The organism is Streptomyces sp. CB02261 (assembly GCF_001905665.1).
Taxonomy (GTDB): Bacteria; Actinomycetota; Actinomycetes; order Streptomycetales; family Streptomycetaceae; genus Streptomyces.
Window position 1 is genome coordinate 1 of record NZ_LIVX01000004.1, and the last position, 55,516, is coordinate 55,516.

Below are 55,516 nucleotides of genomic sequence, written 5' to 3' on the forward strand. Positions count from 1 at the left end.
GTCGTGCTCCTCGGAAGGCCGATACAGGTCGAAGTCCTTGCCCATGATGTCGAGCTCCCCTAGACGCTTGTGGCACTGAGTACCCTCAGCAAAACACACTCAGTGCCATGACGCCAGAGCGCCCCGACGCTGGTACGCGTCGGGGCGCTCCGGAGACCGGTCGGTCGGTTTCTTCAGCTTCGGGAGTCCGCGAGGTTTGCTTCTTCTCTGCGGGCCAGGCGCTCGTCGTATTCGGCGGCCAGCTGCCGGGCGCGCTCCTCGGTGATCTCCAGATTGGTCAGGAGCGCGGGGGTGCATATGGTCGGCAGGACGTGCCGGAGCAGCACCACCACCCGATGCGTCAGGTCGTGGCGATCACACAGAATCTGGGACATCGTCTGGATCCCGGCGAAGGCACCCGAGAACAGCTCGGCCGTGTCCGTCACGTCCACATGGACGAGCAGCTCTCCGCGAGCCTTCGCGACCATCAGCACCTCCGAGACCTGATCGATCCAGGCCCGGAACGGAGCGGCCCGGTCCACCCCGGTGGCACCGCTGTCGAGCGCCAACGCGACACTGGCGCGCACCAGAGCGTCACGCTGCAGCCGGTGGGAGAGGAGAAAGCCCTGGTCCACCAGCTCCTGCAGCTTGATGGGCTGCGGTGTGAGGGGCTCGTCGAGCATCTGGGCGTCGAGCACGCCGAGGGCCACGTCTTCCTTGGAGGCGAAGTGGAAGTACAGCGCCCCCTTGGTCACCCCGGCGCGCACCAGGATCTCCCCGATGGTCGTCCGTTCATAGCCGCGTTCCGCGAAGACGGCCGCCGCCGACTCCAGGATCGCCCGCCGGGTTCGGATTGCACGCGCTTGCTGTGCCAAAGCGCCTCCTGCTGCATCGCTGACTGTGCTCGACGTGTGACGTGAAGCATTGAAAAGAAAACCGGGCTGTACGTATTCTAATTCGGGCGGGTTCACCGCCCGGGGGAGTGTGGGGTGGGGGAGAACCGTGGATCAGAACCGCCGAGAAGCGACGACGCACGTCCCTGGGGAGTTTGTGCATCGGGCGAATCCCGCCGACATCCTTCCCACGAACTGGACGCGACTGCGAGCGAATCGGTTCTCCGTCTCTGCCCATTGGCCCGCCTCACATCCCTTCTTCTCTCCCGTGGCGGATGACCGGCACGACCCCTTTCTGGTGGCCGAGACGATACGCCAGGCGACCATGCTCGTCGCTCATGCCGAGCTAGGGGTACCCGTCGACGATCAGTTCGTCATGTGGGACCTCCACTTCGACGCCGACCCTGAGGCGCTCACGGTCAACGGCCTCTCCTCGGACGTGACGGCCGACGTCCTCTTCCCCGAGCTCGGCAGCCACCGGGGCAGACCGCGAAACCTCTCCTCCGTCGTGCGGCTCTCCCGGGGTGGACGGCCGCTTGCCACCGGCGGCGGTCTGGCCGATTGCACCTCGGCACCCGCTTACCGCCGCCTGCGGGGCGAGCGGCTCGCGGCGCTCGGGAAGCCGGTGCCGCTGATCCGAGGTGTGGTCCCGCACATGGTCGGCCGCAGCCGGCCGCAGGATGTCGTCCTGGGGCCGGGCCCGCGGGCGGGCACGTGGCAGCTGCGGATCGACACCGGCCACCCCACCCTCTTCCGGCGCCCGAACGACCATGTGCCCGGGATGCTGCTCCTCGAAGCCGCCCGGCAGGCCGCGACGCTGACGGTCGGCGGCGGAACGTTCCTGCCCACCGTCGTGGACATCTCCTTCCAGCGTTACGCCGAACTCGACAGTCCCTGCTGGATCGAGGCGGAGGCCGTGGCCGCCCCCGACCGGGCGACGACCGTCGTGCGGGTGACGGGTCGGCAGGACGGCTCGTCGGTCTTCGTGTGCACGCTCACCTCTCCGTCCCCGGAACTGGCCGTGGCCGGAGCAGGCCTCGACAGACGGCTGGCGAGCTGAACCGGACCGGAACGATGGGACTTCGCATACTGATCACCGGCGCGACCGGATTCATCGGTGGCCGGGTGGTGGAGGCGACGACGGCGTTGCCCGAATCCGCGGAGGTGCGGCTGCTCGTCCGCCGACCGGCGGACACGGGGGTACGGGGGGCGGCGGAGGCCGTCCGGGGTGACCTCCGCGACCCCGCTTCCTTGCGTCGCGCCTGCGAGGGCGTGGACGTGCTGATCCACTGCGCCTCGGCGATCGGCGGGGACGCGGAGCTGGCCCGCGCGGTCAACGACGAGGGCACCCGGGCCCTGGTCGACGCGGCCGTACGCGCCGGGGTCACCCGGATCGTCGCCCTCAGCACCGCATCCGTCCACGGCCGTGGCCCCTTCCGGGCCGCCGCCCCCGGCACCCTGCCGCTCGCCCCGGTCTCCGCGACCAGCCGCACCCGCGCGGCGGGCGAACGGCACGTCATGGACGCCGGCGGCACCGTCCTGCGACCGCACCTCGTGTACGGCACCGGTGACCGGCAGGTGATCCCCGGCCTGGTCCAGCTGCTCGCGGCGTTGCCCGGCCAGCTCATAGGGGGTGACTCACTGCACTCCCTCGTCGACGCGGACAGCCTGGCACGCGCCCTGCTGGGCGCGGCGCTCTCGGTGCGGGCCCAGGCCGGTCCGTACTACGTCCACCATCCGGACCCGGTGCCCGTCACCGAGGTGCTGGCAGCGGCCGAGAAACTGCTCGTCCACCGGACGGGGCCGCGCCTGGGGGCGCCTGTGGACATCACCGAGGCCCGCGCGCTGCTCTCGGGCCACGCCGTCGCGCAGCACCACCTCGACATGCTCGCCACCGACCACTGGTTCTCCGACGACCGCCCCTGGCGGGAGCTGGGTTGCGAACCGGGGCCTGGATTCACCGAGGGATTCGCGGACCACGAAGCGTGGTACCAAGGTCTCCTCGACCACTCCTGAACCGAAAGAAGGCAAGGCCCACATGTCCGTGCTGGCCGGTAGGACCGCGATCGTCACCGGAGCGAGCCGTGGCATCGGAAGGGGCATTGCCCAGCGGCTTGCCAGGGACGGAGCCCTGGTGGCCGTGCACTACGGCCGCGACGAGGCGGCCGCCCGGGAGACCGTGAAGAGCATCGAGGAGGAGGGCGGCCGGGCCTTCCCGTTCCGCGCGAAGTTCGAGGCGCCTGGCGCGGTCGACACCTTCTACGCGGCTCTGGAGGGCGGTCTCGCAGAACAGGGCGCGAGGCCCGAGTTCGACATACTCGTCAACAACGCGGGCGCGAGCGGCTCGGGCCGCATTCATGACCTGACCCCCGAGGTCTTCGACCGGCTGTTCGCGATCAACGTGAAGGCCCCGCTCTTCCTCATCCAGCGTGGTCTCGACCGACTGCGTGACGGCGGCCGGATCGTCAACGTCTCCTCGGCGGCGACGAAGCACGCCTTCCCCGACTCCGTCACGTACGCGATGACCAAGGGGGCCGTCGACACGATGACCCTCGCCCTCGCCAAGGAGCTGGGGCCACGGGGAATCACGGTCAACGCGGTGGCTCCCGGCTACATCGCGACCGACATGAACGCCCGGCGCAGGGCGACTCCCGAGGCGAGCGCCGCCCTCGCGGCTCTCTCGGTCTTCGGCCGGATCGGGACGCCGGCCGACGTCGCGGACGTGGTCGGTTTCCTCGTCTCGGACGACGCGCGCTGGATCACCGGCCAATACGTCGACGTGACGGGCGGGAGCGCCCTCTGAGTACGACAGCCGTTCGCCGTTGTCGCGCAGGGGGCCTCCAGGCCGATGGTGGCGGCGACGATCGTGCTCGCCGATTCCTGCCGGCGGGCCGGTGCCGGCGGCGAGCATGCCCGCGTCGGCCGCCTCCGCAAGCCGCTGCTGGACGCAGCTCTGCCATTTCTGGCGCAGATTCAGGACCCGTACGGCGAACCGTACGGGTCGAATTCCCTGGCTGCCGATCTGATCAGCGCGTCCCGCGTCCGTGGGGCCCGTTCTGATCAGGTCACCAGGGCTCCCGTACTTCTAAAACCGACTGCTTGGTATTCTACGGAGTTTTCGTGCGGCCTCGGGGATATGTCGCGGGGTGGAGTGGTACGGGGCGCGATCAGGCGGGCCGTTTCGGTGAAGGGGGTCCCTCGTAACAAACCGGGGCGGCGGTTTCCGGGGAGGCTGCGCAGCCCCCGTACGGTCAGTACGTCATGAAGACGGCGCGCGCCGGCCGACCGCCCCGCCCCCGTCCAGCACCCCGCGCTCCTCGGAGGAACGCCATGAGGATCCTCGTCACCGGCGGCGCCGGATTCATCGGCTCCCACTACGTCCGCTCCCTGCTCGCGGGGAAGTACGGCGGTGACGCCACGGACACCGTCACCGTCCTCGACAAGCTGACCTACGCCGGGAACCGGGCCAACCTGCCCGCCTCGCACGAGCGGCTCGCCTTCGTCCACGGCGACGTGTGCGACCTGCCGCTGCTGCTCGACCTGCTCCCGGGGCACGACGCGGTCGTCCACCTCGCCGCCGAGTCCCACGTCGACCGCTCCATCGACTCGGCCGACGCGTTCGTCCGTACCAACGTCCTGGGCACCCAGACCGTCCTGGAGGCGGCGCTGCGGACCGGCACCGAGCGGTTCGTGCACGTCTCCACCGACGAGGTGTACGGCACGGTCGACGAGGGCTCCTGGACCGAGGACTCCCCGCTGCTCCCGAACTCGCCGTACGCCGCCTCCAAGGCGAGCTCCGACCTGATGGCCCGCTCCTACTGGCGCACCCACGGGCTCGACCTGTCGATCACCCGCTGCTCCAACAACTACGGGCCGTACCAGCACGCCGAGAAGCTCATCCCCCGGTTCGTGACGAACCTCCTGGAGGGCCTTCCGGTGCCGTTGTACGGCGACGGGCGCAACGTCCGCGAGTGGCTGCACGTCGACGACCACTGCCGGGCCCTCCACCTCGTCCTCACCCGGGGCCGGGCGGGCGAGACGTACAACATCGGCAGCGGGGACGAACTCACCAACCTCGCCCTGACCGAGCGCCTGCTCGACCTCTGCGGCGCGGACCGCTCGATGATCCGTCACGTCGAGGACCGCAAGGGCCACGACCTGCGGTACTCGCTCTCCGACGCCAAGATCCGCGAGGAGCTCGGCTACACGCCCCTGACGTCCTTCGACGACGGCCTGCGCAGGACCGTCGACTGGTACCGCGACCACCCCGACCGGTGGAAACCCGGCAAGGAGGGGTGACGCGAGCCCGGCCGACCGGCGCAGACGCGGGCGGGCGCGCGGAGGCGGCCGGCGGGCCGGGTGTCATCCCGGCCCGCCGGCCGCCTCCATGCAGTCACCGACGCGTCCCGGTGCGGGGACGCGGCCCCCGACCTAGTGCTTGAGCGTGTCCTTGGCCTTCTCCGCCGTCTGCTTCGCGTCGCCCTTCATCTGCTCGCGACGGCCCTTCATCTCCATGCTTTCGTTGCCCACGGCCCTGCCCGTGGCCTCCTTGGCCTTGCCCTTGGCGGTCTCTGCGGCGTGCTTGGCCTTCTTACCGGCGGACATCCGACACCTCCTGGTATGTCACTCTTCCGTGCGACTGCCCTGGATCGCGGGGGTTACTCACGGATGCGGCTTCCGCTGCTCCTCGCGGCCGATGCCGGGTCCCTGCCGTTTGGCGTCGCTGCCGTGCGCGTCCTCCGACGGCTCCCCCTCGCGCACCGTCGCCTCCTCCGCCTGGCGTCGTGCCTCCGCGTCGCCGCTCTCACCCTCGGCCCCGGACGGTGTGGTCCGCGGGGTCTCGTGCCGACGGTCCTGCTCGCTGCCGTGCTTGTGGTGGTGGCTCATGGTCCTCTCCCTGACGCCGCTCGTACGCGCCCCGGTCGCCGCCGGTGGCACGAGGTGCTGCTGCCCGGCGACGTCCAGCCGAAACGCCGTGTCTCAGGACCTTTCGGGCAGACCCTGGGGTGCGTCCTCGCGGGTCGGGCGGGCCGGGACGGTCGTCACCACCACCACGCCCGCGAGCAGCACCACGTTCTTCACGACGAACTCGCCCACCAGCGTGAGCAGCAGCGGGTTGGCGTGGGCGAACGCCACCGACGGCGTGAGGACGAGCACCGCGAAGGTGCCGCAGAGGTGGGCGGCGGGCGTTGCCGGACGCGATCAAATCTCGCCAGCCTGAGCACTGTTCGAGTTTGTGTTTGATCCACGGACCCGGACCGCGTCCATCCGCTCCCGGCACCCTGCGAAGGAATCAACGGATGTCCCACCGACCCGCCGCCCCCGCCTCCACCACGACCCCCGCGGCACGCACCGCTCTCACCCGGCGCCGGGTGCTCACCGCGTCCGTCGCCGCGGCCGGAGCGCTGGCGCTGCCCGGCACCGCCGCGTGGGCCGTCCCCACCAGCTTCGAGGCGGAGACCCGGACCGGCCGCCGGGCCCCCGGTGCCGTCACCGACCCCAGTGTCGTGATCCGCTGGAACCAGGCCGCGATGGACGCGATCCTCGGCCGCTACCAGGCCGCGGGCAACCGCTTCGGCCCCGCCACCGTGAACGCCCGCGCCCTCGCGATCATCCACAACGCGATCTACGACGCCTGGGCGTGTTACGACCGCTGTGCCGTCGGCACCCGCTTCGGCGGCGCGCTCCGCCGGCCGCGCTCCGAGCGCACGCTCGACAACAAGAACGAGGCCATCAGCTACGCGGCCCACCTCGCCCTGCTCGACCTGTACCCCGAGTACAAGGTCGCCATCGATAACATGCTGCGCAGCCTCGGCCACGACCCCGAGCTGGTGAACCCGCGCCGCGACAGCCCCGCCTGGATCGGCCGCCGTACCGCGCAGGCCGTCCTCGATTACCGGCACGGCGACGGCGCCAACCAGCTCGGCGCCCCCGCGTACTCCGACACCACCGGCTACCAGCCGCGCAACGCGCCCCAGGTCGCCGGGGCCTTCGACCCGTCCACGGTCACGGACCCGGCCCACTGGACCCCGCTGATCGTCGGCGGCAGGACGCAGCGCTACCTCACCCCGCAGTTCGCGGTGATGAAGCCCTTCGCCCTGAGCCGCCCCGACCAGTTCACGGTCCCCGCCCCGCCCGCGTACCCCTCCGTCCGGATGGCGAGCGCGGTCGACGTCCTCGGTGGCGATGCCGCCGCACTCGACCCGGACCCGAGCGTCGCGTCCTGATCCGTCGAGGCTCCCCGTGACCGGTGTCACGGCGCTCCGCCGTCTCCCCCCGGCCCCACCCCCGACCGGGTCCTCACGGGAACGGCGGCGCGCCGTGGCACCTTCTCGTTCCCGGCGCCTACGCGCGCGAGGGCAGGACGAGGCCCGGTGTCGGACACGGGGGATCTCCGGCACCGGGCCTCTGTTGAATATTGTACGAGACCCAGGGGGGTGGCGCGTACACCGGCCGGCCCGCCCGTCGTCCCACCCGGTCCCGCGCCGACGACGGGCGAACCCCGGGCGTCCGGGGTAGAAGTCCCTAGAGACGCGGATGCGGTCGAAGCGGGGCCCGCCCCCCTCGGCCGCGCCGCCCGTGACGACGAGGAGGCCCGCCATGGACGGCAGAAGCACGGGGTTCGTGCACTCCTTCAACCGCGCCGGCGGATACGGATTCGTCGTTCCCGTCGGCTCGGAGGAACAGGTCTACTTCAGTGCGGCGGACATCGAGGGGGAGGAGCGCTCCCTCTCGGAGGGCCAGCAGGTCTCCTTCGTCCTCGTCCTCGGCGAGGGCCGCTTCGAGGCGCGGGAACTGCGCGTCTGACGCAGTCCCCCGCCGGCCCCGGTCACTCGCCCGGAGCAGGAGGCAGCGCGTCCATGAACGAGCTGACCGAGAACACCGCGCGCCCCGGTCCCGCCGGCCCGTACCCGGGCGGCGCGGTCAGCCCGTACTCCTCCAGCGTCGCCGTGTACGCCTCGAGCAGGCGCAGGTGGTACTCCAGCGGCGCCCCGTCCGGGTTCTCGCGGCCCAGCGGGGTCGTCGGCTCCGGGCACCAGGTGGTGAAGCGCGGGGTGATCCCGCGCGACATGAAGAACCGCAGGCCCTCCCGGGTGGAGGCGATCGCCTCGTCCACCGTCAGGAACCCGGAGGGGCGGGCCATCTCGACACCGGCGACGAAGTTCGGGATGACGTTGCGCGGCCCGAAGACCTCGGCGGAGTCCAGGATCCGGCGGTGCCACTCGTCCCGGCCGATGTACCGCTCCTTGCCGGGGCAGTACAGCTCGAAGAGGCGGCGGTCCCACACCTCGTAGTTCGGGTGGTAGATCCGGATGCCGTAGTCGTGGAACCGCTGGACGTCCTCCTTCGGCAGGGCCTGGGCGACGACCTTGCCGATCCAGCGGCCCGGGAAGCGCTCCTCGATCGCGCGCGCGTACTGCCCGTAGAAGTCCGCCTCGTCCTTCCCGCCGACCTGGGAGGTGACCGCCCCGCCGGTGAGGGTGTACGCCGTCGACGTACGGGCCGTGTCGTGGCGGTCGATGATCTCCAGGGCCTCCAGGACCTCGTCGACCGGCTTCACGCCCGTGTACGGGCGTCCCGCCGCCTTGTGCTGGCGCCAGTTGTGGTTGATGTCGCAGTACTGGCACTCCTCCTTGGCGCCGAAGTACTGGCAGACCCGGAAGACCGTCAGATAGATCAGGTAGCCCCACTGGATGGTCGGCGCCACCTCCATCACGGACTTGCCGTTCGACAGCGGGTGCCGGTAGTACTCCGGCATCGGCGGCAGGCCCACGTCGGCGATCCGGACCCCGTCGAGGAACAGCGCGAGCGCCCCGTCGGCGTCCGGCGCCACCCGGTACGGGGACGAGGGGTTGACCCGCACCGACACCACCGTGCGGCGCAGACCGTACGGCCCGCCGGTGAGGACGATCTCCTCCGGCGGGCGGTTCAGCGCCGCCTCCCCGAGCTCCGGCAGCGTGCGGTGGTCGAAGGAGAAGATGAAGTACGACTTCGGCTTCACCTCACCGCCCTCGTTGGCGGACAGCGCGGACGGGTCGAAGGCGAGCCCGCCGCGCAGCAGGTCCTCCTTGAACACGGCCTCCGGAGGAACTCCCGGGAAGCGGTCCATGAGGGACTCCACGACAGCGGTACGGGTCGGGGCGGCGCTGGACACAGGCGGATCTCCAGTGGTGAGACGACGGAGCCGATGGCTTCACGCTACGCGCGTGTACCGCCGGGACGACGACCGGGAGCCGGTGCGCGCCGGGCGCGGCGCGTTCCCCCGGCACCGGTGAGGCGGAATGCTGGGAGTTCCACGATCCGATCGTCCGGACCGACAGCGGGAGAGCACCCATGAGGATCAACCTGGCCAGTCTTCTCGTCGACGACCAGGAGAAGGCCCTGCGCTTCTACACCGAGAAGCTGGGCTTCCTGAAGAAGACGGAGGTCCCCCTCGGTGAGTACCGCTGGCTGACGGTGGTCTCGCCGGAGGAGCCCGACGGCGTCGAACTGGTCCTTGAGCCCGACGTCGCCGTGCCCGCCGCCCGGGCGTACAAGGAGGCCCTGGTCGAGGCCGGCATCCCGCTCACCTCCTTCGCCGTGGACGACGTGCGCGCAGCCCACGAGCGGCTGGTGGGGCTCGGCGTCCGCTTCACCCAGGAGCCGACGGACATGGGCCCGGTCACCGTCGCGATCCTGGACGACACCTGCGGCAACCTGATCCAGATCGCCCAGTACGCCTGACGGCCCCGGGCCCCGCGCCCGAGGTGCTGCCGGACCTCCGGCTGGTTACGCTGCGCAGGGACGGGCCCGAGCGGTTCGCCGCCCGGCCCGGTTCGCCGACGTGGCCGAACGGAGCGAGAACCCTCATGACGACCCCCGCGCAGCCCCCGATCCCGCCGACCCCCATGGACACGGTCACGCTGGAGCGGCGCATCGCCGCCGGCCCCGAGGCGGTCTTCCCGTTCCTCACCGACCGTGACAGATGGCTGTCCTGGATGGGCGTCGACGGCACGTTCTCCTTCGAGCCGGGCGGCGCCTACCGGACCCGGGTCACCGGCGACAGCGTCGCCTCCGGCCGCTTCATCACCGTCGACCCGCCGGCGCGTCTCGTCTTCAGCTGGGGCTGGGAGACCGGCCCGACGGCCGTCCCGCCCGGCTCCAGCACCATCGAGCTCACCCTCCGCCGCACCCCGGAGGGCACCCTGCTCCGGCTGATCCACAGCGGCCTCCCCTCCACCGAAGCCTGCGAGGCCCAGGCCGAGGCCTGGCAGCACTACGTCGACCGTCTCGCCGCGCGCGCCGAGGGCACGGACCCCGGCGAGGACGACTGGGCCGGGCTGCCCGGAGACTGAGGGGGGCCGGGGCATTTCCTGGTCCGGCACCGACCGGGGCGGGCCGGGGCCTGTCCGGGCGATGGTGCGGGGCCGACCGGCCGGGCTCACGCTCGGGCCCGGCCGCCGACCGCGATCCCGCCCGGGCGCGTCAGGCGCCCACCGGCAGGGCCGTACGGGCCTGGGAGCCCGCGCCGAACTCGCGGACGAGCCGGAGCCCGAGCCGCAGGTACGCGGCGAGATCCGCCCGCGGGGCCTTGCGGACCAGGTGACGGATCGCCTGCATGGCCTCCCAGGCGGAGGCGTGCGCGAGGGAGCCGCCCCAGCTGTCGCCGAGGCCGTCCCACAGGTAGGCGCTGAACCCGAGTTGGAGCGCGCCCGCCCGGCGCCGCTCCTCCTCGTGCGCGTCCAGGGCCCGTACGAAGAATCGCTCCGCCTCCACGGGGGGCAGCGCGGACCGGATGATGCGCAGATACGGCGCGACGAGCGACGCGACCTCGGGGCACTCCCCACCGGGAACGACCGGGTCATCGGGAACGGACGCGGTGATGGGCTCGCATGTCTGAGTCATGAACCCATCGATACGTCATCTCATCGCAGGATCGGCCGTGGCGCGCCGTCACGTGCTCCGGAGGACGACGAGTTGGCGGGTGGCACGGGTCATCGCGACGTAGCGGTCGACCGCCCCCTCGATCCCCTCGCCGAAGGCCTCCGGGTCGACGAGGACGACCAGGTCGAACTCCAGGCCCTTCGACAGCGACGGCGTCAGCGACCGGACGCGGTCGCCGGGACGGAACCGGGGGGCGCCGATGACACAGGCCGTCCCCTCGGCGTGGGTGGCGAGCCAGTCGTCGAGGACCGAGTCGAGCGCGTCCACGGACCCGTGGACGACCGGGACGCCGGCGGCGCGCACGGACGTCGGCACGTTCGCGTCCGGCAGCGCGGCCCGGATGGCCGGCTCCGCCTCCGCCATGACCTCTTCGGGCGTGCGGTAGTTGATGCTCAGGGACGCCACGGTGATCCGGTCCAGCCCGACCCGCTCCAGGCGCTCCTGCCACGACTCGGTGAACCCGTTCCTGGCCTGGGCGCGGTCCCCGACGATGGTGAAGCTCCGGGACGGGCAGCGCTGCAGCAGCATCTGCCACTCGGCGTCCGTCAGCTCCTGCGCCTCGTCCACGACGATGTGCGCGAACGGCCCGGCGAGCAGGTCGGGCTCGGAGCCGGGCAGCGCGGCGTCGTCGACCAGGCTGTCCTTGAGGTCCTGCCCGCGCAGCATCGTCACCGCGCCCTCACCGTCGACGTCGGCCGCCAGCACGTTGTCGATGACGTCGGCCATGCGCGCGCGCTCGGCGGCGACCGTGGCCTGGTGGCGGCGCTTGCGCCGGGCCGCCTCCGGGTCGCCGAGCCGCTGCCGCGCCGCGTCCAGGAGCGGCAGGTCGGACACCGTCCACGCCTGGGCGTCCTCGCGCTGGAGCGTGCGGACCTCGTCACGGCTCAGCCAGGGAGCGCACGTGCGCAGGTACGCGGGGACCGACCACAGGTCGCCGACGAGGTCGGCCGCCTCGAGCAGCGGCCAGGCGCCGTGCAGGGCGTCGGACAGCTCCTCGTCCTGCCGCAGCGACCTGCGGAACTGGTCCTCCGGGACCTCGCCGTCGAGCTTGGCCAGCAGGATCGTGGCCAGCTCCTCCCAGATCTGCTCCCGCGCCTCGTTGTGCGGGGTGCCGGCCTCCACCGCCTCGAACGCCTCGGCCCAGTCGTCGGCGCCGAGCCGGACGTCGGCCCAGTCGGTCGAGACGGTCATCCCCTTGGCCGGCGGCTCCTCGTAGAACCGGACGGCCGCCTCGATCGCCCGCACCATGTCCGCGGACGACTTCAGGCGGGCCACCTCGGGGTCGCGCTCGGCCGCAGCCCGCGCCCCCTCGGCCACGAGGTCCCGCACGGTGCAGGTCTGCACCCCCTCCTCGCCGAGGCTCGGCAGGACATCGGCGACGTACGCCAGATAGGGCTGGTGCGGGCCGACGAACAGCACGCCGCCCCTGCGGTGACCGAGGCGCGGGTCCGCGTAGAGGAGGTGCGCGGAGCGGTGCAGCGCGACCACGGTCTTGCCCGTGCCCGGACCACCGTCGACGACGAGCGTGCCGCGCGAGCCGGCCCGGATGATGGCGTCCTGGTCGGCCTGGATGGTGGCGAGCACATCACGCATCCGGGGCGAACGGCTGCCGCCGAGGCTGGCGATGAACGCGGACTGGTCGTCGAGGGCCGCGTGCTCCTCCAGCCCTTCCGCGGAGAACACCTCGTCCCAGTAGTCGGTGATCCGGCCACCGCTCCAGCGGTACCTGCGGCGGCTCGCGAGCCCCATCGGGTCCGCGTGGGTGGCCGCGAAGAACGGCTCGGCGGCGGGCGAACGCCAGTCGATGAGCAGTCGGCGCCCCGCGCTGTCGGTGAGGCCGAGGCGTCCCACGTACACGGGCTCGGAGCCGTCCGCCCCGACGACCCGTCCGAGGCACAGGTCGAGGCCGAAGCGGCGCAGGGTGCGCAGACGACCGGTCAGCCGGTGGATCTCGGCGTCCCGGTCCATCGCCTCCCGGCCGGCGCCGCCGGGAGCCCTCCGCGCCGCGTCGAGACGGGCGGAGAGTTCGGCGATCGACTCCCGGAGGCTCTCCGCGACGGCGGCGAAGTGCCGCTCGTCATCGGCGATCAGCGCCGGGTCGGCCTTGGGGGACAGACGGTCGGGAAGGTCGAACGCGCTGGTGTCGTACGACTGGTCCACCGACGAAAGCACACGCACGGGGCGGGACTCATTTCTGCAGGGGCTGGGTGAGACCGTGATTCTGCGGTATCCCCGGGGCCTTGCCGCAAGCCCCCCTGTGCGCTATAAGTTGAGAGTGGCAAGAGGGACTGTTCCCCTTGCCCTTTCTCATGTCACGCCCCGGGCCGCTCTCGTCGGCCCCGCCGTTCCGCCGCGATCAGTGCGGCACCACCGCGCCGGCGTAGACGTTGTCCGGGGTGACGACCTCCGTGATCGCCCGGGCGAGCAGGGTGGACGGCTCCTGGCCCTGGTGCAGCATGTCCGTGTTGATCATGACGACCAGGGTGGCCTTCTTCGACGGCAGGTAGACCGTCACGGTCTCGTACCCCGGGATGGATCCGTTGTGCCCGATCCAGCCGTTGGTCTCCAGGATCCCGAGACCGTACGTGGTGCCGGGGAAGCCGGTCGGCAGAGTCTTGAGCCGCTGCGCCTGGGTCTCGGGGCTGAGCAGTTCGCCGGTGGCGACGACCTTCGCCCAGCGCCGCAGGTCGTGCAGGTTCGAGATCATCGCCCCGGCCGCCCAGGCCCAGCTCGGGTTCCAGTCCGTCGCGTCGGTGACCGCGCCGCTCAGTGACTGGTCGGTGTAGCCGCGCGCGTGCGGCTCGGGGAACTCCGCCCCCTTCGGGAACAGCGTGTGGCGCAGGTGCGCGGGCCGGAGCACCCGCTGGTGGATGACGTCGGCGAGGCGCTTACCGGTGACCTTCTCGATCACCAGGCCGAGCAGGATCAGGTTGGAGTTGGAGTACTGGAACGTCGTACCCGGCGCGGAGGTGTTGGGGTGCCGGTAGCCGTACGAGAGCAGCTCCCACGGGTTGTAGGGGCGCTTCGGATCGGTCTGCAGGTCACGGATGAAGTCCGGGTCGGAGGTGTATGGGAAGAGGCCGCTGCGCATCTCGGCGAGGTGGCGCAGGGTGATCTCGTCGCCGTTGGGCACGCCGCGCACGTAGTCGTCGATCGGGTCGTCGAGGCGGACCTTGCCGTCGTCGACGAGCTGGAGCAGCGCGGTGACGGTGAAGGTCTTGGTCTCGCTGCCGATCCGGACGTAGGTGTCGACGGGCATCGGCTGCCGGGTGACGGTGTCGGCGACGCCGGTGGCACGGACGTAGCACCCCTTGCCCGGCATCCACAGTCCGACCACGACACCCGGGATGCCCGCCTGCTCGCGGACGTCCTCGATCGTCCTGTCGAGCTTCGCCGTGAGGCCCTGACCGAGACCGCCCGGCCGGCAGTCGCCCTCACCGGGCCGGTCGACGTTCGCGGCGTGGACGGGAGCGACGGGCGCGACCGCCGTCGAGGTCAGCACGGACGCCGCGAGCAGCGTCGCGGCGAGCAGTCTGCGGTGGGGGATACGTCGCATGGCGGACGCCTCTTCCTGGTCACGGGCACGGAGGGCAACATCACCACCGGCACGCGACCGTGGAGGTTCCCCTCCCCGGGCGCCGGGCGGTGAGTCCACTCGTTCGGCGCCACCGCGTCACCGGCCCGGCCCGCACCCGGGTGGCTCAGCGGCCTCCGGACCGCCCCGCCGTGGCGGCTCCCGGCAGGCCGTGCTCGCAGCGACCGAGGACCCGCTGTATCGATAATGAAAACCATTGTCATATACTGCCGCTGTTGCGTCCCCGCTCCCTCGAAAGGCCTGCCATGAAGCCCGGGATCCACCCCGCCTACGGCCCCGTCGTCTTCCGCGACTCCGCCTCCGGCACCGCGTTCCTCACCCGCTCCACGATGACCAGCGACAAGACCGTGGTGTGGGAGGACGGCGTCACGTACCCGCTCGTCGACGTGGAGATCTCCTCGGCGAGCCACCCCTTCTACACCGGCACCGCGCGCGTCCTCGACACCGCCGGCCGCGTCGAGCGCTTCGAGCGCCGTTACGGAGCCCGCTGATGGACCACGCTCACCAGATGCCCGTGGTGATCGTCGCCGGTCTCCACGCCGACGCCAGGACGCAGGTCGTCGATCGCCTCCTGTCCGCCGTGCCGGGGAGCGTGGCGCTCCACCACGACCTGTCCGACGCGCCCGACGGCACCGTCCTCCGCCTGATCCGCGACGCCACCGGCACCCTGAGCCAGGGGGAGACTCCCCTGGTGAACGACTGCGCGTGCTGCGCCCTGCGCGAGGACCTGGTCCCCGAGCTCCGGCGGATGGCCGACGGCGGCCTGACCCGCCTCGCCGTGGTCGAGCTGTGGGACTCGGTCGAACCGAAGGCCATGGCCGAGGTGGTCGCCGGGCACGGCGGCGACCGGCTGGCGCTGACGGGCGTGATCACCGCCGTGGACCCCGCGCTCGTCCTGCCCTACCTCGCCAACGGCGACGACCTCGCCGACACCGGCCTCGCGGCGGCCCCCACCGACCGGCGGACCGTCGGCGACACCTGGGCCCGCCAGCTGGAGTACGCCCCCGTGCTCGCCGTCGTCGACAGCGAGGAGGCCGACGAGGAGGACCGCGCCCTCCTCGCGCAGCTGCACCCCACCGCGCGTCAGGTACCGGCCGCGTCCGTCGAACTCGCCCGCGCCGCGCTCGCCGGCGTCGACGTCGAGGCCGCCGCCGCCGCGCAGCACCCGGCGTGCGCGCTGCTGCCCCAGGAGGCCGACGAGGCGGGCGTGTCCACCTTCGTCTGGCGCCGCCGCCGGCCCTTCCACCCCGAGCGGCTCTACGAGGCACTCGAAGACCTGTGCTGCGCCGCCGCCCGCAGCCGCGGCCGCTTCTGGCTCGCCGACCGCCCCGACACGCTGCTCGCGTGGGACGCGGCGGGCGGAGCGCTGTGCGTGGAGAGCGCGGGCCCGTGGCTGGCGTCGCTGCCCGACGCGGCCTGGGACATGGTCCCTCCCGTACGCAGGGCGGCGGCCGCGCTGGACTGGCACCCCGAGCACGGCGACTGCTGCCAGCACCTCGTCTTCACCTCACCCGGCCTGGACCGGGACGGCCTCGAACGGCTCCTCGACTCCTGCCTGCTGACGGACGCGGAGTACGGAGCGGGACGCGAGGGGTGGAAGCACCTGCCCGCCGCCTTCGACGCCCTCCTCGACGCCGCCTGACCCCGGTCCGCCCGACCTCCCGTCCGCCGGGCCCGTCCGCCCGGCTCCGTACCCGCAAGGAAGAACGCACCATGGCCCGACGCCACGCCCCCCGCACCCCCGCCGCGCCCCGGCCCAACCCGCTCGACGCCGCCGGCATCACGTACATCGACTACAAGGACACCGACCTGCTGCGGAAGTTCCTCTCCGACCGGGGGAAGATCCGCGGCCGACGCGTCACCCGGGTGACGGCCCAGCAGCAGCGCGCCCTCGCCGCCGCCGTCAAGAACGCGCGCGAGATGGCGCTGCTGCCGTACGCGAGCCGCTGACGCGCCGGGGGAGCCCGATGGCTCACTCCGGGGCGAACAGGTCCTCGCGCGCGTCGGCGAGGACGAAGCCGTTGTCGAGGCGGACGCGGACCGTCGCCCGCGGCTGCTCCTCCTGGTACGCGGTCCACGCCGGCTCCAGCGCCGCCACCTGCTCCACGAGCTGCTGCCTGCTCCCCGGCGGCATCTGGTGGCCGAAGTCGGCGAGGAGCGCGTGCAGCCGCTCGTACTCGCGGACGTCGGGGCCCGGGGCCTTCTCCAGCCGGTCGACCCGTACGACGGTGCCCCCGGTCCCCGCGGCGAGGAACAGCGTCCCGACGGAGGTGTCCGCCTCCGCCGGGGCGCTCTCGGCGAGGGTGACCGCGCCGCCCACCCTGAGGTCGGCCGCGAGGCGCACCCGCCGGCCCTCTGTCCATGTCATCGGGGTCATCGGGCCTTCATAGCACGCGCCGGTCAGCTGCCCGCGTCCTGCGGGTACCAGCGGAGCTCGACCGTGTTGCCGTCCGGGTCCCGCACGTAGACGGACTGCGCGGAGCCGCGCGCGCCCCAGCGCGGGACGGGCCCCTCGACGACGTCGAACGTCCCGGAGTCGATGACCTCCTGCCAGTCGAGGGGGTCGACGACCAGACAGATGTGGTCGACGTTGGACTCGCCCCGGTCGCGGGAGAACAGGTCGATGACGGTGCTCTCGTCGATGCGCACCGACGGGAACGACACCTTGCCGGCCCGCCACTCCTCGACGCGCTCGGGCTGGAGGCCCAGGGGGCCGGTGTAGAAGTCGAGAGCCCGGTCGACGTCGCTCACGTTGAGCACGAGGTGGTCGAAGGCTGTGACACGCATGGTGGATTCTCCCGTTTTCTCAGGCATCTTCGTGGTTTCCGTCAGTACGACGGCCCGGCCGGGCGGCGGAAGACTGCCCGTCACAGGCCCGACCCGGACGCGGTACAGGAGGACGACACGGTGGTCACGCAACAGTACGACGAGATCGGTGAGGCGTACGAGGGCTTCAAGTCCCTTCCGCTGGAGCGGTTCGCGGTGGTGCCGGGCTTCCTTGCCCTGGTCGGGGACGTGCGCGGCAGGTCGATCCTCGACCTGGCCTCCGGCACCGGCTTCTACAGCCGGGAGTTCCGGCGGCGCGGTGCCGCGGACGTCCTCGGCATCGACATCTCGTCGGAGATGGTCACCGTGGCGCGGCGACTGGAGGAGAGCGCGCCGCTGGGCGTGCGCTACGACGTGGGGGACGTCGCCGAACTGCGCCCGCTCGGGCAGCGTTTCGACATCGCGCTCGCGGTCCAACTGCTGAGCTACGCCGAGGACCGCGCCACCACGGAGCGGATGTGCCGCAACGCGCACCGGCACCTGAAGCCGGGCGGCGAGTTCTTCGTGCTCAACCAGTCGCCCGACTTCCGCTTCGACGGGCCGACCCCGGACAAGTACGGCTTCCGCAGCGAACTCACCGGCGAGGAGGCCGAGACCGGCCCCCGGGTCCGGATCACGGCCCTGCTCGACCCGCCGGTCTCCTTCGTCGCCAACAGGCCGCGCCGCGAGGTCTACGAGACGTCGCTGCGGGCCGCCGGCTTCACCGACCTGACCTGGGTCCCCCTGACGGTGTCGGAGGCCGGCCTGCGCGCGTTCGGAGCGGACTTCTGGGCCGACTTCCACGCCAACCCGCCGCTGCAGATGCTCCGCTGCCGCGCCTGATCGGCGCCGTGTCGCGGCCCGCGGGCCGACTGCGGCCGCTGTGTCAGTAGCTCAGCGTGCTCAGTCCGACGCTGACGCCGCGATCGATGGGGTCAACTCCCGCAGGGCACTGGCGTCATGGGCCTGATCTCGGTGAACGGCCCCGCCTCTGCGTCCCGTTCGCATCCCGCCCATGCTGCGCGTTTGTTAACTCCTTCTGCGCACTAGTGACATGCCAGGCTCAGTTCTGACAATCTTTCGCCAGTTCTCGTGCGCGAAACGCGCACGAGGGCTGTGCCAACCCCTGCGCACTACGCGGGGGTCACACGCTTCACGACTCTTCAGCCGGTACCGACCCCACAGCCGGCTGTCCCCGGCCGAGACCCTCGGCCGCAGCAGAAGGAGTTTCGTTGAGTTTCCTCCCCCACAGAGCCCTGGCCGCGGGTGCGCTCCTCGCGGGCGCCGCGATGGTGGCCGTCGTGCTCCCCGCCCACGCCAGCGCCGGTGACGCCGGTTCCACCGCCGTCACCCCGGCCCAGGCTCCGGCGCCCCCGGCGCAGGCCCGCTCCGGAGCCCTGCCGCTCCAGCTCAGCCCGGCCGAGCGTGCCGCGCTGCTGGCCGACGCCCACGCCACCCGCGCCGCCACCGCCAAGGCCCTGGGCCTCGGCGGGAAGGAGGCGCTGCTGCCGCGCACGGTGTCCAAGGACGCCGACGGCAGCGTGCACTCCCGTTACGAGCGCACGTTCGCCGGCCTGCCGGTCCTCGGCGGCGACCTGGTGGTCCACACGGCCCCGAACGGCAAGGTCAGGGGCGTCACCAAGAGCGCCACCTCGACGATCACGGTGGCGTCCACCACCGCGGCCAGGAGCGCCGAGTCGGCCGAGGCCGCCGCGGTGGCCCGGGCCGGAGCCGAGGGCGCCACGGCCCCGACCGCCGAGTCGGTGCGCAAGGTCGTCTGGGCCGGTTCCGGGAAGCCGGTGCTGGCCTGGGAGACCGTGGTCGGCGGGCTGCAGCACGACGGCACCCCCTCCGAGCTGCACGTGATCACCGACGCCACCACCGGTGCCAGGCTCTTCGAGTACCAGGCGGTCATGAACGGCACCGGTACAGGCCAGTACAGCGGCCAGGTCACCATCGGCACCGCCGGGTCCGGCAGCAGCTACACCCTGAACGACGCCACCCGCGGCGGTCACAAGACCTACGACCTGAACGGCGGCGGCTCGGGCACCGGCACGCTGTTCACCGACGCCGACAACGTCTGGGGCAACGGCCTGCCCACCAACCGGCAGACCGCCGGCGTCGACGCGCACTACGGAGCCCAGCTGACCTGGGACTACTACAAGAACGTCCACGCCCGCAACGGCATACGCAACGACGGCGTCGCCGCCTACTCCCGCGTCCACTACGGCAGCGAATACGTCAACGCCTTCTGGGACGACTCCTGCTTCTGCATGACCTACGGCGACGGCGACAACAACGCCAAGCCGCTCACCTCGATCGACATCGCCGCGCACGAGATGACCCACGGCGTGACCTCCCACACCGCCGGCCTGCGCTACTCGGGCGAGTCCGGCGGCCTGAACGAGGCCACCTCCGACATCTTCGCCACCGCGGTCGAGTTCTGGGCGAACAACGCCTCCGACGCGGGCGACTACCTGCTCGGCGAGAAGATCGACATCAACGGCGACGGCACCCCGCTGCGCTACATGGACAAGCCGAGCAAGGACGGCGCCTCCAAGGACTTCTGGTACTCCGGGATCAAGGACGTCGACGTCCACTACTCGTCCGGCCCGGCCAACCACTGGTTCTACCTGGCGTCCGAAGGCAGCGGCGCCAAGACGATCAACGGCGTGAGCTACAACAGCCCCACCTCCGACGGACTTCCGGTCACCGCGATCGGCCGCGACGCCGCCGCGAAGATCTGGTACCGGGCGCTCACCACCTACATGACCTCCACCACCACCTACGCCGGCGCCCGCACCGCCACCCTCCAGGCGGCCGCCGACCTCTACGGCATATACAGCCCCACGTACAACAACGCCACCAACGCCTGGGCCGCCGTCAACGTCGGTCCCCGCATCGTGCTCGGCGTGACGGTCACCAACCCGGAGAGCCAGTACACGGCGGTCAACGGCGCCGCGAGCCTGCAGATCCAGGCCACCAGCACCAACCCCGGCACGCTGACCTACTCGGCCACCGGCCTGCCCGCGGGCCTGTCGATCAACGCCTCCACCGGCAAGATCACCGGCACCGCCACCACGCTCGGCACCAGCAACGTCACGGTCACGGTAAAGGACTCCACCAACGCCACCGGCACCACCACGTTCACCTGGAAGATCTACACGCCCGGCCCCTGCGACCCGAGGCAGCTGCTCGGCAACCCCGGCTTCGAGTCCGGCAGGACCGTGTGGACCGCCAGCAACGGCGTCATCGACAACTACTACAAGCCGGCGGCGCACACCGGTACGTGGAGGGCGTGGCTGAACGGCCGCGGCTACACGAGCACCGACACCCTCTCCCAGACGGTGACCCTCCCGGCCGGCTGCGGAGCGACCCTGACGTACTGGCAGCACGTCACCACCGACGAGTACGCGACCGGGGCGCGCGACAAGCTGACGGTCCAGGCCAACACGACCACCGTGGCCGCGTTCTCCAACCTGGACGCGACCGAGGGCTATGTGAAGAAGACCGTCGACCTGTCCGCCTTCGCCGGGAAGAGCGTCACCCTGAAGTTCACGGGCACGGAGGACAACTGGTACCGGACCTCCTTCGTCATCGACGACGTCGCCCTCACCGTCAACCCCTGATCTGCTCCCGCTGACGCCCGGCCGGGCTCACCCGGCCGGGCGTTCCGCGTTCCCGGCCGTCGAGCGCGCTCTCGCCGCGTGAGCCGCGTCTCACCGGGGCGGGCTTGCTATGCAACGAGGTGCATAGCAGGATCGGGCGCATGGCGCTCGACCACGCGATCCTTGTCTCCCTGCTCGAGAAGCCCGGGTCCGGATACGAGCTGGCCCGGCGCTTCGAGCGGTCCATCGGGTACTTCTGGACCGCCACCCACCAGCAGATCTACCGCGTGCTCAAGCGCATGGAGAGCGATGGCTGGGTCGACGTCCGGGACGTGCCGCAGCACGGGCGCCCGGACAAGAAGGAGTACTCCGTCGCCGCCGCCGGCCGGGACGCGCTCTCCGCGTGGCTGCACGCGCCGATCGAACCAGAGAGCGTGCGGCACGACCTCGCCGTGAAGATCAGGGGCGCCGCCTTCGACGACCCGGCCGCCCTGATCGGCGAGGTCGAGCGGCACCGGCAGGCCCACACGGACCGCCTCGCCCGCTACCTCGCCGGCGAGGCCCGCGACTTCGGGACGCCCGCTCCCGAGGACGTACGGCCGGACGGGGACGACCCGCGGGTCACCGACACACCGCCCGACGTGGACGAGCCGCGGGACTCCGGCGGGCAGAGCGGCGTCGAGCGGCCCCTCGACGCCGAGCGGGAGCTCCAGCACGCCGTGCTCCGCGGCGGCATCGCGTACGAGCGGATGATGATCGCCTGGCTCGACGACGTCCTGGCGACCCTCGCCCGGTTCCGGACCGCCCGGTCCTGAACCGTCCCGGCCGCCCTCGCCCGGGTCCGGCCCCCCAGCCCTGAACATCCCGAACCACCACCCTCACCCCGAGCCGGAAAGGCGGACCTCATGGCCGACCCGCTGCTGTTCAACCCGCACACCTACGACCCGGCGCACTTCGACCCGGAGACCCGTCGGCTGCTGCGCGCCACCGTCGACTGGTTCGAGGCGCGCGGCAAGCGCCGCATCATCGAGGACTACCGGAGCCGGGCCTGGCTGGGCGACTTCCTCGCCTTCGCCGCCGAGGAGGGACTCTTCGCGACCTTCCTGACGCCGTCCTCCGCCGCCGGCGAGCAGGAGGGCGACAAGCGCTGGGACACCGCCCGCATCGCCGCCCTCAACGAGATCCTCGGGTTCTACGGCCTCGACTACTGGTACGCCTGGCAGGTCACCATCCTCGGCCTCGGCCCGGTCTGGCAGAGCGACAACGCCGCCGCCCGCACCCGCGCCGCCGAACTCCTCCGCCAGGGCGAGGTGTTCGCCTTCGGCCTCTCGGAGAAGTCCCACGGCGCCGACATCTACTCCACCGACATGCTCCTGGAGCCCGACGGCGAGGGCGGCTTCCGCGCCACCGGCTCCAAGTACTACATCGGCAACGGGAACGCGGCCGGGCTCGTCTCCGTCTTCGGCCGCCGCACCGACGTCGAGGGCCCCGACGCGTACGTCTTCTTCGCCGCCGACAGCCGCCACCCGGCGTACCACGTGGTCAAGAACGTCGTCGACTCCTCCAAGTACGTCAGCGAGTTCCGCCTGGAGGAGTACCCGGTCGCGGCCGAGGACGTGCTGCACACCGGCCGGGCCGCCTTCGACGCCGCCCTGAACACCGTCAACGTCGGCAAGTTCAACCTGTGCACCGCCTCGATCGGCATCTGCGAGCACGCGATGTACGAGGCCGTCACGCACGCGCAGAACCGCATCCTGTACGGCCGGCCCGTCACCGCCTTCCCGCACGTGCGGCGCGAGCTGACCGACGCGTACGTCCGGCTCGTCGGGATGAAGCTGTTCAGCGACCGCGCCGTCGACTACTTCCGCACCGCCGGTCCCGACGACCGCCGTTACCTCCTCTTCAACCCGATGACGAAGATGAAGGTGACCACGGAGGGCGAGAAGGTCATCGACCTGATGTGGGACGTCATCGCCGCCAAGGGCTTCGAGAAGGACAACTACTTCGCCCAGGCGGCCGTGGAGATCCGCGGACTGCCCAAGCTGGAGGGCACGGTCCACGTCAACCTGGCGCTGATCCTGAAGTTCCTGCGCAACCACCTGCTCGACCCGGTCGCGTACGAGCCCGTCCCGACCCGTCTGGACGCGGCGGACGACACCTTCCTGTTCCGCCAGGGGCCGGCCCGCGGCCTCGGCTCCGTCCGCTTCCACGACTGGCGCGCCGCCTACGACGCGTACGGCCACCTGCCGAACGTCGCCCGCCTCCGCGAACAGGCCGACGCGCTCTGCGAGTTCGTCGTCAAGGCCGCTCCGGACGAGGAGCAGAGCCGGGACCTCGACCTGCTCCTCGCCGTCGGCCAGCTCTTCGCGCTCGTCGTCCACGGCCAGCTGGTCCTGGAGCAGGCCGCGCTGACCGGCCTCGACGCGGACGTGCTCGACGAGCTCTTCGCCGTCCTCGTCCGCGACTTCTCCGCGCACGCCGTCGAGCTGCACGGCAAGGACTCCGCCACGGAGCAGCAGCAGCACTGGGCGCTCGGCGCGGTCAGGCGCCCGGTCGTCGACGAGGCGCGTTCGGAGCGCGTCTGGCAGCACGTCGAGGCCCTGTCGGGCGCGTACGAGATGACGCCCTGATCTTTCGATCGGTCCCGCCTCGGGTGGGGCGACGGGTGGCACGGCACTGCGCTGTGCCACCCGTTCTCGTCGGGCCGGATCGTTCGGGGACGAGGGCGCCCACCCTTCGGACCGGGTCTCGACCCGGATGCTCGGCGAGACGCGGTACACGCTGCGCAAGGCGTACGAGAACGTCCGGACCTTCCACCCCGTGAACCCGACCACCTTCGGCTACCTCAGGTGGGGCCTCTACCGCCCCGGCCAGACCCTCGAACAGGGTGACGTGCCGACGCGTGCCATCCACCACGACGACATCCGCGTCCTGGACCTCCCGCGGTCATGACCCCGCGGGGCGGGGCTCCTCCCCGGTGGAGGAGCCCCGCCCCGCCCGGCAGGCCTACCCTTGCCCCATGCCCCCACGCGACACGCCCCCAGCTGCGACCGGTACGCATCAGCGCACCCCCGGACCTCGCGAGCTGGTCCTGGCGGCGGGCGTGTTCGCGCTGCTCGCCGACGCCACGCGGCTGCATCTGGTGTGGCTGCTCACCCGGGCGGAGTCGGACGTGACGGCCCTGGCCGAGGCGGTCGGCGCGGCCCGGCCGGCGGTGAGCCAGCACCTGGCCAAGCTCCGGCTCGGAGGGCTCGTCGAGTCGCGCAAGGAGGGCCGCCGGGTGGTCTACTCGCTGCCGGACGGGCACCTGCGGCGTCTGGTCGTCGAGGCCATCAGCCGTGCCGACCACCAGGTGAGCGGCGAGCCCTGGCACGACTGAACCGAGCCGTCGGACCCGGTTCGACACATCAATAGATGCGCACCTGTGCACATGTTGGCTACGGTGGAGGCATCCCTGTAGCCGACCGGGGGATGGCCTCCATGCTGTCCGTGCTGCGCAACCGCACCTACCGGCGCCTCTTCGCCGCTCAGGTCGTCGCCCTCGTCGGCACCGGTCTCGCGACCGTCGCGCTGAGCCTGCTCGCGTACGACCTCGCGGGTGGGAACGCCTCGGCCGTCCTCGGCACGGCGCTGGCCGTCAAGATGGTCGCGTACGTCGGGACAGCCCCGTTGATCAGCGCGTTCGCCGACCGGATACCCCGGCGGGCGCTGCTCGTCACGATGGACCTCACCAGGGCCTGCGTCGCGCTCGTGCTGCCGTTCGTCACCGAGGTCTGGCAGGTCTACGTCCTGATCCTCCTGCTCCAGGTCGCGTCCGCCGCCTTCACCCCCACGTTCCAGGCGACCGTTCCCGAGATCCTGCCCGACGAGGACGACTACACCCGCGCCCTGTCGCTGTCCCGGCTCGCCTACGACCTGGAGAGCCTGTTCAGCCCCGTGCTCGCCGCCGCCCTGCTCGCCCTCGTCCCGTACGACCGGCTCTTCGCCGGCACCGCCGCCGGTTTCGTCGCCTCCGCCGTCCTCGTCGCCTCCGTCCTGCTGCCGCAGCCGCAGCCGGTGGAGCGCACGGGCGGTGTGTACGCCAAGGCGGCCTTCGGGACCCGGCTGTTCCTCGCCACGCCCCGGCTCCGCGCCCTGCTCGCCCTCGACCTCGCGGTCGCCGCCGTCGGCGCCATGGTGCTGGTGAACACGGTCGTCCTCGTCCGGGACACCCTGGGCCGCTCACCCGGAGACGTCCCCCTCGCCCTCGGCGCGTACGGGGCGGGGTCGATGATCGTCGCCCTGGCGCTGCCCCGGGTCCTCGGGCGGCTGGGTGACCGCGCCCTGATGCTGCCCGCCGCCTTCGTGACGGCCGCCGCCCTGGGAGTGTTCGCGGCGGGGCTCGGGGCGGGGGCGCTGTCATGGCCGGCGCTCCTCGGCACGTGGCTGGTGATCGGGGCCGCGACCTCGGCGATCCTCACGCCCGGCGGGCGCCTGCTGCGCCGCTCGGCCGCCGCACCGGACCTGCCCGCCGCGTTCGCCGCCCGGTTCTCCCTCACCCACGCCTGCTGGCTGCTCACCTACCCGCTCGCGGGCTGGCTCGCCGCCCGGGCGGGGCTCGCCGTCTCGGCGGCGGTGCTGGCCGCGCTCGCGTCCGCCGCCGCGGTGACCGCCGTACGACTCTGGCCCCGCGAGGACCCGGCCGAGCTGGAACACGTACACCTTGACCTGGCCCCGGACCATCCGCACCTCGCCGGAGTCACGGGGCGGGGTCACCGTCACCCCTTCCACATCGACGCCCTGCACCGTCGGTGGCCCGCGCCGGGGGCCGGCCGGGAGACGTCCGCGGCCTGAGGGGTCCGTTCACACCGGCGGGATTCTCCGAAGGTCTCCTCCTCGGCAGGTGCGGAGCCGTCACGAAACGACGGCACCCGCGTCTCCCTCCGCCCTCCCCGTGGTGACGATTCGTCATCGAAGCCGTCAGGGTGACGCCGTTGTGCGCCGTCGTGCCAACCCCTGGGCGCAGGGGGTCAACCCGGTCGGTCCGGTCGCTCGTAGCGTGAAGAAGTGCCGAGCCGCGGAGGCGGCGGGCACGTCACCGACTGCTTCGAGAGGACCCTCATGTTCGACATCACCCAGGTGCAGGCCGCCCCGAGCAAGGATCTGCTCACGCCCGACAACTCGGTCATGCTCTTCGTGGACCACCAGCCGCAGATGTTCTTCGGCACCGGGAGCGGTGACCGCGCCGCGATCATCAACAGCACCGTGGGTCTTGCCAAGGCGGCTCGGGCGTTCGATGTGCCGGCCGTCCTGACCACGGTCGCCGCCGAGTCGTTCTCCGGGCCCCTGCTGCCCCAGCTCGCCGAGGTGTTCCCCGAGAACGAGGCCATCGACCGTACGAGCATGAACGCCTGGGAGGACGAGGCGCTCGTGGCGGCGGTCAAGGCGACCGGACGCAGGAAGATCATCCTGTCCGGCCTGTGGACCGAGGTCTGCCTGGTGCTGCCCGCGCTCTCCGCGCTGGAGCAGGGATACGAGGTGTACGTGGTCTCCGACGCCTCCGGTGGCGTCAGCCCGGCCGCCCACGAGCACGCGCTGCAGCGGATGGTCGCCGCCGGCGCGGTGCCGGTGACGTGGGTGCAGGTGCTCCTGGAACTGCAGCGCGACTGGGCGCGCCAGGAGACGTACGGCGCGGTCATGGAGATCGTCAAGGCCCACGCGGGCGCCTACGGCCTGGGCGTCGTGTACGCGCAGAGCGTCATCGGCGCCCACGCGGCCGGCTGACCTCCTTGGACACCGGCCTTCTGATCCTGCGTCTGCTGGTGGGCCTGCTCGTCGCCGGCCATGGCGTGCAGAAGATCAGCTCACACCTGGGCGGCAGGGGACTCGAGGGCGGCACGGAGGAGTTCCGCGCCGACGGCTTCCGCGGCGGAGCCCTCACCGCGCTGGCGGCGGGCGGTGGCCAGATCGGATCGGGTCTGCTGCTCGCCGCCGGCTTCCTGACCCCGCTCGCCGCGACCGGTGCCATCGGCGTCATGACGGTCGCGCTCACCGTGAAATGGCGCCACGGGCTCTGGGTGCAGAACGACGGCTACGAGTACCCGCTCGTCCTCATCGGCACCGCCGCCGCCCTGGCCGCCACCGGCCCCGGCGCCTGGTCCCTCGACGCGGTCCTCGGCCTCATGTCGTACCCGCTGTGGTGGGCCGCCCTCGCGCTCGTGGCCGGTCTCGGCAGCGGACTCCTCACCCGGCTCGTCCTGCACCGGCCCCCAGCCCCAGCCCCGGCGACCGCCGACCGCCGAGCGTGAGCCGCGCAGACCGGGTCCGGCCGCCCGCGTACCCCCGACCGGGCGGCCGGGCCCTTCCCCCTCCCTCTCCCGAACAGGACACCCGATGGACACCCTCACGACCCCGCACGGCGGCGGCCAGCCGCTGCTGCACCAGAAGGGCGCCGAGACCCAGGCGTTCGGCACGCTCAAGCAGCTGCCGATCGGCCTCGGCCACGACACCCGCATGTACGCGTGCCAGCGGCTGAACCGCGTCCTCGCCGACACGCAGATCCTCCACTCGCTCTACAAGAAGCACCACTGGCTCATGCGCGGGGCGACCTTCTACTCGCTCCACCTCATGCTGGACAAGCACGCGGAGGCCCAGCTGGCCATCGTGGACGCGCTGGCCGAGCGGATCCAGAGCCTCGGCGGCGTCGCCGTCGGAGACCCGCGCCACGTCGCGGAACTGACGGCGATCCCGCGGCCGCCGGACGGCGTCGAGCCGGTGCCCGTCATGCTGTCGCGGCTCCTCGACGCGCACGAGCGGATCCTGATCGACGCCCGGGACGCCGCCGCCCGGCTCTCCGGAGAGGGCGACGAGGGCAGCGCCGACCTGCTCGTCTCCGACGTCGTCCGCACCGGCGAGGCGCAGGTGTGGTTCCTGGCCGAGCACCTGGTGGACACCCCTCTGGTGCGCGGCTGATGGACACGTACGACGTTCGTAGACCCCCAGAAGGAGAACCCCTCATGCAGAACCGTCCGATCCTCGAACCCGCCGCCCAGGCCTTCGCCGACGCCACCGCCCAGCCGCCGTACCTCTACCAGATCCCCGTCGCCGAAGGCCGTAAGGCCGTGGACGGGGTCCAGAGCGGCGAGGGCGTTCCCCTGCCCGAGGTCGACGAGGAGTGGACCACCGTCCACGGCGGCCCTACCGGCGACGTCCGCGCCCGGATCGTCCGCCCCCGCGGTGCCACCGGCCCGCTGCCCGTCATCCTCTACATCCACGGCGCGGGCTGGGTGTTCGGCAACGCCCACACCCACGACCGGCTCGTCCGTGAACTCGCCGTGGGCGCCGGCGCGGCCGTCGTCTTCCCCGAGTACGACCTGTCGCCCGAGGCCCGGTATCCCGTCGCCGTCGAGCAGAACTACACCGTCGCCCAGTGGATCGCCCGCGAGGGCCACCACAAGGATCTCGACGGCACCCGGATCGCCGTCGCGGGCGACTCGGTCGGCGGCAACATGAGCGCCGCCCTCACCCTCATGGCCAAGCAGCGCGGCGACGTCCGCATCGCGCACCAGGTCCTCTTCTACCCGGTGACCGACGCGAGCTTCGACACCGACTCGTACCACCGGTTCGGCGAGGGCTACTTCCTGCGCCGCGACGCCATGAAGTGGTTCTGGGACCAGTACACGACGGAGGAGTCCGAGCGGGCCCAGGTCACCGCGTCGCCGCTGCGCGCCTCCACCGAGCAGCTGACGGGTCTGCCGCCGGCGCTGGTCATCACCGCCGAGGCGGACGTCCTGCGCGACGAGGGCGAGGCGTACGCGGCGAAGCTCCGCGCCGCCGGCGTCCCCGTCACCGCCCTGCGCGTCCAGGGGGTCATCCACGACTTCGTCATGCTGAACGCACTGCGCGAGACGCAGGGCGCGGAACTCGCCATCGGCCTCGCCGTCGACACCCTGCGCAAGGCCCTCGCATGACCAGGCCGTCGACTCACGGACCCACCGCACACGGGCCGTCGACGAGCATGCCGGTGGCGGGCCTCGTCCCCGCCCCGCGTGGGGAGCACGAGCACGCCGACCTCCTCGTCCGCAACGCCAAGGTCTTCACCGGTGACCCCGACCGGCCCGGGGCCCGCGCCGTCGCGATCCGCGACGGCAGGGTGGCGGCCCTCGGCGACGACCACGACCTCGCCCACCTCGTGGGGCCGGGCACGAAGGTCGTCGACGCCCTCGGACGCCGGGTGATCCCCGGCCTCAACGACTCGCACCTGCATGTCATCAGGGGCGGCCTGAACTACGTCCTGGAGCTGCGCTGGGACGGGGTGCGCAGCCTCCGACACGCCCTCGCGATGCTGCGCGAGCAGGCCGGCCGCACTCCGAAGGGGCAGTGGATCCGGGTGGTGGGCGGCTGGACCGCCGAGCAGTTCGCCGAGCGCCGGATGCCGACCGTCGCCGAGCTGAACGCCGCCGCCCCCGACACCCCCGTCTTCGTCCTGCACCTGTACCAGTCGGCGCTGATGAACCGGGCCGCCGTGCGGGCGGCGGGATTCACCCGAAACACCCCGGACCCTCGCGGCGGGCAGATCGTCCGCGGCCGGGACGGCGAACCCAACGGCGTCCTCCTCGCCGCCCCGAGCGCCCTGATCCTGTACTCGACCCTGGCCAAGGCGCCGGCCCTCGACGAGGCCGACAAGCGCACGTCGACCCGCCACTTCCTGCGCGAGCTGAACCGCTTCGGCCTGACGTCGGCGGTCGACGCCGCAGGCGGCTTCCAGAACTTCCCCGACAACTACGCCACCGTCATGGACCTGGCATCGTCGGGGGAGCTGACCCTCCGGATCGCCTACCACCTGTTCCCGCAGACGGCCGGCCAGGAACTCGCCGACCTGAAGCGGTGGACGGAGACGGTCAAGCCCGGCGACGGCGACGAGTGGCTCCGGCTCAACGGCGCGGGGGAGAACCTGACCTGGGCCGCGGCCGACTTCGAGAACTTCTCCGAACCCCGGCCCGAACTCGCCGCAGGGTACGAGGCCGAATTCGAGAGCGCCGTCCGGCTCCTGCTCGAGAACGGCTGGGGCTTCCGGCTCCACGCGACCTACGACGAGACGATCCGCCGCGACCTGGCGGTGTTCGAGAAGCTCGCGGCGGAAGGACTCTTCCCCGGCGGCAACCGCTGGCTCTTCGACCACGCCGAGACCGTCTCGGCCGAGAGCCTGGACCGGATCGCGGCCCTCGGCGGCGCCCTGTCCGTCCAGAACCGCATGTCCTTCCAGGGCACCGCGTTCCTCGACCGCTACGGCGCCGAGGCCGCCGCCCACACCCCGCCGGTCCGGGCCATGCTCGACCGAGGTCTGACCGTCGCCGCCGGAACCGACGCCACCCGCGTCTCCTCGTACAACCCGTGGGTCGCACTCCACTGGCTGGTGACCGGGCGCACCGTCGGTGGCACGGCCCTCTACCCGGCCGGGAACCTGATCGACCGGGAGACCGCCCTCGGCCTCTACACCCGGGGAGGAGCGCGGCTCACGGGCGAGCAGGACGTCAAGGGAGCTCTGCGAGAGGGGTGTTACGGCGACCTCGCGATCCTCTCCGACGACTTCCTCACCGTGCCCGAGGACGTCATTCCCGACATCGAGTCGGTCCTCACCGTCGTCGGCGGCCGGATCGTCTACGCGACCGCCGAGTACGAGGGGCTCGACGAGGCCGTCCCGCCGGTGAGCCCAGGGTGGAGCCCGGTGGCCCGCTTCGGCGGCTACCAGAGCGGGGCCCGCCAGGCATCCGCCGTGGCCGAGGCCGTCGCCGAATCCGAGGAGCACCGCCGCTGGCGCGTCGCCCGCGGCTTCGTCCCCGGCACGGCGCCGTCCTTCGTCGATCCCTGCTTCGAGCACTGAAAGAGAGATCCACCCGATGTCCGCAGCCTCCCCCGCCGCCGACAGCGGCGACACCCCGGCGGCCTCGCCGGACGCGCCTCCGGGGCGCCGTTTCGAACCGGACCTCCGGTCGATGACACGGATCAACCTGCGCCCCATCGCCTCACCGATGCCGCTCGGCTTCTTCACGATAGCCATCGCCTCCGTGATGACGGGCTGCCTGCAGCTCGGGATCTTCGACGAGACGGCCCGCGGCGCCGTCGCCCTCACCGTGCTGCCGGCCTTCGCCCTGCAACTCCTGGTGAGCTTCCTGGCCTTCGGCGCCCGTGACGTGATCGCGGCGACGCTGATGGGGGTCTTCGCCGGCAGTTGGCTGCCCTACTCGCTCATCATGCTCAGCGGCGCGGCCGACGGCCTTCAGGTTCTGGGCGTGTTCAACCTGGCGCTCCTCTGCTTCGGCGCCCTGATGACCGCCGTGACCCGGCCCAAGCGAGCGCTGTGGCTCGTCCTCGCGGTCTCCCTGCCCCGCTGGGCGGCCACCGGCCTCGCGGGCGTCACCGGCGCCGACTGGCTGACGCGCACGTCCGGTGCGCTCGGCCTCCTGGTGGCGCTCGTCGCGATGTACACGGCGTTCGCCCTGATGCTCGAGGACATGCGCAGCGAGCAGGTCCTGCCCATCGGCCGCAGCGGCCCCGCCCACCTCGCCGTGGAAGGCGACCTGTCCGTCCAGCTCCGCAACCTGGAACGCCAGGCGGGCGTACGCCGCACCCTCTGACCGCGCCCACCCACCCGGTCACACCACGACCGCACAGGAGCACCCATGGAACCGCAGGTGACGGACCGGACCGAGAGGTCCCGGTACGAGGTACTCGCCGGTGACGACGGCACCGAGACCGCCGGCTTCGCCGAGTACCACCTCTCGGAGGGCGAGATCGCCTTCATCCACACCGAGATCGACAGCCGTTTCGCCGGCCGGGGCCTGGGTGGGCTACTCGCCCGCGGGGCCCTCGACGACGCTCGGGCCCGGGGCCTGCGCGTCCTGCCGTACTGCCCCTTCATCCGGGGCTGGATCGGCAAGCACCCCGAGTACACCGATCTGGTGCCCGAGGCGAGGCGCGCCCGCTTCGGCCTGTGAAGCACCCCACGAACACCGCACATCCACCTCCCGCATCCCCCCTCACGCACCGAGGAGTTCCCCCATGCCCCGACACGCCCGCCCCACCGTCGTCCTGGTCCACGGCGCCTTCGCCGACGCCTCCAGCTTCGCCCGCGTCATCCCCGAACTGACCGCCGCCGGCATGGAGGTGGTGGCCCCGGCGGTGCCCAACCGCAGCCTCGTCGACGACGCCGCGTACATCGCCTCGGTGATCCGCGCCGTCGAAGGTCCCGTCATCCTGGTCGGGCACTCCTACGGCGGCGCCGTCATCACCCTCGCCGGCACGGAGGACAACGTCCGCGCACTGGTGTACCTCGCGGGATACGCGCTGGAGGAGGGCGAGAGCCTGGGTGAGCTGCAGGGCCGCTTCCCCGACTCCGGCCTCGCCGACGCGCTCGTCTACACCCCGTTCCCGGTGGCGGGCTCCACCGAGACCGGCACCGACGTCTCGGTGGAGATCGAGAAGTTCCCCGCCCTCTTCGCGGCGGACGTCGACCCCGACCTCGCCGCGGTGCTCGCCGTCTCCCAGCGCCCCCTGGCCGCACGTGCCTTCTCGGAGGCGGCGCCTGTCGCGGCCTGGAGGACCAAGCCCTCGTGGGGCCTGGTCGCCTCCTCCGACCGCACGATCAACCCCGATGTGGAGCGCTACGGGTACGAGCGCGCCGGCATGACCACCGTCGAGGTCGACTCCTCCCACCTGGTCATGCTCTCCCGGCCCAAGGCCGTGGCGGAGCTGATCCAGGAGGCGGTCCGGTCCACCGCCCGCTGACCCGATCGTTCAGGATCGAACGATTAGTCGATAATGTTCGAGCGCTGGTAGCTTCTGATCGCCCCCGAGAACCCTTCGGCGGGCGATCGGAGGAGATACACCCATGAGGTTCGGCGCGAGGCTCACGCTCGCCGTCATCGCTCTCGCCGCCCTTGCCACCGCCTGCGGACTTCCGCGGGACAGCGCTCCGCGGTCGCACGCCGCCGTGGACTGCGGGCCGTACGCCAGGTACGGCAAGCACCCCGGCACCAAGGTCACCGTCTACGCGGAGAACCGGGACCGGGAAGCCGACCTGTTCGAAAAGACCTGGGCGGACTTCTCGCGCTGCACGGGCATCGACGTCCAGTACCAGGGGGACGGGGAGTTCGAGGCCCGGATCCAGCTCCGGGTCGACGGCGGCAGCGCGCCGGACGTGGCGTTCTTCCCCCAGCCCGGGCTCCTGGAACGCTTCGCGCGGGCGGGGAGGCTCAAGCCCGCGAGCGCCGGGGTCGTGGCCCTCGCGAAGCAGGGCTGGTCGGCGGACTGGAACAGCTACGCGACCGTGGACGGCACCCTCTACGGCACGCCGCTGGTCGCGAACGTGAAGTCGCTCGTCTGGTACTCGCCGACGTTCTTCCGCGACAGGGGGCTGAGCGTTCCCCGCACGTGGTCCGAGCTGATGGCCGTGACGGAGAAGGTCGCGGCGTCGGGCGTCACGCCGTGGTGCGCGGGCATCGAGTCCGCCGAGGCGACCGGCTGGCCGGTGACGGACTGGATCGAGGACGTCCTGCTGCGTCAGCAGGGCACGGACGTCTACGACCAGTGGGTCGCCCACGAGATCCCCTTCAACGACCCGCGGGTGATCAGAGCCATGGACACCGTGGGGTCCCTCCTCAAGAACGACCGGTACGCCAACGGCGGTTTCGGCCCGGCCCGTTCGATGGCGTCGATCTCCTTCCAGGAGGCCGGCACACCGGTTCTCTCCGGCGACTGCGCGATGCACCGCCAGGCCTCGTTCTATGCCGACATGTGGCCGGAGGGCACCGAGATCGGACCGGACAAGGACGTCCACGCCTTCCTCCTGCCGGGGTCCGACCCGGCCGACCGCCCCGTACTGGGCGGGGGAGTGTTCACCGCGGCCTTCGCAGACCGTCCCGAGGTACGGGCCTATCAGGAGTATCTGGCCTCCGCGGACTTCGCGAACGCGCGTATGAAAGAGGGCCCGTTCGTCTCGGCGAACAAGGGCGTGGATCCGGCGAATGCCGCCACCCCGATCGACAGGCTCGCGATCCAGCTGCTCCAGGAGCCCGGGACACAGTTCAGGTTCGACGGTTCGGACCTGATGCCCGCTTCGGTCGGCGCCGGGACGTTCTGGAAGGGATCCGTCGACTGGATCGGCGGCGCGAGCACCCGGCAGGTCGCCGACTCCGTCGAACGGTCCTGGCCGAGCCACTGATGTCGTTCGACGCCGTCGCCCAGGAGCCCAAGCTCCTGTACCTGCTCCAGGGCATCGCCGCCTTCGCGGCGGTGGTCTCCCTGATCCTGTCGGCGCTGCACCGGGGGCCGGTGCGGAGAAGGGCCGCGGCACTTCTCCTGCTGGCCCCCGCGCTGCTGCTGCTCACGGTGGGTCTCCTCCTGCCCGGTCTGCGCACCCTGGCGCTGTCGTTCACGGAGACCGGGGGAGACGCGTGGGCCGGCTTCGACAACTACGTGTGGGTGTTCACCGACGCCCGCGCGCTGGTGGCGCTGCGCAACACCCTGGTGTGGGTGGTGCTCGTGCCCCTGCTCGCGGCTTCGGCCGGTCTGTTCTACGCGGCGGCCGTCGTACGGTCGCGGTTCAGAGCGTTCGCGCTGTCCCTCGTCCTGATGCCGATGGCGGTCTCCTTCGTCGGCGCGGGTGTCGTCTGGAAGTTCGTCTACGCCTACCGTCCCGCGGAGGCACGGCAGATCGGGCTGCTGAACCAGCTCGTCGTCGCGTTCGGGGGCGAACCGAGGCAATGGCTCGTGGACACTCCCTGGAACGTCCTGTTCCTCATCGTGGTGATGGTGTGGACCCAGGCGGGCTTCGCGGCCGTCCTGCTGGCCGGCGCGATCAGGGCCGTTCCCGGAGAGCTGACCGAGGCGGCCCGACTCGACGGCGCGTCCCCCCGGCAGATCTTCTGGCGGATCACGATGCCGTCGATCAGACCCATGCTGCTCGTCGTGGTCCTCGCCCAGGCGGTCGGCACCTCCAAGGCCTTCGACATCGTCAAGACCATGACCGGCGGGCAGTTCGACACGGGTGTCATCGCCCACGAGATGTACGACCAGGCCTTCCGCTACGGCGAGACGGGCCGCGGTGCGGCGCTCGCCGTGCTCCTCTTCGTCCTCGTCACCCCCTTCGTCGCCCACCAGGTGCGGGCGCGGCGGAGGGCGGGGTGAACGGCGTCCGGGAGCGTCTGGCCTCCCGCGCCTTCACGTCGATCGCCGTGGTGATCGCGGTCCTCTGGACGACACCGACCCTCGGTCTGCTGCTCTCCTCCTTCCGCCCCGAGGAGGAGATCAAGACGACGGGCTGGTGGACCGTGTTCGGTTCGCCGCATCTCACGCTCGACAACTACGGCGAGGTGCTGTCCGGTGGCGGGAACGGGTCGGGGCGGCTCGGGGAGTACTTCGTCAACTCCGTCGTCATCACGCTTCCCTCGGTGCTGTTCCCGCTCGTCCTGGCGTTCTTCGCGGCGTACGCCTTGGCGTGGATCGACTTCAGGGGGCGCGACGCGCTCGTCGTCGGCATCTTCGCGCTCCAGGTCGTGCCGCTCCAGATGGCGCTCGTCCCCCTCCTGAGGCTGTTCTCCGAGGGCTGGCTGTTCCTGCCCGCGTGGAACGTCGCCGGTCCCGCGCGGTTCGGCCAGGTCTGGTTCGCCCACACGGTCTTCGCGCTGCCGTTCGCGGTGTTCCTCCTGCACAACGTCCTGGCCGGGCTGCCCCGGGACCTGATCGAGGCCGCCCGCGTCGACGGCGCGTCGCACCGGACGCTGCTGCTCCGGATCATGCTGCCCCTGGCCCGCCCGGCCCTGGTCTCCTTCGCCGTCATCCAGTTCATCTGGGTGTGGAACGACCTCCTCGTGGCGCTGACGCTGTCCGGCGGAACGGCCGAGACCGCCCCGATGACGGTCAGACTGGCGAGCCTGGCCGGGACGTACGGCAACGAGTGGCAGCGGCTCACCGCGGGAGCCTTCGTGACGGCGTTCGTCCCGCTGCTCGTCTTCTTCTCGCTCCGGCGGCACTTCGCGCGGGGCATGCTCGCCGGATCGGTCAAGGGATGAGCCCCGACCGGATGGAAGGAGAAGCCGTGGCGGCCGGCGGGAGCGGGAGACTCAGCCGACCCGGGCTGCGGGGCCGTGAAGCCGAGCTGGAGCGGCTGCGTGCCCTGGTCGAGGCGGTGCGCGACGGCGAGGGAGGAGCGACCGCGCTCATTCTGGGCGAGCCCGGGATCGGCAAGACCGTACTGCTGCAGGAGACCGTCCGGATCGCGCGGGCCCACGGATTCGTCGTCAGCCATGGACGCGCCGAGGAACTCCACGAGCTGGCACCCCTCGCCTCACTGGCCTCGGGGCTCCTGCACGGTGACCCGCCGCTGCTGTCCAGCGCGGACTTCGCGGATCTCGCGGGCCACCACGACCAGCGCATCTGGCTCGTCGAACGGCTCGCCCAGCTGATCGAGGAACGCTCGGCCGGCACGCCCGTACTGATCGCGGTCGACGACGTCCAGTGGGCCGACCCGCTGAGCCGGTTCGCCCTGAGTGTCATGCCGGGACGGCTGCTCAGCTCCCCGGTCCTCTGGCTGCTCACGGGCAGGAACGACCCGGAACTGTCCGGCCCGGGGCCGCGGACGACGACCCTCCCCCTCCAGCCGCTGTCCGACACGGCCCTGGTCGAGCTGGCACGGGACGTCCTCGGCGGGGACGTCCCGGAGCAGATCGCGGAGCTCCTCGACGGGGCGGGCGGCAACCCCTTCCTCGCGTCCGAGATGCTCACGGGTGTCGCGGCCTCGGGCGCGGACCGGCCGGAACCGCCGGAGCGGCTGGTCCTCGGCGTACGCGACCGGCTGGCCGGCCTCCGGCCGGACACCCTCCACTTCCTGCGCATCGGCTCGGTCCTCGGCCGCGCGTTCTCGCTCGCGGACGCCGCCGCCCTGTGCGGCCGGCCCGCCTCCGCCCTCAGCGCCGAAGTCGACGAGGCGATCGCGGCCGCCCTCCTCCACGACGACGGCGAACGCCTCCTGTTCCGCCACGACCTGCTCCGCCAGGCGGTGTACGCCGATCTCGCCCCCTCCGTACGCCGGGCGCTCCACCGCGAGGCCGCGAGCCGGCTCGTCGCAGCGGGCCGGAGCTCCACCGACGCGGTCCCGCATCTGCTGAAGAGCGCCGAACCCGGCGACCAGGAGGCGATCGCGTTGCTCGGCACGGCCGCCACGGACGTGATCGCCGTGATGCCCGACCTCGCCGCCGACCTGGCCGTACGCGCCCTGGAACTCGTACCGCCCCACGCTCCCATGCTGTTCGACGTGGGAGAACGAGCCATCGTCGCGCTCACCCGCGCGGGCCGGTACACCCGGGCACGGGACACCGGCGACACGCTGCTCGCCCGGCAGCCGCCCCTGGACGTCTTCGCCCGTCTGCAGTCCGTACTCGGCGACACGCTGTGGCACCTCGACGACGTCCACGAGCTGACCCGCCGCTCGACGGCGGCACTGGCAGCCGTCACCGACCCGGTGATCCGCGCCCGGCTCACCGCCCGGCAGGCCCTCGCCCGGTCCCGCGGACGCGACCTCGCGGCCGCGCGGGAAACCGGCGAACGGGCGCTCGCCGAGGCGGAGCGGTCCGGTGACCGGGAGGCCCGCGTCCTCGCGCTGTGGGGCCTCGGCGAGATCGCCCTCAACGCGGGCGACTGCGCCGCCGCCGTCGAACACCACACGGCGCTGAGCGTGTTCGACACGGCCTTCCTGCCCGAGGAGGCCGTCGCCCGGATCCACGGGGACGACTTCGACACCGTACGGCGACTGCTCCGGGCGGCGGGCGACGCTCCCCTGCGCCCCGCCATGCTGATCTGGGCCCAGGGAACCCTGAACATGGGGCTCGGCCGGCTCGACGACGCGGACGCCGACCTCATCACCGCCGAGCGGCTCGAAGCGGACCTCCGCGTGCCCGGCAACCTGGTCAACATCCGCGTCAACCGCGGCCTCCTCGCGATGCTGCGCGGCGACCGCGAAGCCGCCCGGGAACACCTGGACGTCGTGCGGGCGGCCGTGGCCGACCGCCCCAACACGGGCAACCACGCCACGCACCGGTACTTCGAGGCCGTCGTCGCCGACGCCGACGGCGACCACGCGGCAGCGGCCGAACTCGTCCGATCCGTGCAGCGGGACCACCCCTTCCTCCGATGGCGGCTCCTGCGCCCCCACGTCGTCCAGGCCGTGCGGCTCGCCCTGCGCGGCGGGGACCGGAACCTGGCCGAGGACCTCGCGGCCCAGGCGGCGGAGCACGCCACCCGCAACCCCTCCGTACCGACCGCACAGGGGACGGCCGCCCACGCGGCCGGCCTGGTGAACGCCGACCACGGACTCCTGGAACGATCGGTCCGCGTCCTCCTCACCGGTCCCAGGCCGCTGCCCCTCGCCGCCGCCTCCGCCGACCTCGGACGCGCTCTCCTCGCGGCAGGCGACCCCGGTGCGACCGCCGCCCTGACCAGGGCGCACGAGCTCTACGCACAGGCGGGGGCCGACGCCGAGGCAGACCGGGTCCGGGCCGATCTGGAACGGGCCACGAGCCGCTCCGGCCGACGCACCGGAAGCCTCAGGCCGCGCCCCGGCCAGGGCTGGGACGCGCTCACGGCCTCGGAACGCAAGGTGGCCCGGCTGATCGCCGCGGGCCACACCAACCGGTCGGCCGCGGAGGCCCTCGTCGTCTCCCCGCACACGGTCAACACCCATCTGGCGTCGATCTTCCGCAAGCTCTCGGTGCGCTCCAGGGTCCACCTGGCACGGATCGTCCTCGCGGAGGGCGACAGCGGAACAGCGATCGGCGGCTGAGGTACCTCTGCGCCCCCGTGCAAGGTGTGGTGCGCGGTACGGCAACAGGAGGCCCGGGACCGGTCCTAGCGTGGCGGGCGTACCGCGCCGCTCCGACGCGCGGACCAGCCGACCGAATCGAGGAGACATCCCCATGCCGTACATCACCGTGGGCCAGGAGAACACCAACCCCATCGAGCTGTACTTCGAGGACCAGGGTGCCGGGCAGCCGGTCGTCCTCATCCACGGGTTCCCGCTCGACGGCCACTCCTGGGAGCGCCAGAGCGCCGCGCTGCTCGACGCCGGCCACCGCGTGATCACGTACGACCGCCGTGGTTTCGGGCAGTCCTCGCAGCCGACGACCGGCTACGACTACGACACCTTCGCGGCCGACCTGAACTCCGTGATGGAGACCCTCGACCTGAAGGACGCCGTCCTGGTCGGATTCTCCATGGGCACCGGCGAGGTCGCCCGCTACCTCTCCACGTACGGCTCCGCCCGCGTCGCCAAGGCCGCCTTCCTGGCCTCCCTGGAGCCCTGCCTGCTCAAGAGCGACGACAACCCGGACGGCGTCGCCCCCAAGGAGTTCTTCGACGGGATCGTCGCCGACGTCAAGGCCGACCGGTACGCCTACTACACGGCCTTCTTCCACGACTTCTACAACCTCGACGAGAACCTGGGCAGCCGGATCAGCGAGGAGGCCGTCCGCAACAGCTGGAACACCGCGGCCCGCGGCGGCTCCTTCGCCGCCTCCGCCGCGCCGTCGACCTGGTACACCGACTTCCGCGCCGACATACCCGCCGTCGACGTGCCGGCCCTGATCCTGCACGGCACGGCCGACCGCATCCTGCCGGCCGAGGGCACCGCACGCCCCTTCCACAAGGCCCTGCCGTCCGCCGACTACGTCGAGATCGAGGGCGCCCCGCACGGCCTGCTGTGGACCCACGCGGAGGAGGTCAACGCCGCCCTCCTCGCCTTCCTGGCGAAGTGACGCCGCCCCGTCGACCCGCGGGGTGACGCCGGTGTCCCCGGCGTCACCCCGGCCCCCGGTTCCCGGCGCGGGAACCGGACGAGCCCAGGAGAGCAGACACCCCATGCAGTTCGGCATCTTCACCGTCGGGGACGTGACCCCCGACCCCACCACCGGCCGTACTCCGTCGGAACACGAGCGGATCAAGGCGATGGTCGCCATCGCCCTCAAGGCCGAGGAAGTCGGCCTCGACGTCTTCGCGACCGGCGAACACCACAACCCGCCGTTCGTCCCGTCGTCGCCGACGACCATGCTCGGCCACATCGCCGCCCGCACCGAGAAGCTGATCCTGTCCACGTCCACGACGCTGATCACCACCAACGACCCGGTGAAGATCGCCGAGGACTACGCGATGCTCCAGCACCTGGCCGACGGCCGGGTCGACCTCATGCTGGGGCGCGGCAACACCGGTCCGGTCTACCCGTGGTTCGGACAGGACATCCGCCAGGGCATCGACCTCGCCAAGGAGAACTACGCGCTGCTGCGCCGGCTGTGGCGCGAGGACGTCGTGGACTGGGAGGGACGGTTCCGTACCCCGCTCCAGGCCTTCACCTCGACACCCAGGCCCCTGGACGGCGTCCCGCCCTTCGTCTGGCACGGATCCATCAGGTCCCCCGAGATCGCGGAGCAGGCCGCCTTCTACGGTGACGGCTTCTTCCACAACAACATCTTCTGGCCGGCCGACCACACCCGGCGCATGGTGCGGCTCTACCGGCGCCGGTTCGCGCACCACGGCCACGGCCGGCCGGAGGACGCCATCGTCGGCCTGGGCGGACAGGTCTTCATGCGCAGGAACTCGCAGGACGCCGTACGGGAGTTCCGTCCCTACTTCGACAACGCTCCCGTGTACGGCCACGGCCCGTCGCTGGAGGACTTCACCGAGCAGACCCCGCTGACGGTGGGCTCTCCCCAGCAGGTCATCGAGCGGACCCTGTCGTTCCGGGAGACCGTCGGCGACTACCAGCGCCAGCTGTTCCTGATGGACCACGCGGGCCTGCCCCTGAAGACCGTCCTCGAACAGCTGGACATCCTCGGCGAAGAGGTCGTGCCCGTCCTGCGCAGGGAGTTCGCGAAGGGACGTCCGGCCGACGCGCCGGAGGCGCCCACGCACGCGTCGCTCCGAGCCGTCCGGGAGGTGTCCGCCGCATGAAGCTGATCACCGTCTCCGCGGGGCTGAGCACCCCCTCGTCCACCCGCCTGCTCGCGGACCGGCTGGCCGAATCGGCCCGCGACGCGCTCTCGGCCCGGGGGCAGGCGCCGTCGACCGAGGTCGTGGAGCTGCGCGAACGGGCCGGCGACATCGCCAACCACCTCGTGACCGGCTTTCCGCCGCCGCGACTGAGCGCCGCCATCGACGCGGTGACGGCGGCCGACGGCCTGATCGTCGTGACCCCCGTGTTCGCGGCCTCGTACAGCGGTCTCTTCAAGTCCTTCTTCGACGTGATCGACCCGGACGCCCTCACCGGGAAGCCGGTCCTGATCGCGGCGACGGGTGGCACCGCCCGCCACTCCCTGGTCCTGGAGCACGCCGTGCGCCCGCTCTTCGCCTATCTCCGCGCCGTCGTCGTCCCCACCGCCGTGTACGCGGCCTCCGAGGACTGGGGATCGGGGGGAGACGAGTACACCGACGGCCTGCCCGGCCGGGTCCGCCGGGCGGGCGCCGAGCTCGCCGCGCTCATGGTGGCGCGCCCGGTCGGTGCGGAGCCCGAGGACGAGGTCACCGTCCTCGAACGGCAACTCGCCGACCTGCGCTTCGACTGAGACGGGCCCCCGGGCCGGACGACGGCGGGGCGGTGCACATGGTTCATACTGTTCGGCCGTATGAGCGTGCACCGAGTGACGACAAGGACCGTGCCCGAGGAACCCGAGGGCGTACGGACGCCCCTCCGCGGCAGGGACGCCGAACTGGCGTCCATCGAGGCGCGGCTCGACGCGCTCCACCGGGGCAGAGGCGGGATCGTCCGTGTCGAAGGCCCCGTCGGCATCGGCAGGTCCAGGATCCTCGCGGAGGCCGCGGCGGCCGCGAGGCGGCGCGGGACGAAAGTCTTCGAGGGAGCGGCGGACCCCGACGAACAGTTCGTGCCGCTCGGCCCGCTCCTCGACGGTCTGCTCTCCGGCGAGGAACCGCTGTCGGGAGCCGTCCGCCTCAGGGACCTCGCCACGACACCCGGCCGGCGCTTCTGGCTGCTCCAGGAACTGGGGGACCGTCTCCGGGAGACGGCTCGAGACGGCCCCCTGCTCGTCGTCCTCGACGACCTCCAGTGGTGCGACGACCTGACCCTTCTCACCTTCAACACCCTCGCGGCCGGACTCTCTTCGCACGCCATCCTGTGGCTGGTCGCCGTGCGCGGCGGAAGCGTGCCGTCAGGAGTGCGCACGACCCTGGACAGGATCCGGCAGGCAGGCGCGCACGAGCTGGCACTGGGAGCGCTGGACGACCAGGCCACCACGCGGATCACCGAGGACGTTCTCGGCGCCGCTCCCGACCCGGACGTCCTCCGCGTCGCCCGCCGCGCCGAAGGAGTCCCGCAGCTGCTGGTCGAGCTGCTCGGCTCGCTGCGGGAGGCGGTGATGATCGAGAACGGCACGGCCAGGCTGCCGGCCGGGCCCCCCGCCCCACGGGGACTCCCCTCCGTCCGGCGCCGCCTCGACCAGCTGTCCGACGAGGCACGGGAGCTGGTGCAGACGGCGGCCGTCGTGGGCGGCCCGGTCACCGTCGCGCTGCTGGCCGAACTGCTCGGCAGGTCCTCGGCGGCGCTCATCACAGCGGTACGGGAATCCCTCGACGCCGACCTGCTCACCGAAAGCGGTGACCGCCTCGCCTTCCGCCACGAACTGATCCGCGAGGCGGTGGAGGCCGGCCTCCCCCTGCCCCTGCGTCAGGCCCTGCGGGATCAGGCCGCCGAGCCGCCGCCGGGGGGCGCGGCCTCCCCCGGGGAGCGTCCCGGGCCGTCGGCCGGGAGGGCGTCGGCGGACGCGGCGGTCGCCGGGAGCGCGGGGCCGGGAGACGCGGCGGAGGCCGACCGGCTGCGCACCGCCGCGGCGGACCTCGCGGCCACCGCTCCCGGACCGGCCGCGGAGCGCAGCCTCAAGGCCCTGGAACTGACCACGGCCGACGCTCCGGAGCGGCCGCGGGTCATCGCCGAGACGATCCCGCTGCTCTGGCAGACGGGCCGGGCCGCCCAGGCGCGCGAGCTGGGAGCCTCCGCCCTGGCGACCGCCGGCATCGCACCCGAGGACGAGGCGCACATACGCCTCGCCCTGGCCCGCCTCGCCGTACCGTTCGACTTCTCCGAGGCGGTCCGCCAGGCCCGCGCCGGGGCGGCCCTGCCCGGGATCCCCGTGGACGTGAGGAGTCGACTGCTCGCCATGCTCGCCGTCGGCCTGTCGATGTCGGGCGAGCACCTGGCGGCCGAGCAGGTCGCCGCGGAGGCGTGGGAGACGGCGGCGGCGGCGGGCGACCGCTCCGCCGAGGCCACGCTGACGACGGTCCGCTCGGCCGTGAGTTTCCACCGCATGGACCTGACCGAGGCGTTCCGGCAGGCCGAGCGGGCCGCCGCGCTGGCCGACGCCCTGGGCGTCAGCACCTCGCTGTGGGTTCCGGAGGCCTTGTGGCACGCCCTCCTGTCGCACACCACCGGACGGTCCGCGGAGGCGCTCGCCGCCGCCGAGGACGGCATCCGGATCACCGGGAAGCAGGGCCGGACGGCGGCCACCCGTATGTGGCTGATGACCCGATCCCGCATCCTTCTGGAGGCCGGACGGCTGACGGACGCCCGGGCCGACGCCGAAGCCGCGGCCGCGACGACCGACGATCCCGGCCCGGGCAACCTCGCCGACGTCACGCTCCGGTACGTGATGATGCGCGTCGCCCTCCACACCGGCGACCGGCAGACCGCACGAGCCTACGCCGCGGAGGCGAGGCGCATGCGGACCGACGCCGCACCCGTCGTCCGGCACTTCGGCTCCTGGATGCTGGCGCTGATGGCCGACTTCGAGGGCCGGCCCGACCGTGCCATGGCGGAACTCGACGAGGTGATGACGGCGCCCGCCGCGGACAGACCGGCCTACTCCGGCATGGTCGACCCCGCCGACGCCCCGGTCCTCGTCCGCCTGGCGCTGCGTGCCGGCGCGCACGAACGGGCCGCGCAGGCAGTGGTCCTGGCCGAGCGACTGGCCGCGCTCAACCCCGACCTCACGTTCCTCGCCGCCACGGCCGCGCACGCCCGGGGGCTCCTCGACAACGACCTCGCCCCTCTCGTACGTGCCGTCCGGCTGTACGAGGACTGCCCTCGGCCGTTGGCCCGGGCGTCGGCACTGGAGGACGCAGGACGCAAGCTGGCGGTCACCCGCAGGTCCGAAGCGGTGCCGTACTTCGACACGGCCCTCGCGCTCTACGGGCGAGCGGGCGCCGAGCGGGACGTCGCACGCGTCCGCCGGCGCCTGCGGGCCGCCGGTGTCCGCCGCCGGCCCTCGACGGCCGGACTCTCCGCGGCGTGGCCCGAGCTGACGGCCGCGGAGATACGGGCGGTGCGGCTCGTGGCACGTGGGCTGACCAACCGACAGGTGGCCGAGCGCCTCTCCCTCTCGCCGCACACGGTGAGTTCGCACCTGCGCCGGGCCTTCACCAAGCTGGACGTCACCTCGCGCGTGGAGCTGACCCGGCTGGTGCTGCACCGCGACAGCGGAGAGTAGTCACTTCGTATCCCCTGTGGGTGTCGCGGCAATGGACGATTCGTGTGATGTGCCGACGTCATCGCTTCCTCAGAATGATCAAAGTCGCGGAATGGAGAAGTCCGCGGGAACCGTTGGTCGAGAGAGGAACAGCGCATGACCGTGAGGCTCCAGCGAGCCCGCCCCGGCAGCCCCGAGCTCCAGGCGCTTGTCGACGAGCTGGCGGAGCGGCTCGGCCGGTCCGTCGCCGTCGACGACCCGCTGGTCCGCATGGTCTGCACCAGCCGCCACTTCGGCGACGAGGACCCGGTCCGCATCGGCACCCTGTTGCAGGGCCGCGCCGACAACGCGGCCATCCGCTACGTCCTCGCGCAGGGCGTGACCCAGTGGCCCCGGGCCGGATTCATCGACGGCCGTGACGACCTCGGACTGCTGCCCCGTTACGTGGTGCCCCTGCGCGAGCGCGGGCATCTCCTCGGACTGCTCCTGGTGGTCGTGCCCGAGAAGACGCTCGCGGAGCACGAGACACGTGCCATCGCCCGGGCCGCGGACGCCATGGCGGCGCAGATGCACGGGGAGCACATCGCCACCGACACCCGGAAGGCCGACGAGCGGGACCTCGTCCTCGAACTCGTCGGCACCGACGTCGCCGCCCGTACCACCGCACGGCGGCGGGGCGAGGAACTCGGCCTGCTCGGAGCGGCCGAGCACGTCCTGGTCACCGTCGTCCAGCTGAGCTGCGCGACCGAGCTCGTGCGGCAGTCCGAGGCGGCCCTGTGGGGGGCGCTGGAGGGATTCCGGCAGACGCGCTCCGCCCAGGGCCTCATCGCGATCGGCAGGGAGCGGGCGACACTGCTCCAGCTGCGCGACCGTCCCCCCGGCCAGGACGAGGTCACCGCGCAGTCCGCTCGCATCCTGGACGAACTCCGCACCTTCCTGGGACCGTCGGCGGACCCCGTGATCGGCGTCGGCGGCCGGCACCCCAGCCTGGACGACGCATGGACGTCGTACGAGCAGGCGCTCGTCGCGGCACGCGCGGCACGCCGACTGCCCACCTTGAAGAACGCCGGTGACTGGGAGCTGCTCGGGGAGCTCGCGATGCTCCTCCAGCTCCCCGAGCACGCCCTGAACGCGTCCCTGGTCCCGAAGCCGCTCCGTACCCTGAGCGCCGCGCACGGCGGCGACCGCCTGCGGGACACCCTGCGCTGCTTCCTCGAACACGCGGGATCGATCCCCCGGACCGCGGACACGCTGGGGATCCACCGCACCTCGCTCTACTACCGCCTGCGCCAGATTCAGGAGATCACCGGACTCGACCTCGACGACGGCGCCCACCGGCTCACTCTGCACCTCGGCCTCAGGATCGAGGAACTTCTGGCCCCGGGCGGCGGCGGGGTCGTCTGACCACGGACCCGCTTCGACAGAACGAGGAGGATCCACGGCCCGATTCCTACAGCTCGCGGTGGTGCGGGCGGCGGGCCCCATTCGATGATGTTCGGGACGGCGGGAACGACGTACCGCCTCTGACCAGGGGAGAGGTCATGAAGGAACTGATCACGACGGACGGCGCACGGCTCGCGTACCAGGACACCGGCGGCGAGGGTGTCCCGTTGGTGATGCTGCACGGCTGGGGGCAGACGCAGGCGATGTTCCGCCACCAGATCGAGGGACTGGCGCCCGGCCGTCGCGTCGTCACCGTCGACCTCCGCGGCCACGGGAAGTCCGGCGGACCGCGGCACGGCTACCGCATCGCCCGGCTCTCCCGCGATGTGCTCGAACTCGTCGACCATCTCGGTCTCGACCGTTTCGACGCGCTGGGCTGGTCCATGGGGGTCTCGGTGTGGTGGAGCTTCATCGACCAGTACGGGACCGGGCGGATCCGGCGCTTCGTCGCCGTCGACCAGCCCGCGGCGGTCGCGGCCGTGCCCTGGATGACCGAGCGGGAACAGCGGGACTCCGGTGCCATCTTCGATGTGTCGGGGCTGCTGTACCTGGGCGCGGCCCTCGCGGGGCCGGAGGGCGACACGGTCCGCGCCGAGTTCGTGCGCGGCATGTTCTCCGGCGAGCCGGACCCCGAGGTGCTGGCCTTCGTCCACGAGGAGATCCGGTCGACACCCGCCTACGCGGGCGTCCCGCTGCTGTTCGACCACTGCGCGCAGGACTGGCGCGACGTGCTTCCCCGGATCGACGTGCCGACCCTGGTGATCGGCTGCGAGGGAAGCCATGTGCACCCCGATTCGCAGCGTTTCGTCGCCGAGCGGATTCCCGGCGCACGCCTGCACGTCTTCGCCTCCGACGTGGCGAGCTCGCACTTCCCCTTCCTGGAGAACCCGCCGGCCTTCAACGCCGTGGTGGAGAAGTTCCTGGCCCAGGAGCCGGCGAACGGGGCGTGAATCCCCCCTCCGCCCGCACGCACCTACGGCTAGGACTCCCCATGACCCTCACACTGATGTCACGTGCGCCCGAACGGGAGCCCGGGCAGGCGCCCGATCCGACCGCACCCCCCTCCTCCCGCTCGGGGTGGCTGGTCCAGATGCTTTCCGAGATGCCGGAGGCGAACGACCGGAACCACATCTACCTCGGCGTCCACGTCCGGGGGCCCGTCACCGTCGTCCACGAGCGGGCCGACACCGTGTTGGAGCCGAACGACCTGGTCTTCTGCGACCCGGCCCGACAGCACCTGCTGCGGTTCGGCGAGGACTGCCGAATGATCTTCTTCCGGGTGCCCCGCTGCTATCTGGGCGTCACGGAGCCGGAACTGAACCAGGTGCTCGGCGTACCCGTACGCGGCCGGGAGGGGATCGGGGCGCTGGCGTCCGACTTCCTGACCGCGCTCGCCGCCGAGGCGGAGTTCCGACGGTCCACGATCGGGGACCGTCGTGCCCGGACGGCCGTACACCTCCTCTCGGTCCTGGTCATGGAGCTCCTCGAAGCGGACACGACGGACGACGCGGACGACGCCTCCGGAGCCGTCAACGAGATGCTGTCCCGTATCCACGGCTACATCGAAGAGCATCTGATGGACCCGGACCTCTCACCGGAGTCGATCGCACGCGCCCACCACATCTCCGTCCGGTACCTGCAGAAGCTCTTCCAGAACGACGGCAGCACCGTGAGCCAATGGGTGAGGCAGCGCCGGCTCGAGTTCTGCCGGCTCGAACTGGGCCGCTCCAACCGGAGGATCACCATGGCCGCGGTGGCGCACCGCTGGGGCTTCAGCAGCCCCTCGCACTTCAGCCGCACCTTCCGCGGGGCCTACGGCATGAGCCCCAGCGAATGGCACGCGCTGGCGACCTCGGCCTTCGCGACGACGACCACCGGCGCCAAGGACGAGTGAAGGCGCCGAGAGGCGTGTGCGCCGTCAGGACAGCGCGGCTGCGCGCACGTACAAGAGGAGCCGCTTCCACGGCTCTACCGTGAGTGACCGTCGCTCGGACCTCCCGCCGCACTCCGGGCCGCGCCCCGACCGTCGTGACGACGCCCCACAGGTGGCCCGACACCGAGAAGAGAACTCCCATGACCAACCCCACCGTCGTCCTCGTGCACGGCGCGTTCGCCGACGCGACAGGCTGGATAGGCGTCATCTCGGAACTGCGGAGCAGCGGTATCCCGGTGATCGCTCCGTCGAACCCGCTGCGGGGGCTGACGTCGGACGCCGCCTACCTCACCTCCGTCCTCGCGCAGGTCGACGGCCCGGCCGTACTCGTCGGCCACTCCTACGGCGGCGCGCTGATCACTGTGGCCGGCACCGCGGAGAACGTCGTCGCGCTCGTCTACGTGGCCGCCTTCGTGCCCCACGAGGGCGAGAGTCTCGACCGGCTCCGAGGGCGCTTCCCCGAGTCTGCGCTGACGGGCAGCCTGAAGGAGTGGACGTACCCGCTCCCCGCCGGCGACTCGGCGGTCGAGGTCACCATCGAGGAGGCGGCCTTTCCCTCCGTCTTCGCGGCGGACATGCCCGAGGACGTCGCCGGTGTCCTGGCGGCGTCCCAACGCCCGCTCGCCACGCGCGCCTTCACCGAGGCCGTGTCCGCGGCGGCGTGGCGGACGAAACCGTCCTGGGCCCTGGTGGCCGGGGCGGACCGCACGATCAGCCCCGAGGTCCAGCGTTTCGGCGCCGCACGGGCCGGCGCCGTCGTCGTCGAACTCCCGGACGCCTCCCACGCCGTCGTCCTGTCCGAGCCCACACGGGTCGCCGACCTGATCAGGGACGCGATACGGGCGACGAACTGACCGACCGGCCGCCACGACGCCAGGAGCGGTCGGCGGCAGACACCCCTCAGAGCCAGTCCCGTCGCTTGAAGATCACGTACAAGCCGGTGCAGACAAGCCCCATCAAACCGATCGCGAACGGATATCCGCCCGTCCAGTGCAGCTCCGGCATGCTGTCGAAGTTCATGCCGTAGATGGTGCCGACGAGGGTGGGTGCGAACAGGATGGCCGCCCAGGCCGAGATCTTCTTGATCTCCTCGTTCTGTTCGAAGCCCGCCTCCGCCAAGGCCCTCATCTCGGCGTTCTGTTGCTGCGTGACCAGGGTCGCGTTGACCGTGAGGATGTCCGCGAGGGCCTGGCGGAAGCCGTCGACGCGTTCGCTGGTGTGGGTGACGTGGTCGGCGACGTCGCGGAGGTAGCGCTGGAGTTCCTCGTCCGTGCCGTACTTGGCGAAGCCCGCCATCAGGCCGTGGAGCATGCCCACCAGGGGGCGGGTCGCGCGCTGGAACTCGACCATCTCGCGGGAGAGTTCGTAGATGCGGCGGGAGACCGCCGGGTCGCCGCCGAAGACCTCCGTCTCGATCTCGTCGATGTCGTTCTGGACCCCCTCCACCACCGGGGCGTAGCCGTCGACCACCGCGTCGAGGATCGCGTACAGGACCGCTTCCGGGCCGAGGGCGAGGAGTTCCGGGGCCTGCTCCATGCGGCGGCGGACCGCGGAGAGGTCCGGGGCGGCGCCGTGGCGGACCGTGATCAGGAAGTCCGGGCCCACGAAGACGTGCAGTTCGCCGAAGTCGACCTCCTCCTGGGCGTCCAGGTAGCGGGCGGCGCGCAGGACGACGAACAGCGTGTCGCCGTACCGTTCCAGCTTGGGGCGCTGGTGGGCCTCCATCGCGTCCTCGACGGCCAGTTCGTGCAGGTCGAACTCGGCCGCGAGGGAGTGGAGTTCGTCCTCGGTCGGACGCTGGAGGCCGATCCACGCCATGCCGTCCGGGTGCTCGCGCAACTGCCGGAAGGTCTCCGAGAGCGTCGCGGGGGAGGAGACCCGGTGGCCGTCCCGGTACAGGCCGGCCTGCACCACGCTCGGCCGGGCCTCGGGCGGCTCCGGGGAGGCGGCGGCCGCGGGCGGCTCGGCCGGCGGGCGGCGCCACGCCGCGCGGGGGCGGCGGTCGGACATCCTCGAACACCTCCTGGGGTCTCCGGGCAGGATATAGCGGACGAACCGCCCGGGCGCGGCGTCCCGTGCCGGTGCCCGGGGTCGAGGCGGCGCGCATCGGGGCGGCCCCGGGCAGGCCCCGCTCCGGACCGCCGTGGCCTCGGGGCGGCCTCGGACCGGTCCCACTCCGGACCGCCCTCTCGGGGCGGCCTCGGACCGGTCCCGCTCCGGACGGCCCTGGCCTCGGGGCGGCCCCGGGCAGGCCCCGCTCCCGAGCATCGGCATCGCCCCTTGCGGACCGTACCTGTCCGCAAGCCCGAGTAGCGTTCCCACCATGGCCCTCACAACGAACCACCCCGTGCTCGGTCCCCGCGCCCTGAACCGTGCCACGCTCGCCCGGCAGCTGCTCCTGAGCCCCGCTCCCCTGGGTGCCGCCGAGGCCGTCGGCCACCTCCTCGGTCTCCAGGCGCAGAACACCAAGCCCCCGTACTACGCCCTCGCCGCCCGCCTCGAAGGGTTCCGGCCCGAGCAGCTGTCCGCGCTGATGGAGTCCCGGGAGGTCGCCCGCATCGTGACCATGCGGTCCACCGTGCACACCCACACCGCGCGGGACGCGGTCGCCCTGCGCGGGCTCGTCCAGCCGGGGGCCATCGACCGGGAGCTCGCCATCTTCGTCTCCCGCGGCGGGCTCGACGGCGTCGACCTCGACCGGCTCTCCGTCCTCGCCCGCGCGCTCGTCGACGAACGCCCCCGTACCCCCAAGGAGCTGCGCGAGGAGCTCCTCCAGGAGTGGCCCGACGCCGACCCGCAGTCCCTCTCCGTCGCCGCCCGCTGCCTCCTGCCCCTGGTCCAGGTCACCCCGCGCGGCCTCTGGGGGCGCGGCGGCCAGGTCGCCCTCACCACGACGGACACCTGGTTCCAGGACGACGCGGGGGCGGAAGCTGCCGCCGACATCGACGAGACCGTGCTGCGCTACCTCGGCGCCTTCGGGCCCGCCTCCGTCAAGGACATGCAGACCTGGGGCGGACTGACCCGGCTGGGTGAGGCGTTCGAGCGGCTGCGCCCCCGGCTCCTCGTCTTCCGGTCCGAGCGCGGCACCGAGCTCTTCGACCTGCCCGACGCCCCCCGGCCCGACGAGGACACCCCCGCCCCGCCCCGGTTCCTCCCCGAGTTCGACAACCTGCTCCTCTCGCACGCCGACCGCACCCGCGTCGTCAGCGCCGGCCACCGCTCCCGCACCTGGACCGGCAACCAGGCCCACCGGGTGTTCCTCCTCGACGGCTTCCTCGCCGGACTCTGGTTCCTGGACGAGACCAAGGAGCGCACCACGATGACGATCGAGCCGTTCGAGACGCCCGGCCGGGCCGCGCGGGCCGCACTCGCCGCCGAGGCCGAGCGGACCCTGCGGATCATGGCCCCGCGGGACGTCCCGTACGAGATCGTCTTCCGCGCTCCCGAGGACTGACCGCACCGGCGCTCACGGCAGCACCCCCGCCCGCCGTGCCGCCACCACCGCCTCCATGCGGGTGTGCGCCCCCAGCTTCCGCATCGCCGAGCGCAGATAGCCCTTCACCGTCTCCGGGCGCAGCCCGAGCCGGGACGCCGTCGTCGCGTTCGTCGCCCCCGAGGCCACCGCCGCCAGGACGTCCGTCTCCCGGGGCGTCAGGGCCGGCCCCTGGGCGGGCGCGGAGGAGCCGGAGGCCGTCTCCAGGCGCCCGCAGACCGCGAGCAGCCGCTCCCGCAGCTCCGGGTCCGCGACCCGGGGCGCCAGCTCGCGCAGCTCCCCGTACGCCTGCCGGACCTCCTCCCAGGACGGTCCGGGGGAGGGCGGCGCGAGCAGCCGGCCGATGTCGTCCCGTACGGCGAAGGCCTGCTCCACGTCCCGCGCCGCCGCGACCGCCGCGTCGACGACCCGGTCGCCGAGCGGCACCGCGTCGCGCAGCGCCCCGTACAGCACGCCGCGGACCTTCCGGCGTACGACGACGGGCACCGCGATCACCGAGCGCAGCCCCTCCGCCGACACCGGGCCGTCGTACTCGTGCGTGATGTGAGGGGCGGAGCGGTAGTCCGTGACCGCGCACGGCCGGGACAGGGCCAGGCACTTCCCGCCGAGCCCGGAGCCGGCCGGGATCGTCAGTCCGTGCAGGGCCGGGGTCACCGCCCCCGTCACCTCACCGATCCGCAGCACGCGCCCGTCGCGCAGCAGCCCGCCGAAGACGACCGGCAGGCCGGTGGCGCCGCGCAGCCGCAGCAGCGCGCCGCGCAGCTCCACCGATTCGGCGTGCTCCCGCACCGTTCCCTCCCCGACGTCGACCGGCTGGTCCACCCCCGAACGGGGGTAGTGAGACCCGGGTCACCGATTACACGATGTCCGGGACGTGTCCCGCAACGAGGAGGACGTATGACGGCGACGAGCGCGACCGGCGCGACGGAGAGGTTCCGGGCCGCCCGGGACTTCCTGCTCCAGCACCGGAAGGACTACGAGACGGCCTACGAGGGCTTCGCCTGGCCCCGGTTCGACCGCTTCAACTGGGCGCTCGACTGGTTCGACGTCATCGCGGAGGGGAACGACAGGACCGCGCTCCACCTCGTGGAGGAGGACGGCTCCGAGACGAAGGTGTCCTTCGCCGGGATGTCCCGCCGCTCCGACCGGGTCGCGAACTGGCTGCGCGCGCAGGGCGTCCGCGCCGGCGACCGGATCATCGTGATGCTGGGCAACCAGGTCGAGCTGTGGGAGACCGTGCTGGCCGCGATGAAGCTGCGCGCCGTCGTCATCCCCGCCACCCCGCTCCTCGGCCCGGCCGACCTGCGCGACCGCGTCGACCGGGGCCGCGCCCGCCATGTGATCGTGCGTGCCGAGGACACCGCCAAGTTCGACGACGTGCCCGGCGAGTACACCCGGATCGCGGTCGGCGGCGACGGGGTGAGCTGGCTGGGGTACGAGCACGCCGCCGACGCGTCCGACGTGTTCGAGCCCGACGGGGTCACCCTCGCCGACGACACCCTGATGCTGTACTTCACCTCCGGTACGACCGCCCGGCCCAAGCTGGTCGAGCACACCCACACCTCGTACCCGGTGGGGCACCTCGCGACGATGTACTGGATCGGCCTGGAGCCCGGGGACGTGCACCTCAACATCTCCTCGCCGGGCTGGGCCAAGCACGCCTGGTCCAACCTCTTCGCCCCGTGGAACGCCGAGGCGACCGTCTTCGTCCACAACTACACCCGCTTCGACCCGGCCCGGCTGCTGGACGAGATGGAGCGCCACGGCGTCACCAGCTTCTGCGCCCCGCCGACCGTGTGGCGAATGCTGATCCAGTCCGACCTGAGCCGCCTGAAGACGCCGCCGCGCGAGGTCGTCGCCGCCGGCGAACCCCTCAACCCGGAGGTCATCGAGTCGGTGCGGCGCGCCTGGGGCGTCACCGTCCGGGACGGCTTCGGCCAGACGGAGACCGCCGTCCAGGTCTCCAACAGCCCCGGTCAGCGGCTCAAGGAGGGGTCCATGGGGCGCCCGAGCCCCGGTTTCCGCGTCACCCTCGTCGACCCGGTCAGCGGCCGGCCGGACGTGGAGGAGGGCGAGATCTGCCTCGATCTGTCCACCAATCCGGTGGGCCTGATGACCGGTTACCACGGCGACCCGGAGAAGACGGCCGAGGTGATGGCCGGCGGCTACTACCGCACCGGCGACATCGGCTCCCGGGACGCGGACGGGTACCTCACGTACATCGGCAGGGCCGACGACGTCTTCAAGGCCAGCGACTACAAGATCAGCCCCTTCGAGCTGGAGAGCGCCCTCCTCGAGCACGAGGCCGTCGCCGAGGCGGCCGTCGTCCCGGCCCCCGACCCGCTGCGCCTCGCCGTCCCCAAGGCCTATGTCGTCCTCGCGGCGGGCTGGGAGCCGGACGAGGAGACCGCGAAGGCCCTCTTCGCCCACTCGCGCGCGGTCCTCGCCCCGTACAAGCGGATCCGGCGCATCGAGTTCGCCGAGCTGCCCAAGACCGTCTCGGGCAAGATCCGGCGGGTGGAGCTGCGCCGGCTCACGGCGGAAGGCGGCGGACAGGAGTACGTGGAGGGGGAGCGCGCATGAACCTGTCGTACGCCCACGGCGCGTCCACCACGCCCCTCCTCGGCGACACCATCGGTACCAACCTGGACAGGGCCGTCGCCACGTGGCCCGACCGGGAGGCGCTCGTCGACGTCCCCACCGGTCGCCGCTGGACCTACGCGGAGTTCGGCGCCGACGTCGACCGGCTGGCGGGGGCCCTGCTCGGCAGCGGGGTCCGCAAGGGCGACCGCGTCGGCATCTGGGCGGTGAACTGCGCGGAGTGGGTCCTCGTCCAGTACGCCACCGCCCGTGTCGGCGCCGTCATGGTCACGATCAACCCCGCCTACCGCGCCCACGAGTTGGCGTACGTCCTCGACCAGGCGGGGATCAGCCTGCTCTTCGCCTCGCTCGCCCACCGGACGAGCGACTACCGGGCGATGGTCGACCACGTACGCCCCCGGTGCCCGGGACTGCGCGAGGCGGTGTACTTCGGGGACCCGGGCTGGGACGCGTTCCTCGCCCGGACGCCCGGAGAGCTGCGCCCGGAGCCGCTCTCCTGCGACGAACCCGTCAACATCCAGTACACCTCGGGGACGACGGGCTTCCCCAAGGGGGCCACCCTCTCCCACCACAACATCCTCAACAACGGTTACTTCGTCGGCGAGATGATCGCCTACACCGAGCAGGACCGCATCTGCGTCCCGGTGCCCTTCTACCACTGCTTCGGCATGGTGATGGCGAACCTGGCGGCCACCTCGCACGGCGCCTGCGTGGTGATCCCCGCCCCCTCCTTCGACCCCGCCGCCACCCTGCGGGCGGTGCAGGAGGAGCGCTGCACCTCGCTCTACGGCGTCCCGACGATGTTCATCGCCGAACTGAACCTCCCCGACTTCGCCGCCTACGACCTCTCCAGCCTGCGCACCGGCATCATGGCCGGCTCACCGTGCCCGGTCGAGGTGATGAAGCGGGTCGTCGCCGAGATGAACATGGCCGAGGTGTCGATCTGTTACGGCATGACCGAGACCTCGCCCGTCTCCACCCAGACCCGCCGTGACGACGACCTGGAGCGCCGCACGGGCACGGTCGGCCGGGTCATGCCGCACGTCGAGGTGAAGATCACCGACCCCGCGACCGGGCTCACCGTGGAGCGCGGCACGGCGGGGGAGCTGTGCACCCGCGGCTACAGCGTGATGCTCGGCTACTGGGACGAACCGGAGAAGACCGCCGAGGCGATCGACAGCGGTCGCTGGATGCACACCGGGGATCTGGCGGTGATGCGCGACGACGGTTACGTGCAGATCGTCGGCCGCATCAAGGACATGATCATCCGGGGCGGTGAGAACGTGTACCCGCGTGAGATCGAGGAGTTCCTCCACGGACACCCGAAGATTGCGGACGTCCAGGTCGTCGGCGTCCCCGACGCCCGGTACGGCGAGGAGATCATGGCCTGCGTCATCCCCCGCGACCCGGCCGACCCGCCCACCGCGGACGACGTCACCGCCTTCTGCCGCGACCGGCTCGCCCACTACAAGATCCCGCGCAGGGTGGAGATCCTCACCGAGTTCCCGATGACGGTGAGCGGCAAGGTACGGAAGGTGGAACTGCGACAGCGGTACGGAGACTCCGGGACCGCACCCTAGGGCGTGCACCGGGGGCGGGTCCTACCGGCTGTCCGCCCCGGTCTCCGCCGTCCGGACCAGGTCGGGGCCCCGCACCTCCCGGCGCATGCAGACGCGCGGCCAGGCCGACAGACCGTGGGCCGCCTCCGCGCGGCTGATGGCGCGCAGGCCGTCCGTCAGCGCCG

54 protein-coding genes (1 of these 54 cut by a window edge) are annotated in these 55,516 nt (G+C 72.1%); 41 read left to right on the top strand and 13 right to left on the bottom strand.

Features of this window, described 5'->3' with window-relative positions:
• Positions 1-173 precede the first annotated feature (173 nt).
• Positions 174-854 carry a ScbR family autoregulator-binding transcription factor gene (locus AMK29_RS13365; RefSeq protein WP_073812235.1) on the bottom strand — a complete coding sequence of 227 codons (681 nt, stop codon included), beginning with the start codon at positions 852-854 and terminating at the stop codon, positions 174-176.
• Positions 855-981: 127 nt separating this feature from the next.
• Between AMK29_RS13365 and AMK29_RS13370 the strand changes: the two genes are divergently transcribed.
• From AMK29_RS13370 to rfbB, 4 genes are all read left to right on the top strand, one after another.
• Positions 982-1,932: a ScbA/BarX family gamma-butyrolactone biosynthesis protein gene (locus tag AMK29_RS13370; protein WP_073812238.1), complete on the top strand. Its 951-nt coding sequence runs from the start codon at positions 982-984 to the stop codon at positions 1,930-1,932.
• 14 nt (positions 1,933-1,946) lie between these two features.
• Positions 1,947-2,888, top strand: a complete 942-nt coding sequence (locus tag AMK29_RS13375) for an NAD-dependent epimerase/dehydratase family protein (RefSeq protein ID WP_073812241.1) — start codon at positions 1,947-1,949, stop codon at positions 2,886-2,888.
• 22 nt (positions 2,889-2,910) lie between these two features.
• Complete coding sequence (locus tag AMK29_RS13380) at positions 2,911-3,675, top strand: SDR family NAD(P)-dependent oxidoreductase (RefSeq protein ID WP_073812243.1); 765 nt, start codon at positions 2,911-2,913, stop codon at positions 3,673-3,675.
• Between the two features lie 527 nt (positions 3,676-4,202).
• Positions 4,203-5,171, top strand: a complete 969-nt coding sequence (rfbB, locus tag AMK29_RS13385) for a dTDP-glucose 4,6-dehydratase (RefSeq protein ID WP_073812245.1) — start codon at positions 4,203-4,205, stop codon at positions 5,169-5,171.
• Positions 5,172-5,303: 132 nt separating this feature from the next.
• Here the strand turns inward: rfbB and AMK29_RS13390 are convergent, their stop codons facing one another.
• The 3 genes from AMK29_RS13390 to AMK29_RS36370 form a co-directional block, all read right to left on the bottom strand.
• Entirely contained in the window at positions 5,304-5,477 is a 174-nt protein-coding gene (locus AMK29_RS13390) for a CsbD family protein (protein WP_073812248.1), read from the bottom strand.
• A 57-nt stretch (positions 5,478-5,534) separates the two neighbouring features.
• Entirely contained in the window at positions 5,535-5,759 is a 225-nt protein-coding gene (locus tag AMK29_RS13395; protein WP_073812250.1) for a hypothetical protein, read from the bottom strand.
• Between the two features lie 93 nt (positions 5,760-5,852).
• Positions 5,853-6,029: a hypothetical protein gene (locus AMK29_RS36370; RefSeq protein WP_158071313.1), complete on the bottom strand. Its 177-nt coding sequence runs from the start codon at positions 6,027-6,029 to the stop codon at positions 5,853-5,855.
• A gap of 143 nt (positions 6,030-6,172) precedes the next feature.
• Here AMK29_RS36370 and AMK29_RS13400 point away from each other — a divergent pair, with 143 nt between their 5' ends.
• Complete coding sequence (locus tag AMK29_RS13400; protein WP_073812253.1) at positions 6,173-7,099, top strand: DUF6851 domain-containing protein; 927 nt, start codon at positions 6,173-6,175, stop codon at positions 7,097-7,099.
• A gap of 373 nt (positions 7,100-7,472) precedes the next feature.
• Positions 7,473-7,679, top strand: a complete 207-nt coding sequence (locus AMK29_RS13405; protein ID WP_073812255.1) for a cold-shock protein — start codon at positions 7,473-7,475, stop codon at positions 7,677-7,679.
• A 22-nt stretch (positions 7,680-7,701) separates the two neighbouring features.
• On the opposite strand, the gene AMK29_RS13410 is transcribed toward AMK29_RS13405, so the two are convergent.
• A complete protein-coding gene (locus AMK29_RS13410) occupies positions 7,702-8,982 on the bottom strand; it encodes a radical SAM protein (protein WP_198942258.1) in 1,281 nt (426 codons plus the stop codon).
• Between the two features lie 224 nt (positions 8,983-9,206).
• Here AMK29_RS13410 and AMK29_RS13415 point away from each other — a divergent pair, with 224 nt between their 5' ends.
• Together AMK29_RS13415 and AMK29_RS13420 are read left to right on the top strand one after the other, a co-directional pair.
• Positions 9,207-9,596, top strand: a complete 390-nt coding sequence (locus tag AMK29_RS13415; protein ID WP_073812260.1) for a VOC family protein — start codon at positions 9,207-9,209, stop codon at positions 9,594-9,596.
• A 125-nt stretch (positions 9,597-9,721) separates the two neighbouring features.
• The gene (locus AMK29_RS13420; protein ID WP_241845350.1) at positions 9,722-10,207 is read left to right on the top strand and encodes an SRPBCC family protein; all 486 of its coding nucleotides are present in this window, start codon (positions 9,722-9,724) and stop codon (positions 10,205-10,207) included.
• Positions 10,208-10,337: 130 nt separating this feature from the next.
• Here the strand turns inward: AMK29_RS13420 and AMK29_RS13425 are convergent, their stop codons facing one another.
• The 3 genes from AMK29_RS13425 to AMK29_RS13435 form a co-directional block, all read right to left on the bottom strand.
• A complete protein-coding gene (locus tag AMK29_RS13425; protein WP_073812263.1) occupies positions 10,338-10,757 on the bottom strand; it encodes a hypothetical protein in 420 nt (139 codons plus the stop codon).
• A gap of 48 nt (positions 10,758-10,805) precedes the next feature.
• A complete protein-coding gene (helR, locus tag AMK29_RS13430) occupies positions 10,806-12,974 on the bottom strand; it encodes an RNA polymerase recycling motor ATPase HelR (RefSeq protein WP_198942236.1) in 2,169 nt (722 codons plus the stop codon).
• A 178-nt stretch (positions 12,975-13,152) separates the two neighbouring features.
• A complete protein-coding gene (locus AMK29_RS13435; RefSeq protein WP_073812269.1) occupies positions 13,153-14,352 on the bottom strand; it encodes a serine hydrolase domain-containing protein in 1,200 nt (399 codons plus the stop codon).
• Positions 14,353-14,636: 284 nt separating this feature from the next.
• Here AMK29_RS13435 and AMK29_RS13440 point away from each other — a divergent pair, with 284 nt between their 5' ends.
• The 3 genes from AMK29_RS13440 (at position 14,637) to rpsR (ending at position 16,341) form a co-directional block, all read left to right on the top strand.
• The gene (locus AMK29_RS13440) at positions 14,637-14,882 is read left to right on the top strand and encodes a type B 50S ribosomal protein L31 (RefSeq protein ID WP_073812272.1); all 246 of its coding nucleotides are present in this window, start codon (positions 14,637-14,639) and stop codon (positions 14,880-14,882) included.
• On the top strand, positions 14,882-16,033 hold the full coding sequence (locus tag AMK29_RS13445) for a CobW family GTP-binding protein (protein WP_073812275.1): 1,152 nt from the start codon (positions 14,882-14,884) through the stop codon (positions 16,031-16,033). The genes AMK29_RS13440 and AMK29_RS13445 overlap by 1 nt, the downstream gene beginning before the upstream one ends.
• Before the next feature lie 71 nt (positions 16,034-16,104).
• Entirely contained in the window at positions 16,105-16,341 is a 237-nt protein-coding gene (gene rpsR / locus AMK29_RS13450; RefSeq protein WP_073812277.1) for a 30S ribosomal protein S18, read from the top strand.
• Between the two features lie 22 nt (positions 16,342-16,363).
• Here the strand turns inward: rpsR and AMK29_RS13455 are convergent, their stop codons facing one another.
• Positions 16,364-16,768: a hypothetical protein gene (locus tag AMK29_RS13455; protein ID WP_241845352.1), complete on the bottom strand. Its 405-nt coding sequence runs from the start codon at positions 16,766-16,768 to the stop codon at positions 16,364-16,366.
• A 23-nt stretch (positions 16,769-16,791) separates the two neighbouring features.
• Entirely contained in the window at positions 16,792-17,178 is a 387-nt protein-coding gene (locus tag AMK29_RS13460) for a VOC family protein (RefSeq protein ID WP_073812280.1), read from the bottom strand.
• 120 nt (positions 17,179-17,298) lie between these two features.
• Between AMK29_RS13460 and AMK29_RS13465 the strand changes: the two genes are divergently transcribed.
• The 27 genes from AMK29_RS13465 (at position 17,299) to AMK29_RS13595 (ending at position 48,532) form a co-directional block, all read left to right on the top strand.
• The gene (locus tag AMK29_RS13465; protein WP_073812283.1) at positions 17,299-18,039 is read left to right on the top strand and encodes a class I SAM-dependent methyltransferase; all 741 of its coding nucleotides are present in this window, start codon (positions 17,299-17,301) and stop codon (positions 18,037-18,039) included.
• A gap of 446 nt (positions 18,040-18,485) precedes the next feature.
• On the top strand, positions 18,486-20,825 hold the full coding sequence (locus AMK29_RS13470) for a M4 family metallopeptidase (protein WP_073813741.1): 2,340 nt from the start codon (positions 18,486-18,488) through the stop codon (positions 20,823-20,825).
• 140 nt (positions 20,826-20,965) lie between these two features.
• Positions 20,966-21,619, top strand: a complete 654-nt coding sequence (locus AMK29_RS13475; protein WP_073812286.1) for a PadR family transcriptional regulator — start codon at positions 20,966-20,968, stop codon at positions 21,617-21,619.
• Positions 21,620-21,709: 90 nt separating this feature from the next.
• A complete protein-coding gene (locus AMK29_RS13480) occupies positions 21,710-23,434 on the top strand; it encodes an acyl-CoA dehydrogenase family protein (protein WP_073812288.1) in 1,725 nt (574 codons plus the stop codon).
• Between the two features lie 127 nt (positions 23,435-23,561).
• On the top strand, positions 23,562-23,756 hold the full coding sequence (locus AMK29_RS13485; RefSeq protein WP_198942237.1) for a hypothetical protein: 195 nt from the start codon (positions 23,562-23,564) through the stop codon (positions 23,754-23,756).
• Positions 23,757-23,823: 67 nt separating this feature from the next.
• Positions 23,824-24,183: an ArsR/SmtB family transcription factor gene (locus tag AMK29_RS13490; RefSeq protein ID WP_073812290.1), complete on the top strand. Its 360-nt coding sequence runs from the start codon at positions 23,824-23,826 to the stop codon at positions 24,181-24,183.
• Between the two features lie 101 nt (positions 24,184-24,284).
• The gene (locus tag AMK29_RS13495) at positions 24,285-25,637 is read left to right on the top strand and encodes an MFS transporter (RefSeq protein WP_073813742.1); all 1,353 of its coding nucleotides are present in this window, start codon (positions 24,285-24,287) and stop codon (positions 25,635-25,637) included.
• Between the two features lie 267 nt (positions 25,638-25,904).
• Positions 25,905-26,567: a hydrolase gene (locus AMK29_RS13500; protein WP_073813744.1), complete on the top strand. Its 663-nt coding sequence runs from the start codon at positions 25,905-25,907 to the stop codon at positions 26,565-26,567.
• Between the two features lie 5 nt (positions 26,568-26,572).
• Complete coding sequence (locus AMK29_RS13505) at positions 26,573-27,091, top strand: DoxX family protein (protein WP_073812293.1); 519 nt, start codon at positions 26,573-26,575, stop codon at positions 27,089-27,091.
• 85 nt (positions 27,092-27,176) lie between these two features.
• Positions 27,177-27,755, top strand: coding sequence for a Dps family protein (locus tag AMK29_RS13510; RefSeq protein WP_073812295.1), 579 nt, complete (start codon positions 27,177-27,179; stop codon positions 27,753-27,755).
• A 44-nt stretch (positions 27,756-27,799) separates the two neighbouring features.
• Positions 27,800-28,753 (top strand): alpha/beta hydrolase, encoded by a 954-nt coding sequence (locus tag AMK29_RS13515; RefSeq protein ID WP_073812297.1) that lies wholly within the window; start codon positions 27,800-27,802, stop codon positions 28,751-28,753.
• Positions 28,750-30,666 (top strand): amidohydrolase, encoded by a 1,917-nt coding sequence (locus AMK29_RS13520; protein WP_073812300.1) that lies wholly within the window; start codon positions 28,750-28,752, stop codon positions 30,664-30,666. Before AMK29_RS13515 ends, AMK29_RS13520 begins: the two co-directional genes overlap by 4 nt.
• A gap of 16 nt (positions 30,667-30,682) precedes the next feature.
• Positions 30,683-31,420, top strand: a complete 738-nt coding sequence (locus tag AMK29_RS13525; RefSeq protein WP_073812304.1) for a GPR1/FUN34/YaaH family transporter — start codon at positions 30,683-30,685, stop codon at positions 31,418-31,420.
• A gap of 45 nt (positions 31,421-31,465) precedes the next feature.
• On the top strand, positions 31,466-31,780 hold the full coding sequence (locus tag AMK29_RS13530) for a GNAT family N-acetyltransferase (protein WP_073812306.1): 315 nt from the start codon (positions 31,466-31,468) through the stop codon (positions 31,778-31,780).
• A gap of 64 nt (positions 31,781-31,844) precedes the next feature.
• Positions 31,845-32,570 (top strand): alpha/beta fold hydrolase, encoded by a 726-nt coding sequence (locus AMK29_RS13535; protein ID WP_073812309.1) that lies wholly within the window; start codon positions 31,845-31,847, stop codon positions 32,568-32,570.
• 103 nt (positions 32,571-32,673) lie between these two features.
• Positions 32,674-34,005 carry an ABC transporter substrate-binding protein gene (locus tag AMK29_RS13540; RefSeq protein WP_073812314.1) on the top strand — a complete coding sequence of 444 codons (1,332 nt, stop codon included), beginning with the start codon at positions 32,674-32,676 and terminating at the stop codon, positions 34,003-34,005.
• Positions 34,005-34,970, top strand: coding sequence for a carbohydrate ABC transporter permease (locus AMK29_RS13545; RefSeq protein WP_073812317.1), 966 nt, complete (start codon positions 34,005-34,007; stop codon positions 34,968-34,970). The genes AMK29_RS13540 and AMK29_RS13545 overlap by 1 nt, the downstream gene beginning before the upstream one ends.
• On the top strand, positions 34,967-35,854 hold the full coding sequence (locus tag AMK29_RS13550; RefSeq protein ID WP_073812320.1) for a carbohydrate ABC transporter permease: 888 nt from the start codon (positions 34,967-34,969) through the stop codon (positions 35,852-35,854). The genes AMK29_RS13545 and AMK29_RS13550 overlap by 4 nt, the downstream gene beginning before the upstream one ends.
• Positions 35,851-38,619: a helix-turn-helix transcriptional regulator gene (locus AMK29_RS13555; protein WP_073812323.1), complete on the top strand. Its 2,769-nt coding sequence runs from the start codon at positions 35,851-35,853 to the stop codon at positions 38,617-38,619. The genes AMK29_RS13550 and AMK29_RS13555 overlap by 4 nt, the downstream gene beginning before the upstream one ends.
• Positions 38,620-38,752: 133 nt before the next feature.
• Positions 38,753-39,589 (top strand): alpha/beta fold hydrolase, encoded by an 837-nt coding sequence (locus AMK29_RS13560; RefSeq protein WP_073812325.1) that lies wholly within the window; start codon positions 38,753-38,755, stop codon positions 39,587-39,589.
• Between the two features lie 103 nt (positions 39,590-39,692).
• The gene (locus tag AMK29_RS13565) at positions 39,693-40,778 is read left to right on the top strand and encodes an LLM class flavin-dependent oxidoreductase (protein ID WP_073812327.1); all 1,086 of its coding nucleotides are present in this window, start codon (positions 39,693-39,695) and stop codon (positions 40,776-40,778) included.
• On the top strand, positions 40,775-41,389 hold the full coding sequence (locus tag AMK29_RS13570; protein WP_073812329.1) for an FMN reductase: 615 nt from the start codon (positions 40,775-40,777) through the stop codon (positions 41,387-41,389). The genes AMK29_RS13565 and AMK29_RS13570 overlap by 4 nt, the downstream gene beginning before the upstream one ends.
• A 60-nt stretch (positions 41,390-41,449) precedes the next feature.
• Positions 41,450-44,323 (top strand): helix-turn-helix transcriptional regulator, encoded by a 2,874-nt coding sequence (locus tag AMK29_RS13575; protein ID WP_073812331.1) that lies wholly within the window; start codon positions 41,450-41,452, stop codon positions 44,321-44,323.
• Between the two features lie 135 nt (positions 44,324-44,458).
• On the top strand, positions 44,459-45,706 hold the full coding sequence (locus AMK29_RS13580; RefSeq protein ID WP_073812333.1) for a PucR family transcriptional regulator: 1,248 nt from the start codon (positions 44,459-44,461) through the stop codon (positions 45,704-45,706).
• A 137-nt stretch (positions 45,707-45,843) separates the two neighbouring features.
• Positions 45,844-46,695, top strand: a complete 852-nt coding sequence (locus AMK29_RS13585) for an alpha/beta fold hydrolase (protein ID WP_073812335.1) — start codon at positions 45,844-45,846, stop codon at positions 46,693-46,695.
• Between the two features lie 41 nt (positions 46,696-46,736).
• Positions 46,737-47,639, top strand: a complete 903-nt coding sequence (locus tag AMK29_RS13590) for a helix-turn-helix transcriptional regulator (RefSeq protein WP_073812336.1) — start codon at positions 46,737-46,739, stop codon at positions 47,637-47,639.
• Positions 47,640-47,818: 179 nt separating this feature from the next.
• On the top strand, positions 47,819-48,532 hold the full coding sequence (locus AMK29_RS13595) for an alpha/beta fold hydrolase (RefSeq protein ID WP_073812338.1): 714 nt from the start codon (positions 47,819-47,821) through the stop codon (positions 48,530-48,532).
• A gap of 46 nt (positions 48,533-48,578) precedes the next feature.
• Here the strand turns inward: AMK29_RS13595 and AMK29_RS13600 are convergent, their stop codons facing one another.
• Complete coding sequence (locus AMK29_RS13600) at positions 48,579-49,688, bottom strand: magnesium and cobalt transport protein CorA (protein ID WP_073812340.1); 1,110 nt, start codon at positions 49,686-49,688, stop codon at positions 48,579-48,581.
• Between the two features lie 313 nt (positions 49,689-50,001).
• On the opposite strand from AMK29_RS13600, the gene AMK29_RS13605 reads away from it, so the two are divergent.
• A complete protein-coding gene (locus AMK29_RS13605; RefSeq protein ID WP_073812343.1) occupies positions 50,002-51,132 on the top strand; it encodes a winged helix DNA-binding domain-containing protein in 1,131 nt (376 codons plus the stop codon).
• A gap of 12 nt (positions 51,133-51,144) precedes the next feature.
• Here AMK29_RS13605 and AMK29_RS13610 read toward each other — a convergent pair whose 3' ends face one another.
• Complete coding sequence (locus AMK29_RS13610) at positions 51,145-51,960, bottom strand: helix-turn-helix transcriptional regulator (RefSeq protein WP_073813746.1); 816 nt, start codon at positions 51,958-51,960, stop codon at positions 51,145-51,147.
• Positions 51,961-52,068: 108 nt separating this feature from the next.
• On the opposite strand from AMK29_RS13610, the gene AMK29_RS13615 reads away from it, so the two are divergent.
• Both AMK29_RS13615 and AMK29_RS13620 read left to right on the top strand, forming a co-directional pair.
• Positions 52,069-53,754 carry an AMP-binding protein gene (locus AMK29_RS13615; RefSeq protein ID WP_073812344.1) on the top strand — a complete coding sequence of 562 codons (1,686 nt, stop codon included), beginning with the start codon at positions 52,069-52,071 and terminating at the stop codon, positions 53,752-53,754.
• Positions 53,751-55,352, top strand: a complete 1,602-nt coding sequence (locus tag AMK29_RS13620; RefSeq protein WP_073812346.1) for an AMP-binding protein — start codon at positions 53,751-53,753, stop codon at positions 55,350-55,352. Before AMK29_RS13615 ends, AMK29_RS13620 begins: the two co-directional genes overlap by 4 nt.
• Positions 55,353-55,373: 21 nt before the next feature.
• On the opposite strand, the gene AMK29_RS13625 is transcribed toward AMK29_RS13620, so the two are convergent.
• Positions 55,374-55,516 carry the end of a GNAT family N-acetyltransferase gene (locus AMK29_RS13625; protein ID WP_073812348.1) on the bottom strand. Its footprint extends 418 nt past the window's final position, so only the last 143 of its 561 coding nucleotides appear in the window; its start codon lies beyond the right edge, outside the window; the stop codon is at positions 55,374-55,376.

What these genes read in the sequence shown, in the direction of transcription:
- AMK29_RS13375 (WP_073812241.1), top strand. Translation starts at nt 1,947, where the DNA reads ATGGGACTTCGCATACTGATCACCGGCGCGACCGGATTCATCGGTGGC.
- AMK29_RS13380 (WP_073812243.1), top strand. Translation starts at nt 2,911, where the DNA reads ATGTCCGTGCTGGCCGGTAGGACCGCGATCGTCACCGGAGCGAGCCGT.
- rfbB (WP_073812245.1), top strand. Translation starts at nt 4,203, where the DNA reads ATGAGGATCCTCGTCACCGGCGGCGCCGGATTCATCGGCTCCCACTAC.
- AMK29_RS13390 (WP_073812248.1), bottom strand. Translation starts at nt 5,477, where the DNA reads ATGTCCGCCGGTAAGAAGGCCAAGCACGCCGCAGAGACCGCCAAGGGC.
- AMK29_RS13395 (WP_073812250.1), bottom strand. Translation starts at nt 5,759, where the DNA reads ATGAGCCACCACCACAAGCACGGCAGCGAGCAGGACCGTCGGCACGAG.
- AMK29_RS13400 (WP_073812253.1), top strand. Translation starts at nt 6,173, where the DNA reads ATGTCCCACCGACCCGCCGCCCCCGCCTCCACCACGACCCCCGCGGCA.
- AMK29_RS13405 (WP_073812255.1), top strand. Translation starts at nt 7,473, where the DNA reads ATGGACGGCAGAAGCACGGGGTTCGTGCACTCCTTCAACCGCGCCGGC.
- AMK29_RS13410 (WP_198942258.1), bottom strand. Translation starts at nt 8,982, where the DNA reads ATGGACCGCTTCCCGGGAGTTCCTCCGGAGGCCGTGTTCAAGGAGGAC.
- AMK29_RS13415 (WP_073812260.1), top strand. Translation starts at nt 9,207, where the DNA reads ATGAGGATCAACCTGGCCAGTCTTCTCGTCGACGACCAGGAGAAGGCC.
- AMK29_RS13420 (WP_241845350.1), top strand. Translation starts at nt 9,722, where the DNA reads ATGACGACCCCCGCGCAGCCCCCGATCCCGCCGACCCCCATGGACACG.
- AMK29_RS13425 (WP_073812263.1), bottom strand. Translation starts at nt 10,757, where the DNA reads ATGACTCAGACATGCGAGCCCATCACCGCGTCCGTTCCCGATGACCCG.
- AMK29_RS13435 (WP_073812269.1), bottom strand. Translation starts at nt 14,352, where the DNA reads ATGCGACGTATCCCCCACCGCAGACTGCTCGCCGCGACGCTGCTCGCG.
- AMK29_RS13440 (WP_073812272.1), top strand. Translation starts at nt 14,637, where the DNA reads ATGAAGCCCGGGATCCACCCCGCCTACGGCCCCGTCGTCTTCCGCGAC.
- AMK29_RS13445 (WP_073812275.1), top strand. Translation starts at nt 14,882, where the DNA reads ATGGACCACGCTCACCAGATGCCCGTGGTGATCGTCGCCGGTCTCCAC.
- rpsR (WP_073812277.1), top strand. Translation starts at nt 16,105, where the DNA reads ATGGCCCGACGCCACGCCCCCCGCACCCCCGCCGCGCCCCGGCCCAAC.
- AMK29_RS13455 (WP_241845352.1), bottom strand. Translation starts at nt 16,768, where the DNA reads ATGACCCCGATGACATGGACAGAGGGCCGGCGGGTGCGCCTCGCGGCC.
- AMK29_RS13460 (WP_073812280.1), bottom strand. Translation starts at nt 17,178, where the DNA reads ATGCGTGTCACAGCCTTCGACCACCTCGTGCTCAACGTGAGCGACGTC.
- AMK29_RS13470 (WP_073813741.1), top strand. Translation starts at nt 18,486, where the DNA reads ATGGTGGCCGTCGTGCTCCCCGCCCACGCCAGCGCCGGTGACGCCGGT.
- AMK29_RS13475 (WP_073812286.1), top strand. Translation starts at nt 20,966, where the DNA reads ATGGCGCTCGACCACGCGATCCTTGTCTCCCTGCTCGAGAAGCCCGGG.
- AMK29_RS13480 (WP_073812288.1), top strand. Translation starts at nt 21,710, where the DNA reads ATGGCCGACCCGCTGCTGTTCAACCCGCACACCTACGACCCGGCGCAC.
- AMK29_RS13485 (WP_198942237.1), top strand. Translation starts at nt 23,562, where the DNA reads ATGCTCGGCGAGACGCGGTACACGCTGCGCAAGGCGTACGAGAACGTC.
- AMK29_RS13490 (WP_073812290.1), top strand. Translation starts at nt 23,824, where the DNA reads ATGCCCCCACGCGACACGCCCCCAGCTGCGACCGGTACGCATCAGCGC.
- AMK29_RS13495 (WP_073813742.1), top strand. Translation starts at nt 24,285, where the DNA reads ATGCTGTCCGTGCTGCGCAACCGCACCTACCGGCGCCTCTTCGCCGCT.
- AMK29_RS13500 (WP_073813744.1), top strand. Translation starts at nt 25,905, where the DNA reads ATGTTCGACATCACCCAGGTGCAGGCCGCCCCGAGCAAGGATCTGCTC.
- AMK29_RS13510 (WP_073812295.1), top strand. Translation starts at nt 27,177, where the DNA reads ATGGACACCCTCACGACCCCGCACGGCGGCGGCCAGCCGCTGCTGCAC.
- AMK29_RS13515 (WP_073812297.1), top strand. Translation starts at nt 27,800, where the DNA reads ATGCAGAACCGTCCGATCCTCGAACCCGCCGCCCAGGCCTTCGCCGAC.
- AMK29_RS13520 (WP_073812300.1), top strand. Translation starts at nt 28,750, where the DNA reads ATGACCAGGCCGTCGACTCACGGACCCACCGCACACGGGCCGTCGACG.
- AMK29_RS13525 (WP_073812304.1), top strand. Translation starts at nt 30,683, where the DNA reads ATGTCCGCAGCCTCCCCCGCCGCCGACAGCGGCGACACCCCGGCGGCC.
- AMK29_RS13530 (WP_073812306.1), top strand. Translation starts at nt 31,466, where the DNA reads ATGGAACCGCAGGTGACGGACCGGACCGAGAGGTCCCGGTACGAGGTA.
- AMK29_RS13535 (WP_073812309.1), top strand. Translation starts at nt 31,845, where the DNA reads ATGCCCCGACACGCCCGCCCCACCGTCGTCCTGGTCCACGGCGCCTTC.
- AMK29_RS13540 (WP_073812314.1), top strand. Translation starts at nt 32,674, where the DNA reads ATGAGGTTCGGCGCGAGGCTCACGCTCGCCGTCATCGCTCTCGCCGCC.
- AMK29_RS13545 (WP_073812317.1), top strand. Translation starts at nt 34,005, where the DNA reads ATGTCGTTCGACGCCGTCGCCCAGGAGCCCAAGCTCCTGTACCTGCTC.
- AMK29_RS13555 (WP_073812323.1), top strand. Translation starts at nt 35,851, where the DNA reads ATGAGCCCCGACCGGATGGAAGGAGAAGCCGTGGCGGCCGGCGGGAGC.
- AMK29_RS13560 (WP_073812325.1), top strand. Translation starts at nt 38,753, where the DNA reads ATGCCGTACATCACCGTGGGCCAGGAGAACACCAACCCCATCGAGCTG.
- AMK29_RS13565 (WP_073812327.1), top strand. Translation starts at nt 39,693, where the DNA reads ATGCAGTTCGGCATCTTCACCGTCGGGGACGTGACCCCCGACCCCACC.
- AMK29_RS13570 (WP_073812329.1), top strand. Translation starts at nt 40,775, where the DNA reads ATGAAGCTGATCACCGTCTCCGCGGGGCTGAGCACCCCCTCGTCCACC.
- AMK29_RS13575 (WP_073812331.1), top strand. Translation starts at nt 41,450, where the DNA reads ATGAGCGTGCACCGAGTGACGACAAGGACCGTGCCCGAGGAACCCGAG.
- AMK29_RS13580 (WP_073812333.1), top strand. Translation starts at nt 44,459, where the DNA reads ATGACCGTGAGGCTCCAGCGAGCCCGCCCCGGCAGCCCCGAGCTCCAG.
- AMK29_RS13585 (WP_073812335.1), top strand. Translation starts at nt 45,844, where the DNA reads ATGAAGGAACTGATCACGACGGACGGCGCACGGCTCGCGTACCAGGAC.
- AMK29_RS13590 (WP_073812336.1), top strand. Translation starts at nt 46,737, where the DNA reads ATGACCCTCACACTGATGTCACGTGCGCCCGAACGGGAGCCCGGGCAG.
- AMK29_RS13595 (WP_073812338.1), top strand. Translation starts at nt 47,819, where the DNA reads ATGACCAACCCCACCGTCGTCCTCGTGCACGGCGCGTTCGCCGACGCG.
- AMK29_RS13600 (WP_073812340.1), bottom strand. Translation starts at nt 49,688, where the DNA reads ATGTCCGACCGCCGCCCCCGCGCGGCGTGGCGCCGCCCGCCGGCCGAG.
- AMK29_RS13605 (WP_073812343.1), top strand. Translation starts at nt 50,002, where the DNA reads ATGGCCCTCACAACGAACCACCCCGTGCTCGGTCCCCGCGCCCTGAAC.
- AMK29_RS13615 (WP_073812344.1), top strand. Translation starts at nt 52,069, where the DNA reads ATGACGGCGACGAGCGCGACCGGCGCGACGGAGAGGTTCCGGGCCGCC.
- AMK29_RS13620 (WP_073812346.1), top strand. Translation starts at nt 53,751, where the DNA reads ATGAACCTGTCGTACGCCCACGGCGCGTCCACCACGCCCCTCCTCGGC.